The organism is Moraxella oculi (assembly GCF_023336735.1).
Taxonomy (GTDB): domain Bacteria; phylum Pseudomonadota; class Gammaproteobacteria; order Pseudomonadales; family Moraxellaceae; genus Moraxella; species Moraxella oculi.
This window is the reverse complement of sequence record NZ_JAMBAQ010000005.1, coordinates 57,672-113,811: the sequence shown is the minus strand read 5'-3', so window position 1 is coordinate 113,811 and position 56,140 is coordinate 57,672. Positions and strand designations below refer to the sequence as shown.

Annotated in this window: 45 protein-coding genes, 2 tRNA genes and 2 pseudogenes (1 of these 49 running past the window's edge); 34 read left to right on the top strand and 15 right to left on the bottom strand. The window is 43.1% G+C overall.

The window, feature by feature from the left end; genetic code table 11:
* The 13 genes and pseudogenes from M2R47_RS04045 to M2R47_RS03985 all read left to right on the top strand — a co-directional run.
* Positions 1-82, top strand: a pseudogene (locus M2R47_RS04045) (RNA-guided endonuclease TnpB family protein); the annotation flags it as partial.
* A gap of 120 nt (positions 83-202) precedes the next feature.
* Complete coding sequence (locus M2R47_RS04040; RefSeq protein WP_249099321.1) at positions 203-550, top strand: hypothetical protein; 348 nt, start codon at positions 203-205, stop codon at positions 548-550.
* Positions 547-1,074, top strand: coding sequence for a hypothetical protein (locus M2R47_RS04035; protein WP_173944233.1), 528 nt, complete (start codon positions 547-549; stop codon positions 1,072-1,074). Before M2R47_RS04040 ends, M2R47_RS04035 begins: the two co-directional genes overlap by 4 nt.
* Positions 1,075-1,321: 247 nt before the next feature.
* A complete protein-coding gene (locus tag M2R47_RS04030; protein WP_249099319.1) occupies positions 1,322-2,008 on the top strand; it encodes a VENN motif pre-toxin domain-containing protein in 687 nt (228 codons plus the stop codon).
* A 2-nt stretch (positions 2,009-2,010) separates the two neighbouring features.
* On the top strand, positions 2,011-2,568 hold the full coding sequence (locus tag M2R47_RS04025) for a hypothetical protein (RefSeq protein ID WP_036366543.1): 558 nt from the start codon (positions 2,011-2,013) through the stop codon (positions 2,566-2,568).
* A gap of 179 nt (positions 2,569-2,747) precedes the next feature.
* On the top strand, positions 2,748-3,470 hold the full coding sequence (locus M2R47_RS04020; protein ID WP_249099316.1) for a VENN motif pre-toxin domain-containing protein: 723 nt from the start codon (positions 2,748-2,750) through the stop codon (positions 3,468-3,470).
* A 2-nt stretch (positions 3,471-3,472) separates the two neighbouring features.
* The gene (locus tag M2R47_RS04015) at positions 3,473-3,877 is read left to right on the top strand and encodes a hypothetical protein (protein WP_046700391.1); all 405 of its coding nucleotides are present in this window, start codon (positions 3,473-3,475) and stop codon (positions 3,875-3,877) included.
* A 133-nt stretch (positions 3,878-4,010) separates the two neighbouring features.
* Positions 4,011-4,712: a hypothetical protein gene (locus M2R47_RS04010; protein ID WP_249099313.1), complete on the top strand. Its 702-nt coding sequence runs from the start codon at positions 4,011-4,013 to the stop codon at positions 4,710-4,712.
* A 16-nt stretch (positions 4,713-4,728) separates the two neighbouring features.
* On the top strand, positions 4,729-5,085 hold the full coding sequence (locus tag M2R47_RS04005) for a ribonuclease domain-containing protein (RefSeq protein WP_249099310.1): 357 nt from the start codon (positions 4,729-4,731) through the stop codon (positions 5,083-5,085).
* Positions 5,082-5,375 (top strand): barstar family protein, encoded by a 294-nt coding sequence (locus M2R47_RS04000; protein WP_249099308.1) that lies wholly within the window; start codon positions 5,082-5,084, stop codon positions 5,373-5,375. The genes M2R47_RS04005 and M2R47_RS04000 overlap by 4 nt, the downstream gene beginning before the upstream one ends.
* 300 nt (positions 5,376-5,675) lie before the next feature.
* Positions 5,676-5,867 (top strand): annotated as a pseudogene (locus M2R47_RS09575) (VENN motif pre-toxin domain-containing protein); the annotation flags it as partial.
* A gap of 455 nt (positions 5,868-6,322) precedes the next feature.
* A complete protein-coding gene (gene imm40 / locus M2R47_RS03990; RefSeq protein ID WP_249099301.1) occupies positions 6,323-6,631 on the top strand; it encodes an Imm40 family immunity protein in 309 nt (102 codons plus the stop codon).
* A gap of 129 nt (positions 6,632-6,760) precedes the next feature.
* On the top strand, positions 6,761-8,281 hold the full coding sequence (locus M2R47_RS03985) for a polymorphic toxin-type HINT domain-containing protein (protein WP_249099298.1): 1,521 nt from the start codon (positions 6,761-6,763) through the stop codon (positions 8,279-8,281).
* Positions 8,282-8,420: 139 nt separating this feature from the next.
* Here M2R47_RS03985 and pdxA read toward each other — a convergent pair whose 3' ends face one another.
* A complete protein-coding gene (gene pdxA / locus M2R47_RS03980; protein WP_249099295.1) occupies positions 8,421-9,473 on the bottom strand; it encodes a 4-hydroxythreonine-4-phosphate dehydrogenase PdxA in 1,053 nt (350 codons plus the stop codon).
* Between the two features lie 130 nt (positions 9,474-9,603).
* Between pdxA and dnaB the strand changes: the two genes are divergently transcribed.
* From dnaB to M2R47_RS03935, 9 genes are all read left to right on the top strand, one after another.
* A complete protein-coding gene (gene dnaB, locus M2R47_RS03975; RefSeq protein ID WP_249099292.1) occupies positions 9,604-11,019 on the top strand; it encodes a replicative DNA helicase in 1,416 nt (471 codons plus the stop codon).
* Positions 11,020-11,130: 111 nt separating this feature from the next.
* Positions 11,131-12,261: an alanine racemase gene (gene alr / locus M2R47_RS03970; protein ID WP_249099291.1), complete on the top strand. Its 1,131-nt coding sequence runs from the start codon at positions 11,131-11,133 to the stop codon at positions 12,259-12,261.
* Between the two features lie 212 nt (positions 12,262-12,473).
* A complete protein-coding gene (locus M2R47_RS03965) occupies positions 12,474-13,163 on the top strand; it encodes an SIMPL domain-containing protein (RefSeq protein WP_249099288.1) in 690 nt (229 codons plus the stop codon).
* A gap of 146 nt (positions 13,164-13,309) precedes the next feature.
* Positions 13,310-14,407, top strand: coding sequence for a L,D-transpeptidase family protein (locus M2R47_RS03960; RefSeq protein WP_407068922.1), 1,098 nt, complete (start codon positions 13,310-13,312; stop codon positions 14,405-14,407).
* Positions 14,408-14,643: 236 nt separating this feature from the next.
* Positions 14,644-18,225: a bifunctional proline dehydrogenase/L-glutamate gamma-semialdehyde dehydrogenase PutA gene (gene putA, locus M2R47_RS03955; RefSeq protein WP_249099285.1), complete on the top strand. Its 3,582-nt coding sequence runs from the start codon at positions 14,644-14,646 to the stop codon at positions 18,223-18,225.
* A gap of 381 nt (positions 18,226-18,606) precedes the next feature.
* Positions 18,607-20,883: a class 1a ribonucleoside-diphosphate reductase subunit alpha gene (nrdA, locus tag M2R47_RS03950; RefSeq protein ID WP_249099282.1), complete on the top strand. Its 2,277-nt coding sequence runs from the start codon at positions 18,607-18,609 to the stop codon at positions 20,881-20,883.
* A 97-nt stretch (positions 20,884-20,980) separates the two neighbouring features.
* Positions 20,981-21,313, top strand: coding sequence for a YbaB/EbfC family nucleoid-associated protein (locus tag M2R47_RS03945; protein ID WP_249099278.1), 333 nt, complete (start codon positions 20,981-20,983; stop codon positions 21,311-21,313).
* A gap of 10 nt (positions 21,314-21,323) precedes the next feature.
* Positions 21,324-21,917, top strand: a complete 594-nt coding sequence (gene recR / locus M2R47_RS03940) for a recombination mediator RecR (protein ID WP_249099275.1) — start codon at positions 21,324-21,326, stop codon at positions 21,915-21,917.
* Position 21,918: 1 nt separating this feature from the next.
* Entirely contained in the window at positions 21,919-23,148 is a 1,230-nt protein-coding gene (locus M2R47_RS03935) for a ribonuclease D (RefSeq protein ID WP_249099272.1), read from the top strand.
* A gap of 83 nt (positions 23,149-23,231) precedes the next feature.
* Here M2R47_RS03935 and M2R47_RS03930 read toward each other — a convergent pair whose 3' ends face one another.
* Positions 23,232-27,569, bottom strand: a complete 4,338-nt coding sequence (locus M2R47_RS03930; protein ID WP_249099269.1) for an NAD-glutamate dehydrogenase — start codon at positions 27,567-27,569, stop codon at positions 23,232-23,234.
* On the opposite strand from M2R47_RS03930, the gene M2R47_RS09480 reads away from it, so the two are divergent.
* Entirely contained in the window at positions 27,555-27,677 is a 123-nt protein-coding gene (locus M2R47_RS09480) for a hypothetical protein (RefSeq protein WP_283162904.1), read from the top strand. The two genes, M2R47_RS03930 and M2R47_RS09480, sit on opposite strands and share 15 nt — an antisense overlap.
* Before the next feature lie 293 nt (positions 27,678-27,970).
* Positions 27,971-29,434: an exodeoxyribonuclease VII large subunit gene (gene xseA / locus M2R47_RS03925; RefSeq protein ID WP_249099266.1), complete on the top strand. Its 1,464-nt coding sequence runs from the start codon at positions 27,971-27,973 to the stop codon at positions 29,432-29,434.
* A gap of 31 nt (positions 29,435-29,465) precedes the next feature.
* On the opposite strand, the gene M2R47_RS03920 is transcribed toward xseA, so the two are convergent.
* From M2R47_RS03920 to uvrB, 4 genes are all read right to left on the bottom strand, one after another.
* The gene (locus M2R47_RS03920; protein ID WP_249099263.1) at positions 29,466-30,845 is read right to left on the bottom strand and encodes a S41 family peptidase; all 1,380 of its coding nucleotides are present in this window, start codon (positions 30,843-30,845) and stop codon (positions 29,466-29,468) included.
* A gap of 2 nt (positions 30,846-30,847) precedes the next feature.
* Positions 30,848-32,419: a 2,3-bisphosphoglycerate-independent phosphoglycerate mutase gene (gene gpmI / locus M2R47_RS03915; RefSeq protein WP_249099260.1), complete on the bottom strand. Its 1,572-nt coding sequence runs from the start codon at positions 32,417-32,419 to the stop codon at positions 30,848-30,850.
* 191 nt (positions 32,420-32,610) lie between these two features.
* Complete coding sequence (locus M2R47_RS03910; RefSeq protein ID WP_249099258.1) at positions 32,611-33,651, bottom strand: hypothetical protein; 1,041 nt, start codon at positions 33,649-33,651, stop codon at positions 32,611-32,613.
* 15 nt (positions 33,652-33,666) lie between these two features.
* Positions 33,667-35,796 carry an excinuclease ABC subunit UvrB gene (gene uvrB / locus M2R47_RS03905; RefSeq protein WP_249099255.1) on the bottom strand — a complete coding sequence of 710 codons (2,130 nt, stop codon included), beginning with the start codon at positions 35,794-35,796 and terminating at the stop codon, positions 33,667-33,669.
* Between the two features lie 275 nt (positions 35,797-36,071).
* On the opposite strand from uvrB, the gene M2R47_RS03900 reads away from it, so the two are divergent.
* From M2R47_RS03900 to ppk2, 6 genes are all read left to right on the top strand, one after another.
* Positions 36,072-36,236: a rubredoxin gene (locus M2R47_RS03900; protein WP_249099252.1), complete on the top strand. Its 165-nt coding sequence runs from the start codon at positions 36,072-36,074 to the stop codon at positions 36,234-36,236.
* Positions 36,236-37,240: an alpha/beta fold hydrolase gene (locus M2R47_RS03895; RefSeq protein ID WP_249099249.1), complete on the top strand. Its 1,005-nt coding sequence runs from the start codon at positions 36,236-36,238 to the stop codon at positions 37,238-37,240. Before M2R47_RS03900 ends, M2R47_RS03895 begins: the two co-directional genes overlap by 1 nt.
* Before the next feature lie 152 nt (positions 37,241-37,392).
* Complete coding sequence (locus tag M2R47_RS03890) at positions 37,393-37,995, top strand: fumarylacetoacetate hydrolase family protein (RefSeq protein WP_249099245.1); 603 nt, start codon at positions 37,393-37,395, stop codon at positions 37,993-37,995.
* 193 nt (positions 37,996-38,188) lie between these two features.
* Positions 38,189-39,460 (top strand): phosphoribosylamine--glycine ligase, encoded by a 1,272-nt coding sequence (gene purD, locus M2R47_RS03885; RefSeq protein ID WP_249099243.1) that lies wholly within the window; start codon positions 38,189-38,191, stop codon positions 39,458-39,460.
* A 128-nt stretch (positions 39,461-39,588) separates the two neighbouring features.
* A complete protein-coding gene (locus tag M2R47_RS03880; protein WP_249099240.1) occupies positions 39,589-40,944 on the top strand; it encodes an ABC1 kinase family protein in 1,356 nt (451 codons plus the stop codon).
* Positions 40,945-41,034: 90 nt separating this feature from the next.
* Positions 41,035-42,135, top strand: a complete 1,101-nt coding sequence (gene ppk2, locus M2R47_RS03875; protein WP_418001182.1) for a polyphosphate kinase 2 — start codon at positions 41,035-41,037, stop codon at positions 42,133-42,135.
* An 82-nt stretch (positions 42,136-42,217) separates the two neighbouring features.
* On the opposite strand, the gene M2R47_RS03870 is transcribed toward ppk2, so the two are convergent.
* The 5 genes from M2R47_RS03870 to M2R47_RS03850 form a co-directional block, all read right to left on the bottom strand.
* The gene (locus M2R47_RS03870; RefSeq protein WP_249099237.1) at positions 42,218-42,553 is read right to left on the bottom strand and encodes a 2Fe-2S iron-sulfur cluster-binding protein; all 336 of its coding nucleotides are present in this window, start codon (positions 42,551-42,553) and stop codon (positions 42,218-42,220) included.
* A 69-nt stretch (positions 42,554-42,622) separates the two neighbouring features.
* Positions 42,623-43,720: a class Ia ribonucleoside-diphosphate reductase subunit beta gene (nrdB, locus tag M2R47_RS03865; protein WP_249099233.1), complete on the bottom strand. Its 1,098-nt coding sequence runs from the start codon at positions 43,718-43,720 to the stop codon at positions 42,623-42,625.
* A 226-nt stretch (positions 43,721-43,946) separates the two neighbouring features.
* Positions 43,947-44,846 carry an SEL1-like repeat protein gene (locus M2R47_RS03860; protein WP_249099231.1) on the bottom strand — a complete coding sequence of 300 codons (900 nt, stop codon included), beginning with the start codon at positions 44,844-44,846 and terminating at the stop codon, positions 43,947-43,949.
* Between the two features lie 119 nt (positions 44,847-44,965).
* Entirely contained in the window at positions 44,966-46,228 is a 1,263-nt protein-coding gene (locus M2R47_RS03855; protein WP_249099228.1) for an O-succinylhomoserine sulfhydrylase, read from the bottom strand.
* A gap of 153 nt (positions 46,229-46,381) precedes the next feature.
* Positions 46,382-47,314, bottom strand: a complete 933-nt coding sequence (locus tag M2R47_RS03850) for a branched-chain amino acid transaminase (RefSeq protein WP_249099222.1) — start codon at positions 47,312-47,314, stop codon at positions 46,382-46,384.
* Between the two features lie 166 nt (positions 47,315-47,480).
* Between M2R47_RS03850 and M2R47_RS03845 the strand changes: the two genes are divergently transcribed.
* Together M2R47_RS03845 and M2R47_RS03840 are read left to right on the top strand one after the other, a co-directional pair.
* Positions 47,481-48,308, top strand: coding sequence for a threonine/serine exporter family protein (locus tag M2R47_RS03845; RefSeq protein ID WP_249099221.1), 828 nt, complete (start codon positions 47,481-47,483; stop codon positions 48,306-48,308).
* Complete coding sequence (locus M2R47_RS03840; protein WP_249099218.1) at positions 48,308-48,760, top strand: threonine/serine exporter family protein; 453 nt, start codon at positions 48,308-48,310, stop codon at positions 48,758-48,760. Before M2R47_RS03845 ends, M2R47_RS03840 begins: the two co-directional genes overlap by 1 nt.
* A gap of 41 nt (positions 48,761-48,801) precedes the next feature.
* On the opposite strand, the gene M2R47_RS03835 is transcribed toward M2R47_RS03840, so the two are convergent.
* From M2R47_RS03835 to M2R47_RS03825, 3 genes are read right to left on the bottom strand one after another with little or no spacing between them, the layout of a single operon-like run.
* Positions 48,802-50,400 (bottom strand): efflux transporter outer membrane subunit, encoded by a 1,599-nt coding sequence (locus M2R47_RS03835; protein ID WP_249099214.1) that lies wholly within the window; start codon positions 50,398-50,400, stop codon positions 48,802-48,804.
* Between the two features lie 16 nt (positions 50,401-50,416).
* Entirely contained in the window at positions 50,417-53,551 is a 3,135-nt protein-coding gene (locus M2R47_RS03830) for an efflux RND transporter permease subunit (protein WP_249099210.1), read from the bottom strand.
* A 2-nt stretch (positions 53,552-53,553) separates the two neighbouring features.
* Positions 53,554-54,981, bottom strand: a complete 1,428-nt coding sequence (locus tag M2R47_RS03825) for an efflux RND transporter periplasmic adaptor subunit (protein ID WP_249099208.1) — start codon at positions 54,979-54,981, stop codon at positions 53,554-53,556.
* 424 nt (positions 54,982-55,405) lie between these two features.
* Here M2R47_RS03825 and M2R47_RS03820 point away from each other — a divergent pair.
* Positions 55,406-55,479 (top strand) — tRNA-Cys (locus tag M2R47_RS03820).
* 23 nt (positions 55,480-55,502) lie between these two features.
* A tRNA-Leu gene (locus tag M2R47_RS03815) sits at positions 55,503-55,589 on the top strand.
* 239 nt (positions 55,590-55,828) lie between these two features.
* On the opposite strand, the gene M2R47_RS03810 is transcribed toward M2R47_RS03815, so the two are convergent.
* On the bottom strand, positions 55,829-56,140 hold the 3' portion of the coding sequence (locus tag M2R47_RS03810; RefSeq protein ID WP_249099206.1) for a hypothetical protein. 90 nt of this gene lie beyond the right edge of the window; the window shows 312 of its 402 coding nt (coding positions 91-402); the start codon falls outside the window, past its right edge; its stop codon occupies positions 55,829-55,831.

Sequence of the window (56,140 nt, the reverse complement as noted above, 5' to 3'; positions counted from 1 at the left end):
GCATGATAGAGATATCAATGCTAGTAAGAACATTCTTGCGGTCGGGCTTGACCGTCTAGCAGTAGGAATCCCCTCGGTTTAGCGAGGGGAGGAAGTCAACAAAAATAAAAAATTACTATTTTGATGGGCTATAACCCCAACTCGTTGGTATGAGGCAAAATCTGGAAATTATTAGAAGATGATAATGTCCGATTCTTAAAAAATGAGTTGTTTTAAGTCCAGCTCGGTAGGTTGGGTTAAAGATAAAATAAATGACATCATTTATTTTGGTAAGGACACATCAAGCGGCAAAAGTCTTACCAATATTGATTTGCCGTCAGGCAGAGATCTTGTCGCTGATTTTAAGAAAATTTCGAAGAATTTGCAAGTTGCATCCCGAACAGCAAAAGATGGCTCCGAAATTCAAACTGTTATTTTGCCAGACGGTTCAAAGGTACAACTTCGCACTGTATCCAAAAGCAATCCGGAAGGAACAACGATTGATTTTACCCCGCCTGGCAAAAAATCACCCGCATTAAAATTCGCTATCCAACAAGGTAAATTATCATGACAAACCAAGAAATCCACCTGCCATTTTTTGATCTAAATTTGAATGAAATCAAGCCGCTGTTTAATCCAACAGAACAATCAGTCAAGCTGCTGTATGATTTTTTAAAAACTTATAATCGAGATAGTCGTGATGAATTATTTGTTAGGGCTGGTTATAGCAAGCTAGAATTTCCTTATGCTGTTGATTTTACCGATGATGATTTGGAGTTTGAAACCAATTATTGTGAAGTGGTAATTCCAATGTTGCTACAAAGCTATTGTGCAATAGACGATACGCTTATCTTCTTTTCCGATTCTGAAAAAAAAGGCACAGCCATCATTGAAACACTTGAATGGTACACTCCACCGATGATTGCCGAAACTCCTTGTAATGCTGAATATTATTACATGTTGCTTGGTGATTTTATGGGTGCTCTTGCTACTGATAATCATACCGAGTTTTGCGTGATGACGAGTTCACAAAACTTATTTTTATTCGCTGCTAATCCAGAGTATATCGTTGCTTATGTAAGGCGGTCTTTGTAGGTTTTTAAGCATAGCCCGCATAGACCGGGTTGAGGTAGTCATGTAGGGTGGGCTTAGTCCACCTACGCTACCTACCGCAGGAGCGTTTATACACATGGTGTCAAACCCCTAGATAGATATCGCTACCACCAGCAAGCTTATCAGCAATCTCTCTTACAAACTTGCCGCAGGTCTGACTGGCTGCCTCTCTGCCAAAGCCTCTGGTCATGCTTGCGATGCAGGGGTGATTGGTGCTACTATAGGGGAGATGTGGGGAGATTGGATTACTGATGATCCCAATGAACTCACACAAGCACAAAAAGACAAACTCATCAGCCAAGCCAAACTGATTGCAGGCATCACTGCCGCTTATGCTGGAGAAGATGTCAATGTGGCTGCTAGTGTGGCAGCGGAGGCGGTGGAGAATAATAGCTTAAAAGCTGTTGTTCAGACTGTCAAAATAGCAGGAAAGCTCGTCAAAGTTGCTGTAAAGAATGGCAAGGTCACAATTAAAGACTTTAAAGATGTGTTAAGAAAAGAAGGTTTTGATATTGTTGATGATTTAATTACTTTAGCAGATGGTCAATTAACATTTGATGATGCTAAGGCGGTTATTGATTTAGTTATTGGCACGAATTTAAACAATCGTCAAGAAAAAATTGATATGATTGTTAAAAAAAGAGGTTTAAATACAAATCCTTACTCGTTTAGTGATTTGGAAAAAATTGCTTCTAAATTTGGATATGAAAGTAAAACAATTGGTGGAGTTAAGTTATTTTATAACAAAAAAGGAAACCCTAAATACCTTATACGTTCAAATACAAGCCATAGTGGGGATGTTTTTAAGGGAGTAAACGATGAAAGATCAGCAATAAATATAGCATCTAGAGGCAGTAGTAAGACTGGTGAAAGATTGGGTAGTTATAATATCCATTTAGAAAGAGTAGGAGATTAGCAGTGTTTAATTTTTATAACATATCTAGATTTAAACCTGATTATAACTTCTCAGGCAAGGTTTGGAATGACATTTCTGATGTTATAAAATGCAAAAATGACGATATACTAAGTCACTATTTGTGGTTAGAAAAGCAACATGTAAAATTTATTAATATGTTTATAAATTATTTCTCAGTAGATAGATTAGGATATGCAATATTTCTTGAAGACTTGAAAAAAATCTCTAGTGACTATTTTTTCGATATGGAAGAACCTATAGAAAGAATCAATAATTTAAGTCGTTATAATTTAAAAATATTAAATACAAATGATTTGAATTTTTTATTAAAGTCTTGGGTTCGTGGTTTGTGTTATTTGCATTTTTTTGATACCTTGACAGGTAGTTTTATAAGGAAGACGGATGATTTTAATTTTCTATTAATGTTACATAAAAATTATAATATTGACGAGATTTTTAAACCTACAAAAGGAGTATTTGTTTCCGTTGATATGGATGTAATTAGTTATGACGCTGTTTTAATGCCAAAAAATTATGGTGAATTTTTGTTAAAAATTTAATGTTAAAACCCTTAGTCTAAGCTAATAGCAACACAATTCAGAATTTATTTATGAAAAAATGTTTTGAAATTTTTGGTTTTTGTAAGAATAGCTCGACCTAAAGCCCAACAAGCTGTCTATCTGCCAAAGCGGCAGGAAATCGTTGTGAAGCAGGCAGCATCGGTGCTGTCGTTGGTGAGATGTGGGGTGATTATCAAGTAGATGACCCAAACACCCTAACCCAAGCACAAAAAGACAAACTCATCAATCAAGCCAAACTGATTGCAGGCATCACCGCTGCTTATGCTGGAGAAGATGTCAATGTGGCTGCTGGTGTGGCAGCGGAGGCGGTGGAGAATAATGCTATCCATAAAATTAATGAAAAAGGGCATTGGATAGTTTGTTATGAAGTATTTGGGTTGACTTGCGAATTAAGAGATGGGGAGCGTTATGCTACAGATAAAGAAATTGCAGAGCATGCGTTGAATTTTGTGAATAATTTAACGCCAGCTGGTCGAAAGTCTGGCAAAATTCAATCCACTTCTAGTTCAAGCTCTACATCAAAGCCTGCCAATACTGCAACAAGTGAAAATATTGTTAGAATATCCAATATTCCAGATTTTAAATTTGAAAACAAACAACTTGGAAAAAAACTTGGTAAACATGTCAGTGATTTTGGTGGAGATCCATCAAAATCTGAAGATAGAGCTATGGTTGTTCGGATAATTAATGATATAGCTCTAAAACCAGAGATGGTTGTCTTGGGTGATTTTGCAGGTCAGGGCTCTAATGGGTCGAGGGGCAATGTTCATTTTAGAATCAAGGGCAATGATGTTGTAGTTACAAAAACAGATGGTACTTTTGTTACTATTTTAAAAAATGGCATCAATAATACATCCGTAAAAAAAGCTTTGGGTAAGTAATTATGGTAGATGTGAAACAAATTATTGGAAAAACATTGAAAAATGTAATGGCAAGTATTTACTTTGTGGATAGTTATCAACAAGAAATTTTTATGGAGGACATTGTGGATATTTGCCTCATAATTGATGATGCTGCCATAACAGTGTCCTGCAATGAAGATGGCGAGTCTTTGGATATAACAGCAGGCAATTGTTTGCAGAAAGTTGATATGGGTGATTACGGTGTGATAAAAATAAAAGATATGTTTGATTTTTTAAACTTAAAAGACTCAACATGTATTTATGACGCACGCATGATTATTGATGAAAATCTTATCAAGATAGGACTTGAGTTAAGCCTTGATACATGTAAAATAATCATTAAAAATGAAGGAGATCAGATGGTCATACGCAAGTATGATGTATGATAGTTCGTAGGCTTAGGTTAGCGATAGCATAACCTAGAATTATGTCATAACTCATTGATTTTGTTATATTTTGTGTCTCAACACAACCTACGGCTTCATCGCAAGCTCTATTGTCCTACTCTATGACTTTGATGTGGATACCGCAGCGAATGAAGCTGGGGTGGCGGTGGAGAATAATGCTTTAACCCAACAAGACTTCAACAAACTTTACAATCTCTACGAAAAAATTCAGGGACGAGGCAAAAATATTCTCGGACAATATAAAATGACTTTGGCTGAGGCTGAAGAATTAACCAATTTAGTTATTTTAGACCAAGTTGGAAATCAGTTAATAGATAAATACAGGCAAAATCCATCATCACTCAGCCATAGTGAACTGATGGCACTAGGAGACATACTAAACTACTATTATGCTGGTGGCAGTAGTTTATCACATATTCAGTCCATGCTAACAAATTATCCTAGGGCAACTCTCAAACCAAATGATTATTTGTTTAATAAGGGTACAGGCGGCGAATATGAGAAAATGTTTTGGGATGCTGCAACACAGCGCAATATAAACAAGCAGGTTAGTGATGTCGCATCTTTAGGTGGCGATGCTGTATTTGCAGCTCCTGGAAAGGTAATGAATGTTGTCCGTATCGCCACAGGTAGCACTATGATAGCAAGCGGCATTCAGAGTGTTAAACAAGGAAAAACAGGACAAGGCTCTTTTCAGGTTGTGGCTGAAACTTTAATGTTTGTGCCTATTGTTAAAAAAGCAATCCCCACCAATCAACTAAGTTTATCTGGCACTATTAGCCATGTAAAATGGGTATGCTACCAGCTCTTATAGTGGCATGAGGCTAAATTTGGATCTTAGAACTACTGAAGCAGCAAACTCTCTTATTGAGAGTTTGCGTTCAAATGGAAGGTTGCCTAGTCATTACATCACAAAAATTGAGGCGGGGAAAAATGGATGGCAAGCAGGAAAGGCTTTAAATAGCACAAACCCAGGTAAGCAAATTGGAGGAGATGTTTTTTGGAATACTCCCAGTGTTGTACCTAATGCACCTAGGAGAATCTGGTATGAGGCGGATGTTGGTCTTAAAAATACCATATCCAGATCAAAACAACCAGGTACAAGACTCTTGTATTCAAACGATGGTTTATTATATATTACAACAGACCATTATCAATCTGTAACTTTTATAGGGAGATGGAAATGAATCAAATTATGATTGATGGTAATATTGTTGAAACTGAAAAAGATTTTCATAGAACCTTAGCAATTCAGTGTGATGTAACAGAGTTTTATGGGCATAATCTTAATGCTCTTTGGGATTTGCTTTCCTGTGGGGTGGAAAGACCAGTTTGTATTATTTGGAATAATTCTGAAAATTCAAAAAAATTCATGGGCGCGTCAGTATTCTACCAAATCATTAATGTCTTACAAAGAGTTAAGGAGCAAGATGAGAATTTTGGCTGGGCAGATCGTTTTGATTATATAATAAAATAGACTTCAGGCTAATTATAGCTCATAAGACAAACGGCGATAGTGTAACTTAGCATTATGATGTAAATCATTGAATTTGTTGGGTTTCGCACCTCAACCCAACCTACCGATCTGACCAATCAACTGGTTGATACCGCAGCAGCTGGTATTTATACTCATGGTGTCAAATCACTAGACATCAATGATACAGAGCTTATCAGTAATGTCGCTCATAAACTTGCCGCTGGCATGACAGGCTGTCTATCTGCCAAAGCGGCAGGAAATCGTTGTGAAGCAGGCAGCATCGGTGCTGTCGTTGGTGAGATGTGGGGTGATTATCAAGTAGATGACCCAAACACCCTAACCCAAGCACAAAAAGACAAACTCATCAATCAAGCCAAACTGATTGCAGGCATCACCGCTGCTTATGCTGGAGAAGATGTCAATGTGGCTGCTGGTGTGGCAGCGGAGGCGGTGAGGTGGAATGCCTTGGAAACAGCTTGGGATGTGGCTAATGTTGGTATAGGAGCTGCGTCCTTGGGATATAATCTCAAAGAAGGTAATTATGGTGCGGCTTTTATAGATGGGGTGGGTCTTGTTTATGATGGTTTGGCAACTGCAGTACCAATTTTACCAGCTGGTGCTTCTACTGCAATTAAGGTAGGCAGGGGAGCTGATACCGCAAAAGATGTTGTTACTGCGAGCAACTTTTTTGATGGTGCCAGCTATACTGCCAAAGTTAAACAACAAGCTGCATCTGGTGATTACCATGCATTCCCACAATCTGTGGATGGTTTTGCACAACACGGCACGGTTACACGAATTGTGGGTGGGGATGGCATCACTAGATATAAATTAGAAATAAAAGGCAGTTATAGAGGAAAGGCAGGAGTTTTTGAGTATATTAAAAATCCTGATGGCTCTATTAACCATAGACTATTTGTACCCAAAAATTAAGAGAGGTGCTTGTTATGACTAATATAGATGAGATATTAAAGTTTTATTCCTTGTATGGTTGCAGTTTGGATGAAATGGGAATATGTGAAACTGCAATTCCCGTAGCTCTAGCTGATAAGTTTCTGATGATATGTGAACAAAATCAGATTTTAATTTTAGGAGGGGATATTTATATAAAAGCTGATAAAAAATTTGAATTATTTTATGCCAACTGGTCTTATGAAGGAATAATAGTATCGCAAGGCATTAATACGGCTAGATCATATCTAGCACAACTTCCACAAAGCAATCTATATGTTTCTTTTGTGTTAAACATAGGTTAGCACGGTAGGTTGGGTTGAGCTTGCGAAAACCTAACAAATGTTTTAAAAGTGGTGGCTGATTTTATTTCCACAACTGGATATTTTTATCTCGAGAATGAGGAAGATCTCATACAGATATATGGACAGCTAATGAGTGGTGTAGTTGCATCATATGCTGGCTATGATGTAAATGTTGCTACGCAATCAGCCAAATTAGCTATTGAAAATAAAGATACCAACTGGATATTACATAAAATCGCCCATGCCGCTACTGGCTGTGCTGCCGGTGCATTGCAAAAACAATGTGAGGCTGGAGCAATCGGTGCTGCTGTTGGTGAAGTGGTGGCTGAACTCATGCCAACATCAGATCCTAATTTACCCACCTTGGAATTTCAGCACATACAAAATAAAAATAGGGAATTGGCTAAACTGATGACAGGGGTGATTGCAGCCTATACAGGATATGATGTCGAGACTGCTGTTAAAACAGCAGATACAGCTATTGCAAATAATAGACAACTACACGCCCAAGAAATAGAAATTTTAAAACAAGAAGCCAAATTGTTTGCACGAAGTAGAGGCATTTCCTCTAATGAAGCTGAAATAGTGCTTTATAGTTGGGTTTATGCCCAACTTGATACAAAAGCCAATAATAAGCTTAACGCATACTTAACTGAATTGGCCAGTTACATTAGCGGTATTGATTATTACCCAAACTTCAACCCAAAGTCTGATTATGCAAATCTAATAAAACACTTTGAAGCCGCCGATGTCGTATACAAAAAACTGGTTGAAAAGCATGGTGCAAAGCCTCTGAAAGATGCCGCCAACCATGTTATAAAGATGAATAATAATCCAGTTTTGATGTTTAAATCAACCAATCGTCAGCTGGACAATTCTGGTGCTTTTGGTGCTCGATTAGGTAATGATAATCTGGGCATATCAGAAGCTCTAAATGGCAATTCTGGAAGGGCAAATCAACTCATTCAAAGTAATGCCAACAATTACTTTGAATCCAAACTGCAATCTTATCAGGCACACCACCTACATACATCAGGTCAGGTAAATCCTGTGTATCCTGAAGATATTTTTGGTGCTGTAAAAGCTATCAGATATATTGGCAGGCTGGCACTCACCACATTAAGACAAAAAGGTGTTTCTGCAGCTGGTCGCAATGCAAATGTAGCCAAAGCAACCTGCACCACTGGCACCTATTGCTTTACCGCAGGTACACTCATTGAAACATCAGAGGGCTTAAAAGCCATTGAGACCTTCACAGGTGGTGAACTGATTTGGACACGAAATGACATTACCCTAGAATATGGCTATCGCCCTGTTGTTGCCACCAAAGCCACACCCAACCAGCCCATTTTCCAAGTCACAGTCAAAAACCATCAAGGCGATATAGAAACCCTACAAACCACAGCAGAACACCCCTTTTGGATCAAAGACACAGGCTGGCTAAAAGCCTCCTTGCTAGAACAAGGGATAATACTGCTTGATAGAAACAATCAAGAAGTAGAAGTCCTAAGCCAATACCTACTACCCAACCACACCGATACCGTCTATAATATCGAAGTTGATGACTTCCACACCTATCATGTGGGTAGATTGGGTGTATGGGTGCATAATGCGGGAAAACCGTATTCATTCCATTGTGAAACAAGATGAGCTTTTACTTAGAGAGGCAAGAAAATTGTCTCAGCAAGAGAGTTAAGGTATCAATTAAATGATGGAACTTAAGAAAGGCAATGAAAATACAGCAACTTAACTTTTAAGATACATACTTTAAACGGATTAAGCAATCTCATCACTCCACCATCTCACACGCCACTTTTATCGCCTGTCTTAGACTACTACTATTTGCCCTTCCCGACCCTGCCAAATCAAGTGCCGTACCATGATCCACCGAAGTGCGTACATAGGGCAAGCCAAGCGTGATGTTCACCGTATCACCAAAGCCATGAGATTTGAGCGGTGCCAGCCCTTGATCGTGATACATGGCAATGATGACATCCGCCTGCGTCAGATACTTATCCGTAAACAGCGTGTCGGCTGGCATGGCAAGGCTGATATCCATGCCCTCATCAATGAATGTTTGTAATGCTGGATTGATGACATTCACTTCCTCATCGCCCAAATGGCCATTCTCGCCTGCATGCGGATTTAATCCGCACACTAAAATTTTTGGGTGATTCACCCCAAACTGCTTGACCATGGCATCATGCGTGATTCGCACCGTGTCGCAAACTTCTTGATGAGTGATCGCATCAGCAACCATGCTTAAAGGAATGTGCGTAGTAACAAGTGCCACGCGCATTTTTGTATTGGCAAGCATCATCACCACTTTATCACAATTCGCCTTTTGCATGAAATATTCGGTATGACCACTAAACAAAGCACCATCATCAAGGCAAACCTCACCATCAATCATCACCGACTTTTGAATGGGTGCGGTAACAATCGCACCCACCAAACCATGACTTGCTAATGTGTGTGCCAAACTCAACTGCCTTTCCACCATGGTGGCATGATTGATGTTAAGCTGCCCTGCTTTTACTTTGCCATCACAAGGCGTATTGATGACACACACATTATTGGGCAACTTGGCATTTTGTGTCATGCTCATCGCCTGACTTTCATTGATGATGGTCAGCTGTGGCTTTTGACAAATCGCCCCAACGGCATGCAACTCATCAACACGCTCAAAAAACGCTTGGGCATCTGCGGTAATCAATAGCGGTTTTGGCAATGTGCCATCTTGATGGCAAAGCACATCAATGATGATGTCCATGCCAATACCAGCAGGCTCGCCTGTGGTGATGAGTAGCGGTTTTTTTGGGGAAAAATGAGTGGCGGGCATGATGATTTTTCCTTGATGGTTTTGGCGGTTTGATGGATAAATTTTACCATTTATTTGGTGCATTTTGTGCTAAAATTCACCTCCATCATGGTAGAACATGTAACAACATTTGCCCAATGACAGATGCGATATGAATACAGTTACTCAAAACAATACCTCAACCCCAAAAGTTGATGATTTATTAAGCTTACAACCACCGCACAGCATTGATATCGAACAAGCATTGCTTGCTTCTTTGATGAGTATTGATGAGTCGTTTGAGAGCATTGATAACATCATCAAAGAGGATGACTTCTATGGAGAAAGGCACAAACACATCTTTCGTGCCATCGCCCATTTATCCAAAGTCAATCAACCTTACGACAGCTTAATGGTGTACGATCACCTCAACACCCAAAATCTGCTCAATGCCGCAGGGGGTGAAGAGTATCTGATGCAAATCAACCAAAGCCCAGCCACAATGTTCAATCTTGTGCCGTATGCTGAGCGTGTGCGTGAGCTTTCAGTGTATCGACAACTGATCAAGTCTGCCAATAACATGCTTAATTTGGCCTACCACCCAAAAAAGCAAACCGTCAGCGACATATTAGATACCGTGGAAGCTGACATTTTTCGCATCAATGAAAATTACAGCAGCGGCACAGGCAAGCAAGGAGTACAAAATATTACTGATATTTTAACTAATGTTACCAATCAACTTGCCGAACTCAAAGCACGAGACGGCTCAATGATTGGGCTTAGCACCCCATTTGAAGAACTGAACAACAAAACCCAAGGTCTGCAAAAAGGCGATATGATTGTCGTGGCGGCAAGACCATCAATGGGTAAGACCACCTTTGCGATGAATCTGGCAGAGTCTGTACTCATGCAAGGGCTGCCCGTGGTGGTATTTTCCATGGAAATGCCCGCCGAATCCATCGTTACTCGCATGCTGTCATCATTGGGACAGATCAATCAAACCAACTTGCGTTCAGGTAACATGAGCGAACAAGAATGGGCTCAGCTTTCTACCGCCATCACCATGCTACAAGACACGCATTTGTATGTTGATGCTCGCAACAACCTACCACCAAACGAACTTCGCTCCACCTGTCGCCGTATCGCAAAAAATCATGATGGCGGTCTAGGCATGATCATCATAGACTATCTACAGCTGATGAAAGTTCCAGGCATGGAGAATAATCGTGTTGGTGAAATCGGTGAAATCAGTCGCAGCATCAAGGCATTGGCTCGTGAAATGAATTGCCCTGTCGTAGCATTATCACAACTCAACCGAAGCCTTGAACAGCGACCAAACAAACGCCCAGTCATGTCAGACTTGCGTGAATCTGGAGCGATTGAGCAAGATGCCGATCTCATCATGTTCATCTATCGTGATGAAGTGTACAACAAAGACAAGGCGGATAATAAAGGCTTTGCTGAGATCATCATTGGCAAGCAGCGTAATGGCCCGATTGGCACAGTACCGCTAAAATTTGAAGGGCAGTTCACACGATTTAGTAATTTCATTGCAGGTCATGGCGTCCCAGATGATTATGAAGAGTAATCTGACATCCACCTCTTTATCAGCCTAGGAATTTTTTCACCTTCATCAATATAAACCTTGTGGCATGTTGATGAATAACACACACCCCTACCAACATCAGTGATACAAACCATGCGAAACACCAGCATCATCATCAATCACGCCGCTTTGGCACATAATTTAAATGCCATCAAAAACACCCTAAACCCTCATCACCCTGCTAAGGTGTTGGCGATGGTTAAGGCCGATGCCTATGGGCATGGCATCGCACATACCCTATTGGGACTACAAGATGCCGATGCTTTTGGGGTGGCATGCATGAGTGAGGCGTTAGCCGTTCAAAGCACTTGTAACGCCCTAGGCATGAAAAAGCCCATCATACTCATTGAAGGGGTTTTTAGTGAAGCTGAATGGCTCATTGCTTTAGAACATGGCTTTGGTTGCGTGATTCATGGCAAAGAACAGCTTGAATTCGCCATCAAACACCCTGCCAGCCAAGGCAGCTTAACTAATACCATTTGGCTAAAATACAACACTGGCATGAACCGCTTAGGGTTTGATAAACAAGGTGCAATAGATGCAGCCAAAGCACTGCACAAAAATGGTTATCAACTGATTTTAACCAGCCATTTCGCCTGTGCTGATGAACCAAACAGCCTCATCACCGACAAACAAATCACGCTGTTTAAAGAATTGCTTGACACGCTTTGCAATACCGTTGATGATAAAATCCAAGCATCATTATGCAATTCTGCGGGGATTATCAGTCAGCCAAATTGCCATTATGACTGGGTGCGCACAGGCATCATGCTTTATGGATCCAGCCCTTTTGCTCACATCACTGCCGATGAGCTTGGATTGAAGCCAGCCATGACATTGACCACCAGCGTCATGGCAATACAAAGACTAAATAAAGGAGACACGGTCAGCTATGGGGCACTTTGGACAGCCAAGCGATCTAGTCGCATCGGCATCATCAGCTGTGGCTATGGGGATGGTTACCCCAGGGTGGTAGCGGGGGCTTGGGTAGGCGTGGTGGTCGATGGACAAGTCATTCGCACGCCCATCGTTGGGCGTGTGGCAATGGATATCATGATGATTGACTTGACCGACATTGCCACTGCCGATATAGGCACAAGCATTGTTTTATGGGGCATGAAAGACGCACCAAGCATTGATGAGATTGCCGCATGTGCAGGCACGATTGGCTATGAGGTGATGTGTCGCACCACCACACGACCCCATCGTGTTGTTACATTTTAATGCGATACCTACCGATTATTGTATGAACAGATCACTCCACCATGACCCATGACATGGTCGAACACAGCATCTGTTTGTTCATGGTTACAAATATATACAGCAACGCAGGATTGATTTGATTAAAATGGTTTTCATTGATGATTAAGATGCTAAGAACGCATCAGAACGCACAAACCATCATATTTCAATTCGTTAACCACCAAGGAGTATTCATGCGTTTGGTTCAATTGACACCCATTTTAGCCGCTCTTACCTTAACGGTCGCACATGCCGAACAAAGTAGCTATAATCACATCAGTTTTGGCGTAAGTGCCAAGCAAGAAGTCGCCAATGACGAAATGCGTGCCAGTCTTAGCAAGACCGCCCAAGCAAAAACCGCCAAAGAAGTTGCCAACACACTCAACCGAAGCATCAATGACGCACTCATCATCGCCAAAAAGTACCCATCGGTTACCGTCAAAACCTCGCATCACAGCACCTATCCTAGATACAACCATAATGACATCATCACAGGTTTCACAGGGTCGGCATCTCTTGATATCAAAAGCCAAGATTTTGAGCAAGCCAGTCAGCTGATTGCTGATTTACAGGCAAAAATGACGCTTGATGACTTGTCATTTCATGTGTCGTCCAAGACAAGCGATGACATCAAAAAACAACTGACCTTAGATGCAGTCAAACGCTTTCAAGAAGAAGCTTTGACGATCAGTCAAGCTTTTGGTGCTAACGATTATAAAATCGTCTCTGTACAGCTTGGTCAAGACAACACCTTGCACGCCAGACCTTTGACCATGATGTCAATGACAAGGCAAGCTCGTGCAGACTTAGAATCACCCAATTTTGAAAGTGGCAAAAGCACCATCATCTACGATGCCAGCGGTACCATTGAACTCATTAAATGATGAACACATTCATCATTTAATGAGTTCAATCTTAATGCTTAATTTGAGCAATGAATACGACAGTTTATGCTTTTAAGGCATATCGAATTATGGTATGATGACCAGCTTTTACCAGCTTAATCAAACTTAATCAAATCGGCAATTTTATGGCACATCACAAAAAAATCATCAGCACAACATTACTATGGCTGTCTTTATGTTTTAGCAGCATGGCCTTGGCAAATGAACCGCACAATGACGCACAAAGCGATGGCGATATCATTGATGGCGAAGTGGTTCAAGATGGCAATGCGATTGATACCACCTCCATTCAAAGCATCGAACAAGGTGGTAAACGCACCACCACCGTCAATCTGTCTGATTACGCCAGAAAAGTCAATACCGCCACTTGGTCGCCAGACATGAAAGTCAATACCGCCATGACGGTAAAAATGCAGGTATTGCTTGATTGGAATCATGCCAGCCCAGGTCCAATTGATGGCGGATGGGGCATGAATAGCAAAAAAGCGTTGATTAATTTTCAAACAATGCACAACCTTGAAGCCACAGGCAAGATGAATGAGGCAACATGGCTTGCACTGACTCAAAACATTGATGCCGATCAGCCAGTCTTAGTGTCTTATACCATCACCAAAGACGATGTCAAAGGTCCTTATAAAACATTGCCCAGCGATGCAGAATCTCGTTCAAAACTAAAAGCATTAAGTTATGAGAACATCCAAGAGATGCTTGGCGAACGCTTTCACATGGATGTCAAATATCTCAAAAAACTTAATGCCAACAAACGCTTTATTGAAGGAGAGACCATCACTGTCATCAATACTGGCAAGCCAGCATCCAAGCGTGTTACTCGTGTGATTGCTGATCGCAGCACCAACATACTGTATGCTTATGATGGCAATCAACTGGTCGCTACTTATCCAATCACTGTCGGCAGTTCAGCAACCTCTACGCCTGGCGGCACATTTAAGATCATCAATAAAGTTAAAATGCCGCATTATAAGGCCACTGTCAATCGAGACAGCCCAACCAATAAAAAGCATTTCATCTTACCTCCAGGTCCTAACAGCCCTGTCGGTGTTGTTTGGATGGGTCTGAATAAGCCCAGCTACGGCATTCATGGCTCGCCAATTCCAGAGGGCATCAGTCGCCAGTCTTCGCTTGGCTGCATTCGCTTGACCAACTGGGATGTCTTGGAACTTTATGCCAACATTCAAAATGGTGCTTCGGTTGAGATTCGTTAACCTTAATAACCAACCCATTCAAATGCGACCAAGGCTTAATGTCGGTCGCATTTTTTTATGCCCATCGATTGACACCATGATCAAAGCTTGGTTAATCACCAAAAAAAATTATGATGATGAAAAATCGGCTTGATATTTTTGATTGGGAATTTTTTTAAAGATGATGATATAATATCTCTTTAAAATAAACAAAATCACCACAAAAAAGATTCTTCATCTTTCTTAAAGGACGCATCATGTTTCACTTTACGCATTCCCAAAGCACGCTTCGTGACGCCATCACTTCAGCCTATCGCCTAGATGAACCCACCGCAGTAAAAACCCTTGTTAGCACCCTCGATTTTGATGCCACACAAAAGCAAGAGATTCGCACGCTTTCCCACCAACTCATCACTCAAGTACGCACCAACCGCAGCAAGTCGTCAGGCGTGGACGCACTCATGCAGGAGTTTTCTTTATCAAGTGAAGAAGGCGTGGCACTCATGTGTCTGGCTGAGTCATTATTACGCATTCCAGACATTGCCACACGCGATCAACTCATTCAAGACAAGCTGTCTGATGGCGACTGGAAAAGTCATGTCGGCAATAGCCCATCAATGTTTGTCAATGCTGCCGCTTGGGGCTTGGTATTAACTGGCAAACTCACCCAACCGACCTCAGATGGTTTAGGCTCTGCACTGACTCGCATCATTCAAAAAGGTGGTGCACCTTTCATTCGTGCTGGTGTTAATCATGCCATGAAAATCTTAGGTCAGCAGTTTGTTACAGGTCAGACCATCAAAGAAGCATTGGCTAACGGCAAAGAGCGTGAAAAGCTTGGCTATCGATTCAGCTTCGACATGCTTGGCGAGGCAGCGATGACCGAGGCGGATGCTGACCGTTATTATAATGACTATGTCACTGCCATTCACGCCATCGGCAAAGATGCACAAGGTCGTGGTGTGTACGATGGCAATGGGATTTCTGTCAAATTATCCGCCATTCATCCACGCTATGCACGAGCCCAGCACAAGCGAGTGATGACTGAGCTATTGCCACGCCTAAAAGCCTTGTTTGTACTTGCCAAAGAGTATGACATTGGTTTAAATATCGATGCCGAAGAAGCCAACCGTTTAGAGCTTTCATTGGATTTGATGGAAAAGCTGGTGTCCGACCCTGACTTGGCAGGCTTTAACGGCATTGGTTTTGTGGTGCAAGCCTACCAAAAACGCTGCCCTTATGTCATCGATTACTTAATTGACTTAGCTCGCCGCCATCATCAAAAATTGATGATTCGCTTGGTGAAAGGAGCCTATTGGGACAGTGAAATCAAATGGGCTCAAGTTGATGGCATGAATGATTACCCTGTCTATACAAGAAAGGTTCATACCGATGTGTCTTATTTGGCGTGTGCCAAAAAGCTACTTGCCGCCCAAGATGCCATTTTTCCACAGTTTGCCACCCATAACGCCCAAAGTCTTGCCACCATCTACCAGATGGGCAAGGGCAAAGACTTTGAATTTCAGTGTTTGCATGGCATGGGTGAGACCCTATATGACCAAGTGGTTGGCGAAAAAAACCTAGATCGTCGTGTGCGTATCTACGCACCTGTTGGAACGCACAAAACACTGCTTGCTTACTTGGTTCGCCGCTTGCTAGAAAACGGTGCCAATTCATCATTCGTCAATCGAATCGTTGATGAAAAAGTCAGCATTGATGAGCTGACCACATCGCCACTAGATGAAATAGATATTCATCACATCACCACCAATCCACTCACACCAAAGCCACGCCACATCTATGGCGAACGCAAAAATTCCTATGGCATGGACCTATCAAACGAGCATGTATTGACCACTCTTGAAGCCAATATGAACGCCGCCACTCAAATTGATTTTAACATCAAATCCCTAACCAGCATCAGTGTTCAGCATCAAGCCCCCCATGTTATTAACAATCCTGCCAATCACAATGACATCGTCGGTCAAGTATCATTCATCAATCTCAACAGCATCCATGAGGTCATCACTGCCGCAATCAATGCACAAAGTGGCTGGCAGGCGACCCCACCAGCTCAAAGAGCTACCATACTACGCCATTTTGCTGATTTGATGGAAAACCCAACTCGCATGGCATTACTGATGATGATCGCTGTACGAGAGGCTGGCAAAACTCTGCCAAACGCCATTGCTGAAGTCAGGGAGGCGGTGGATTTTTGTCGTTACTATGCAGATGAAATCGAACGACTGAATCTTAATAGCCCCATTGGTACAATGGTGGCCATCAGTCCTTGGAATTTTCCATTGGCGATTTTTGTCGGTGAGGTGGTGTCAGCCTTGGCGGCAGGTAATACAGTTGTTGCCAAGCCTGCCGAACAAACATCTCTGATTGCCCATCTGGCAGTCAGCTGGCTTCATGAAGCTGGCGTGCCACAAGACGCTTTACAACTGGTGCTGGGTTCAGGCGATGTTGGTGCTGCTTTGACCAATGATGATCGTATCGGTGGCGTAATTTTTACAGGATCAACCGATGTCGCCAAACGCATCAATGGCATTTTGGCAAAGCGTACAGACAACCCTGTACTTATCGCTGAAACTGGCGGTATGAATGCGATGATTGTCGATTCTACCGCCCTACCAGAACAGGTGTGTGCTGATGTGTTGGCATCTGCGTTTGATTCGGCAGGTCAGCGTTGCTCAGCATTGCGTATTTTATGCGTCCAAGAAGACATTGCAGATCATATGATTGAGATGATTAAAGGTGCCATGGATGAATTGGTGGTGGATAACCCTACTTGTCTTTCTACCGATGTCGGTCCTGTCATTGATGCTGAAGCGCAAGACAATCTGCTTCATCACATCAACACCCTAAAACAAACCTCACCTTTTCATGAAGTGAAAATTCGCTCAAAAGATCAGGGAACTTTTGTCGCACCCATCATGTTCGAACTACAAAACTTAGCACAACTTAAAAAAGAAGTGTTCGGTCCTGTATTACATGTCGTGCGTTTTGCAAAACATGAACTGCATGATTTGATTGACAGCATCAATAAAAAAGGTTTCGCCTTAACGCATGGCATTCACAGTCGAATCGATGCTGCGATTGATGACATCAGCAGCCGCATTGAAGCAGGCAATATCTATATCAATCGCAATATCGTCGGTGCGGTCGTGGGGGTGCAGCCGTTTGGTGGTCATGGCATGAGTGGCACAGGCCCCAAGGCTGGCGGTCCATTTTATTTACAGCGATTAAGCCGCTTGGATTCTTGGCACATTCCCACAGTTGACCAGCTTGGACATGCCGACGACACTCTATTAGACCAAGTCATCATGGCCATCAGACAAATCGGCATCACAGACAATCAAAGCCAGCAGTTAAACCACATCGCCAATCAGTCTAAGACAAATTGCCTAAACGGTGCATCCCTCACGCTGCCAGGCCCTACTGGCGAACGCAACACTCTATCATGGCAATCCCCTGATGCAGTTGCCATTTATGGAGGCAATCTCATCAACTCGCTCAACGCCTTGGTGGCACTATCTGCCAATGGCATTCGCATGGTCATCACACCAACCCATGTGCTGGCGGAGCATAGCGAGCGTTTTGGCGATGCCCTCATCGTCATGGAACAAACAGGAGTTGACAACTGCCACACCGTCATCTGCCTTGAGCCAATGCCGACAGATGAACAAGTGCGTTTGGCAGGTTTAGACGGGCCAATTCGCCGTGTGATTGATGCGACACACACCTTAGACATCGCTCGCTTATATCATGAAATCAGTCAAAGCCACAATACCACCGCTGCAGGTGGTAATGCCAGCTTGATGGCAAGCGTCTGATGATTTCACCTTGCCAAAGTACGCACTTAACTGAGTGCGTACTTTTTTATACCAAAAAATCACAGACCATTCAGTCAAAAAAAAATTAAAAAAAGGTATTGACAACCCCACCCCCCTTATCTGTCATAGCCTCCATAAATTACCAAAAACTCATTCATAAAATCACCAAAAAAACAAGCTAGTTTTTTCAAAATTTTTAGGATATATTGTGCTGTCTTTGGAGAATTCGTCTAGATATGGTAATAAAAACCATCAAGTTAAATTCTCCCATATTGGTGCTTTTGACCATTCAAAAAACATGATTTTTACCCATATTGGCACACATTCATCAAAAAGTGGCATCATTCTTTTAATTGATTCATCATACGGAAAACTGCGTTCATGGTACACATCGACAAAATCCAAGTGACAAAACGAAATGGCAAATCGGAACCGATTGATCTAGAAAAAATCCACAAGGTGATTAATTGGGCAGCTGAAGGCTTGACCAATGTCTCCGTATCCCAAGTAGAACTCAAATCACACATTCAATTTTACGATGGAATTGCCACCTGCGACATCCATGAAACCATCATCAAAGCAGCAGCCGATCTCATTTCTACTGATACGCCTGATTATCAATATCTGGCAGCACGATTGGCAATTTTTCATTTGCGTAAAATCGCCTATGGCACTTTTGAACCGCCCCATCTGTACGATCATGTCGTCAAGCTCACCGCACAAGGCAAGTATGACAAACACATTTTGGAGGATTATTCCAAAGAAGAATTTGAAGTGCTTAACAACCACATAGATCACCATCGAGACATGAACCTGGCGTACGCCGCCGTTGAGCAAATGATGGGTAAATATCTTGTGCAAGACCGTGTGACTAAGCAAGTCTATGAAAGCCCACAGTTTTTGTATGTTCTTGTTGGCATGTGTCTGTTTGCAGGCTATGACCGATCCGAAAGACTGGATTATGTGAAGCGTTTTTATGATGCCACTTCTAATTTCTACATTTCACTACCAACCCCCATCATGGCAGGCGTACGCACACCCACTCGCCAATTCAGCTCATGCGTACTGATAGAGTGTGATGATAATTTAGACAGCATCAACGCCACCACTTCTGCCATCGTTCGCTATGTATCACAGCGTGCAGGTATCGGCATCAATGCAGGGGCAATCCGTGCGTTAGGCTCACCAATTCGTGGTGGTGAAGCTCAACACACAGGTTGCATTCCATTTTTTAAGATGTTTCAAGCGGCGGTCAAATCCTGCTCTCAAGGTGGTGTGCGTGGTGGTGCAGCAACCTTGTTTTATCCAATGTGGCATTTAGAAATCGAAAATCTTCTGGTGTTAAAAAATAATCGTGGCGTCGAAGATAATCGTGTTCGACACATGGATTATGGGGTTCAAATTAATAAAACCCTATATACCCGCCTGATCCAAAACAAAGAAATCACGCTATTTTCACCATCAGATGTTCCTGGATTGTATGAGGCATTTTTTGCTGACCAAGCCGAGTTTGAACGCCTATACAGTCAGTATGAAGCTGATAAAACCATCAGAAAACATCGCATCTCTGCCAGAGAGTTGTTTAGCATCATGCTCCAAGAGCGTGCCAGCACAGGTCGTATTTACATACAAAATGTTGATCACTGCAACACACACAGTCCGTTTGATCCAAGCGTTGCACCAATTCGCCAGTCGAATTTGTGCATGGAAATCGCCTTACCAACCAAACCACTTAACAACATTAACGATGAAAACGGTGAAATTGCACTTTGCACCCTATCAGCCATTAATTTAGGCAAAATCAACAACTTAACCGATATTGAAGAGCCTGCTGAACTCATCGTACGCGCTTTAGATGCCCTGCTTGATTATCAAGACTATCCAGTCGCTGCTGCCAAAAAAGGCAGTTTGAATCGCCGTACTTTGGGCGTAGGCGTGATTAACTTTGCTTATTATTTGGCAAAAAATGGTACTCGCTATTCAGACAATGCCGCATTGGGCTTGACACACCGAACTTTTGAGGCATTACAATATTATTTATTAAAAGCATCGAATAAGCTTGCCAAAGAACAGGGGGCCTGCCCTTGGTTTGACCAAACCACTTATAGCCAAGGCATCTTACCGATCGACACTTACAAATCAGACTTAGATACGATTTGTCAGGAGCCTTTGCATTACGACTGGGAAGTGTTGCGTAACGAAATTAAAACACACGGGCTTAGAAATTCAACACTGACCGCACTCATGCCATCAGAAACCAGCTCACAAATCGCCAATGCCACCAATGGCATTGAACCGCCCCGAGGTTTGGTGTCCATCAAGCAATCCAAAGACGGCATTTTAAAACAGGTCGTCCCTGAAATCGAACGCCTGGCTTATCATTATGAGTTACTGTGGCAAATCCCAAATAACGAAGGATATCTCAGACTGGTCGGCATCATGCAAAAATTCATTGACCAAAGCATTTCTGCCAATACCAACTATGACCCTGCTAAATTTGACGGCGGAAAGGTGCCGATGAAAGTTCTGATCCAAGACCTACTCACCGCCTATAAGTTTGGTGTTAAGACCTTGTATTATCACAATACTCGTGATGGTGCAGATGACAGTCAAAGCGACATGGATGATGGCTGTGCTGGTGGTGCGTGTAAGCTATGATATGAAGCTGATTGGCAAGTTCGCCACTTAGATTTTTTTAGCCAATAAATATGTGTTATAATATTTTCATCATTCATTAAATACTTAGGAACATCTCATGAATATTCAAGCACTCATGCAGCAAGCCCAAGCGATGCAACAGCAAGTCGAAAAGAATGTTGAAGCTGCCAAAGCAAGCCTTGCCAAGAAAGAAGTGCATGGCGAGGCGGGGAATGGATTGGTTAAAGTAACCATGACAGGTCGCCATGTCATCAAGCGTTTAAGCATTGATCCAAGCTTGATGGATGATGAACCTGATATGATTGAAGACTTGGTGGCTGCTGCTGTCAATGATGCGGTGCGTCAAGCTGACGAACTGCACGAAGAGGTTATGGCTGGTGCCACCACAGGCATGGGTCTGCCAAAAAGCATGCAAGGTCTGTTTGGCTAAGCGATCTGCCGTGCTAACCCCCAATTTTGAACATTTGGTCAAAGAGTTGCAACATTTGCCTGGCGTTGGACAAAAAACCGCCCAACGCATGGCGTTGCAATTACTTGCTAAAAAACGCCCACAAGGAATCAGTCTTGCCCAAGCACTTGATACCGCCATGCGCGATATCATTGAATGCCGATATTGCCATTCATTCAGTGATGATGATGTCTGCCCTATCTGTACTGATTCTCGTCGTGATGAAAGCATATTGTGCGTGGTTGAAAGTGCGTCTGATGTGATGGCTATTGAACAAAGTGGTGCTTACCGTGGCAGATATTTTGTTTTAGGGGGGCACTTATCTCCCATTGATGGCATCGGTGCAGACGATTTGAATATTGATGAATTGATTTTCCGACTAAAAAACGAACCAATTCAAGAACTGATTTTGGCCACAGGGGCTACCATTGAAGGACAGACGACCGCTTTTTTTATCAATGATGTCGCCAGACCTCATGTCAAGAAGATTACCAGACTGGCTCAAGGCATTCCCATTGGTGGTGAGCTTGAATATGTTGACAGTCTGACTCTACACCAAGCTTTACAAAACCGCGCTTTTATTTGATATGACTGATTTGACCGCCAGCAACGAACAATTTGGTTTTTTTCGTGCCCATGATATCGATTGTCTCACCTTAGATGATTTGCCCACCTTATGGGTACATACCGAAGATGAGCTGTACGCACTCATTGATGAGATCGATTCTATTGATATTGTTGCACTAGACACCGAATTCATCAGACGCTCCACCTATCATCCCATCTTAGCACTTTTGCAAATCAATACTGGACAGGCCATTTATTTGGTCGATGCTCCCACATTGGATCTGACCGATTTATGGCAGGCACTCATTGAGGTGCCGATGATGGTTTGGTATGCGTGCGGTGAGGATTTGGGTATTTTTTATTCGCTTGCCAAAAATACCCCCTTGACCAATGTTTTTGATGTGCAAATTGGCGTGGCATACTTGACTGGCAGAACACAGATGGGATACAGCCAAGCGGTGAGCGAAATCTTAGGTGTTAAGCTCGACAAAGGTGAAAGCAAATCCGACTGGTTAAACAGACCACTAAGCCCAGAACAAGAAATCTACGCCGCCAATGATGTGCGTTACTTACTCACTCTTTACAAAGCGGTCAAAAGCAAGCTGGAAGAAAAAAACACACTTCATCATGCTCATGAAGACAGCAATATCTATGCTAAAGAGCTGCATGACATTACCAACATCAGCGATGACGCTTTATATTTGGAGTTTTATACTCCTGAGTACAACAGACTACAAATAGGCGTATTAAAAGAGCTGGTCATGTGGCGAGAAGTATTAGCACGAGCAATCAATGAACCCAGAACTTTCATCATTAACAAGCAAGCGATGCGTGAAATCATCGAAATACTGCCTGACAGCATCAAACTCTTAGCAAGAACCACCATCAATCGTGGCTCATTGCGTAAGTATGGTGATGAAATCATACGCATCATTCGCATGGTCAAATCCCAACCACAGGAAAAACTACCACCCTTGCCACCACCAATCTACCGAAGCAAGGAAAAGCCCTTTAAAAATGCATTAGATCAAGCCATCAGTGCTTATGGTCAATCAACCAACATTCCAGAGAATCTGCTGTTAAAAGGTCGATGGATTAATGACTTGCTGATCATGGTCGCTCAGGACATACCTGATGATGAGTTGCCATTTGGACTGCAAGGCTACCGTAAAGCTTGGGTGATAGATACTCTATTACCTATTCTAAGACAATACAAACCACAAATCCTAGCTGGATTAAACTTAGAATAAAATGAGACAATAGACATTCTACAAAACACACTCAATAAAAACACCCCAAATTCTCATATTGGGGTGTTTTTTATTGTGGTAAATCAACCAGCAAAGTTTAAGACTTGTATGGGCAGCTGAGCGAACATTTCTGCAGATGCAGTTGGCACACCTCGACTTTCAAGCATCTTGGCATAATCAGCATCAAAAGAAGTAGGCTGAATTGGCTGAGCGGTTAACTGTGCCACATCAATGACTTGATGCTTGGTAAGCAGCGATGTGATGGCCTGATGAATGGCTAGGCGAATATCAAGCTCAATATCCAGCTGGATTTCCGCACCAACTTTATTATCCAGCGATTCCAATTCTTGCCACAATCGTTGCACTCCAACAGCATCACGCACCACTGCATAAGCTCGTGCAATATCCTCAATGCTACGCTTTGTGGATTGATGAATGTCAAATACTGTCTCAATACCCAAGCGGTTTACCAGACCATTTGCCAGATAGGTACTGATGATCTCACGATGCAAGCGGTGCTTAATCATTTCATCAAAATACGGCACATCGAGTGCTTTTGGGAAATATTTTTTCAGTTCGTTTAAGAAATAAACATCATCTGTCAGCGTGCTTGTGAGTAATTCATCATACACCCACATTTTGCCATAGGCCAATAAAGTAGCCAACTCTGGGTTGGTCAATCCCATTTTTAATGCTTGGCGTTCTTTGAGTTGCTCATCACTTGGCAAATATTCAATCACTCTGTCCAGACGCTCTGCATTTTCCAAAAATCGCATGAAACTTTGATGTTCAGGCAGTTTTTGTACCGCTTGGCGTGCCGAAAGTTCGATGGCTTGTGGTTGTAGGTAGTTTTGGCGTAACACCAACTGTGCCACCTCGTCGGTCATGCTTTCAAGCAACACATTGCGTTGCTTGATTGTCATTTCATCTTGCTCAACCACCGCTCCGAGTAAAATTTTAATATTTACCTCATGGTCAGAGCAGTTCACGCCTGCCGAATTGTCAATGGCATCAGTATAGATACGCCCGCCATGCTTAGCATATTCAATACGACCCTGTTGGGTACAGCCTAAATTACCGCCTTCACCAACGACCTTGGCACGCACTTGCTTTGCATTGACACGAATGGCGTCATTAGCACGATCGCCAACATCCGCATGCTCTTCGTCAGAGGATTTAATATAAGTACCAATACCACCATTCCAAATAAGATCAACAGGTGATTGCAACAGTCGATGCAGCAGCTCATTAGGTGTTAATACATCTTCTTGAATGTCAAATGCCTCTTTCATCTGTGGTGTGATGTGAATGGATTTATCAGTACGATTAAAAACGCCACCGCCCTCGCTAATGAGTGATGCGTCATAATCAGTCCACATAGAACGAGGCAAATGGAATAAACGCTTACGCTCAGCAAAAGAAATTTTCGCATCTGGATTTGGGTCGATAAAAATGTGCAGATGGTTAAAGGCAGCCTGCAAACGGATATTCTTGGACAATAGCATGCCATTACCAAAAACATCACCAGACATATCACCAATACCAATGACGGTGATTTCATCACGCTGCTGTATGTCTTTATTCATCAAGCGAAAATGACGCTTAACACTCTCCCATGCACCACGAGCAGTGATGCCCATGCCTTTATGATCATACCCTGCCGAACCTCCAGAAGCAAACGCATCTTGTAACCAAAAGCCGTATTCAATTGACAGCTGGTTAGCGATATCTGAAAAAGTTGCCGTACCTTTATCGGCTGCCACCACCAAATAAGGGTCATCTTCATCATGGCGTACGGTGTTGGTGGGTGGCACAACCTCACCATTAACTAGATTGTCTGTCAAATCAAGCAAGCCACGAATGAAGGTTTTGTAGCAGGCCACGCCTTCAGCCTGCCAGCTTTCACGACTTGTTGCCTTGGTGCGATCTTTACATACAAAGCCACCTTTTGAACCAACAGGGACAATGATGGCATTTTTAACCATCTGTGCCTTAACAAGCCCCAACACCTCTGTGCGGTAATCTTCCATGCGATCAGACCATCTTAGTCCACCACGAGCCACTTTACCGCCACGCAAATGCACACCCTCCATTCTTGGTGAGTACACATAAATTTCAAACATTGGCTTAGGTTTCATCAAATGCGGAATTTGACTGGCAGCAAATTTGAAAGACACTCTGTCTTTACGACAACCCTGTTCATCAACTTGATAAAAATTGGTACGCAACATTGCTTCTATCAAGTCTAATAGCCAGCGGATGATCCGATCTTCATCCAGACTTTGTACATGAGCAAGCGTCTCATTGATGGCATTTTTAGCAGTCTCAATGGCAAAATCGCGTTCAATGACACTAGGCGACATCTTAGCGTGAAACAATGCCACCAGTTGTTCACTAAGTACTGGATTTTTAACAAGCGTGGCATGAATATAATCATTGGAAAATGGTGCACAAGCTTGTACCATATAGCGTGATAACGCACGCAAAATCAATACATCATAAGCACCCAATCGCGTCGTCAAAATCAATTCATTAAGCTTGTCCGACTCAATATGACCCAGCCAAATCTCACGCAAGCTATCCTCAAATTGGCGACGCACCGCATCAAGATCAACACTGATACCATCACGCAATTTTAGCTTGTATTCTTGTATCCATGCGTGTTGAGCATTATCAAACTTGAAAGTCTGGGCATTTAACACCAGCACCCCAAAATTCTCTAGTATTGGCAACACATGCGATAAGATTGATGGTTCACCCTGCCCATAGAGTTTTAGGGTTAATCTGTCGCTGCCCTCACCCACAGGCTGATACAGTCGCCATGCCATTGGGCTATCGTCATTAACACCAAGCAGTCGCTTGGTATCTGCAACTGCCGTATTGGCGTCATAACGCTCTTTATAAGCGGTAGGAATGTGGTCGCCATAATCACGCATGATGCGATTAGCCTCCCCATCACCCAAATCCTCACTCAATGCTTTGGCGTAGTGATCTGACCAGTCTTGCATGAGTGAAGCAAGTTTATTTTCTAGGGCAGTGGTGTCCACCACATTGATCTTGCCTGGAGTGGTACGCACATGAATATGCACGCGTGCATGATGCAACTCATTAAATTCTGTCGTGAAGTTTGACGATTCACCACCATAGCTTTCAGTAAGGATTTTTTGGATCTTCATGCGTAGCTGAGTATCAAATTTATGGCGTGGAATGTACACCAAACACGACACAAAACGCTGGTAGTGATCGATGCGTGTGAACAGACGCAGACGGTTTTTGTCTTGTAATTGGCTGATGGCACTGACCATTGGGTACAGTTCATCAATACTGGCTTGAAACAGATCATCACGAGGCAGTGTATTGATGATGTGTGCCATCTTCAGATAACTGTGCCCATTTTTTGGCAGACCTGACATATCAAGGATTTCGTCCGATTTTTGACGCAATAGCGGAATGTCATTCACTCTTGTTTGATACGCTTGGGAGGTCAATAATCCTACAAAACGATACTCGCCCACCAACTGACCAGCATCATCATACTTATGAATGCCTAAAAAGTCCATGTATACAGGGCGGTGTACTGGAGATTCATGGCGAGATTTTGATAATAAAATCACACGCGGTAAGCTAAGCAGATGCTTTAACTGGCTAGGCAATCGATGAAAACTCTGCGACAAGGTATCCGTTGACGCCCCACGCAACACCCCAAGTCCACTACCACCCACCGAATAAAGCTCAGCTTCATCACCCAGCTTGTCAAAGCGATATTCACGAAATCCCATAAAGATGAAATGATCGCTACCAATCCAATCCAAAAATTCTAACACTTCTTGCTTAGAACTTGGTTCTGTCGGTATTGGCATGTTCACCATCTCATCACGAATGGCAGCCAGTTTGTTACGCATGAGTGTCCAATCAGAGACAATGATGTCAAGCGTCTGTATTTTCATGAGCAGTGCATCATGAATATTACTAAGCATCTTGTCGCTTTGACGAGTGATTTCACAATGCAACAAGGAGTATTGCTGTGCAATGTCATGACCACTTTCATCTGTCGCTGCAATATCAATGATGTTACCCTGCTCATCACGAGCCACTTTAACAATCACATTATGAATACGCTTGACTGACACACCCTGCTTTTCAAGACTCATCATGACTGTGTCGGTCAAGAATGGGCGGTCCAACACCGTCATCTGAACCACACTGCCCCTGCTAGAAAAGTAATGTTCATCACTGACAGGATTGATGACCGAAAGTCTGGGTGCTTGCCCATCATGATTTTTTAGTTGACTAAAATGATGCAATGCCATACCCGCCAACTCAACATCGCTAAGCTGATCTGCGATGCTATGGTGTAAGCAGTGGTAGTAACTGTGAATGAATTTCTTTAAAATCGTGGCATCTTCATGGCTTTTTTCCATGGCAATGCCGATGATGCTGGCAAGCGTTCGCCATCAATCGTCAAATGGGTCATATTTTTTCCTTATATTGGTTTTGTTTGCTTGATGGTTGGTGCTGTGGCGATCTAAGATGATTGAGAGACAACCATGCACCAATTAACGCATAAATTAACCGAACATGGAGGCAATTACAAATGGGAAATTTTTGTTGAATTATTATTAAAATTTATAAATACCATTTTTTTATATCAGTTTTATGATAAATAACCAATTTTCATCACAAATACCAGTGATGACACGCCAGCAAATCTCCAAAAAACCCATCCAAACTCAGATCATTTTAGGTTTTAGCACCAAGCCATCTATAATAAATATGCCAGCTATGGTATAGTAGCAATCATCACACATACCAAACATTATCCATGAATTTAAAAACCGAAACAATCATCACAATGCTTGAAAATCTACCAACATTTGGCGAGGATACCGAGCGACTACATGCCCAAATCCTAGCAGAGATGGATCAAAAAAATGATGAAAGTGAGTATGATGAATGGCAAGGTACACAACTTGCTTTAAGCGATTATCTGACAGCAGTCAAAATGGTCATTAATGATGCTTTTAATCATGAAGTTTGGGTGCGTGCCGAAGTGCGTGCCATGTCATCTAAAGGAGGGCATTATTATTTTGAGCTGGCAGAAAAAGATGATGGCGATCAAATCATTGCCAGCTGTCGTGGTACATTATGGCGACACAGAGCAAGCACTGTCTTATCAAAATTTCACAACACCACAGGTCAAGCATTACAAGCTGGTATCAGCATTCTGATTAAGGCATCAGCGAATTTTCACCCCCAATACGGATTTAGCATTAACATCAATGACATTGACCCTAATTACACCATCGGTCAGCTGGCCATCGCCTACCAAGCGATGCTGACACGCCTTTATGATGAAGGTTTGATACAGCTGAATAAATCCTTGCCAGCACCTTTTGACATTCGTCATGTGATTGTCATCTCTCCTGAGGGTGCTGCAGGATTGGGAGATTTTCGTCGTGAAGCGGACAGATTGGAATGGGCGGGAGCATGCCAATTTCATTACCATCATGCAACCTTTCAGGGCAATCATGCAGCCAATGAAATCAGAATCGCTTTAGTTCAAAGCATGGAACAATTTCATGCACGGTTTGGTCATTTGCCAGACTTAATGGTCATCATTCGTGGCGGTGGTTCGGCGGGAGATTTGGCATATCTTAACGATTTTGAATTGGCGGCACTCATCGCTGAACAAAACATTCCTGTTTGGGTAGGTATCGGGCATGAGCGTGATAAAGTACTGATTGATGAGGTGGCACACACACGCTTTGACACACCATCAAAAGTCATTGCAGCCATTGAACGGCAGCTGATTAACATCACTCAAGATGCCAAGCTCGCCATGCAACGCATTCACACATCAACATCTAGGCTGATTGAGCTTGCCAAAAAAGACACCCAAAGCCAAATGACCACCCTAAAAATCTTAGCCAATCATCAACTTGGTCATCAAAAAGATCTTACCAAACATTTGATGAATCAAAATAAAACACAGGCAATTGCCAAAGTGTCTCACGCTAAAATACATACAAAACAATTACTAAATAATCATAAAGTAATTACGGCAAGACTGGAACTGCTGCGTGAGCATTGTCAGCATTTACAATACCTCATCTTCATTCAGCACCCTGCCAAAACACTGGCTAAGGGCTATGCCCTCATTCATCAACATGGCAAGGTCATCTCCAAAAAATCACAGCTTGATGCTAATCAAGACATTCATATTGAGTTTTGTGATGGCACATTACCTGCCATTCCACGCCAAACCGACCATGCTGACGAACCATAAATTCACCACGCACAAAGCAACTACCACTGCGTCAAAAACCACCCACTGGCGAAAACTCAATGCCCTCGGTAAGCTTGTCTTTATCCATTAGCAATAAGGCTTGTTCCAGCCACCCATCAATCGGTGCTGTCTCATCTTGGGAAGAGTCTTTGGGGGTGATGAGTAAGACATCAGGCTTGACACCAACCTGATCAATCTCTTTGTTTTTTGCCGTCAGATAATAAGCAGTGGTCAGCTTGACTGCTTGATCATTACCAATTGGTATCACAGATTGAACAGAGCCTTTGCCATAGCTCGTCTCACCTACGATGACCGCCCTTTTTTGAGCTTGCAAGCTACTTGTCAGCACTTCCGCTGCCGACGCAGAATAACGATTTTGGATAATGATGAGTGGGATTTCATTGAGTAATGGCGACCCTGTGGTACGCATGACTCGCTTAACGCCCTCTTTGTCCTTGACTTGTGTTACTGTCTGATTACGCATGAATAAAGACGCCACATCAACCGCCGACTCCAACACACCTCCAGGATTATTGCGAACATCAATGATCATGCCTTTTATTGGTACGCCAGCACTGGCCACACCATTTAAAATCTGCTCACGAGTATTCGTCTGAAAAACTGGCAGTTTTATGATGATGATACCACCTTTGACCATCGCCTCGATGCTTGACTGCGTCTGATGCGTGCGTTCAAGTGTTTTGGTTTTTTTAGAACGACCCATTTTAGAAAAAGTAACATCAACTTTCGTTCCCAAAATACCGTTGAGCAGTTGAGCCACATCATTAGCACTTTGCTCAGTGGACAGACGCACATCACCGATTTGATGCAAATAATCCCCTACTGCTATGCCAGATTTTTGTGCAGGCGAGTCAGCAATTACTTGGCTAACCACCCAATGCCCAACTTTATCTTGCCAAACAGCACTCATGCCAACATCCGCCACTTTACCCACGGTGAATGATTGCAAATTGGCAAAATCCTTAGCATCTAAAAATTCAGCATGACCATCAAGCTTATGAAGCATGCCATTGATGGCGTCATAAAACAGCTCATCATCTGTCGTCTGTTCAGGATATTCTCGCCGAATCAAATCAATGACCGACACGAAAGTTTTTAGGGTGTTTGGAGAGATGGCATTAAGAGGCACTTTTCCTTGATGCAACCCATCTATGCCATACAGTTTATTAGGCTGAGTATCTAGCACATCAAGCGTTATGCCATGGTTGGATCGCAATTCATTTTTTACAGGCTTAACCAAGATTGTCTCATCACCCTCAAAAGATTTCACCGCTCTAACATCAGGATTCTGCGTGCCTGCCTGTGCTGAAAATGGGCTTAGCATCATCAGCAAAATCAAGGGCAAACTCATTGTCTTCATCATCACACCATCACTGTCATTACTTGCCAAACTTAGCACTCAATGAGCAGACTTTCACCCGTCATCTCACTTGGCTTTTCCATACCCATCAAATGCAATATGGTCGGTGCAACATCACACAGCCTGCCATGATGACGCACACGAACCGACCTATCGCCCACATAGATGAAAGGCACAAGCTCAGTTGTATGCTGAGTATGAACCTGACCACTTTGATAATCCTGCATTTGCTCACAGTTACCATGATCAGCGGTGATGAGCAAATGACCACCCATCTGACGCACACCATCAACGATGATACCAATGCACTCATCAACAGCTTCCACGGCTTTCACTGCCGCATCGAATACACCCGTATGACCCACCATATCGCCGTTAGCATAATTGATGATCAGTACATCATATTCACCAGACTCAATGGCCGCTTTTAGCCGATCTGTCACCTCATAAGCACTCATTTGGGGCTGCAAGTCATAAGTTTTCACATTGGGACTATTAACCAAAATACGCTTCTCACCCTCGTACAACTCCTCTCGCCCACCACTAAAAAAGAAAGTAACATGAGCATATTTTTCCGTTTCAGCAATACGCAATTGGGTTTTATGATTGTTTTGCAGATACTCACCCAATGTGTTTGTAAGACTGGTCGGATAATAAGCCACTGTCGTCTTAGCATTATTTTCCAGTTCGTCAGAGTATTTTGTCAGCATGACATAAGCGGATAGTTGTGGTGCAATGCGACGCTCAAAACCATCAAAGTCAGCATCTACAAACGCCGCAGAAATCTCTCTAGCGCGATCGGCACGAAAATTCATAAAAATGACTGCATCATTATCACAAATGACACCTTCGTCATCAATGATGGTCGCTTGAATGAATTCATCAGTTTCGCCTGCCTCATAGGCCAACTTCACCGCCTGAATCGCCGAACCAGCCTCACGCACCGCCTTAGCTTGAGTCATCAATTCATAAGCAGATTGTACACGCTCCCAGCGTTTATCCCTATCCATCGCAAAAAATCGCCCAATCATGCTGGCAATCAAAGCCTTGCCTTCAAACTCCTGATTCACTTTTTCTAAAAATTGTTCAAGGTCAGCCACATAGCTTTCTGCAGATTTTGGTGGCGTATCTCGCCCATCCATGAAAGCATGCACAAACACCTGTAAAGCACCCTGTTGCAATGCCAGACGCACACCTGCCTTGATGTGCTCAATATGTGCATGAACACCACCATCGGACAACAGACCTAAAATGTGCATCGCACCTTCTGCATCATTGGCAGCTTTGACGGCATCTATCAGCGTCTGATTATCAAAAAAATCACCCGTATTGATGTCGTTCATGATGCGAGTAGAGTCTTGAAATAAAATACGCCCCGCTCCCAAATTCATATGCCCAACTTCCGAATTGCCAAACTGACCATCAGGCAAGCCCACATCCATGCCAGAGCCTGAAATCAAACCATTAGGACAACTGGCCATCAAAGCATCCAGATTTGGGGTATTTGCTGCCAATACCGCATTATCTCTTGGGTCAGTACGATGCCCAACTCCATCTAAAATCATCAGCACATGTGGAATTTTTTTTGTTTCTGTCGCTGTCATTATGGCCTCCAAGATTTTACCATCAGGTTTAAAAAAGTCATCATATCATTGTAGCATATTTTATGGCAATCGATTGTATCCTCACGAACTTTAAATTTTTTTACATTCTATCGCAGCATCCTTTATTATAAAAAATAGTAATCATTCAGACAATATAATGACAAGATTTTAAAATCAGATTGCCAGTAGCATCAGAGATTAATCTGCGCCAATATTTCTTTTTTAGGCTTGACAGAACCTACCATGACCAGGCCTTTTAAATCCCCAATTTTTAAATTAATGGTTTTTTTATTATGATAACCTACTTGCAAATCAGCGATATTTAAATACAGGAACAACTTTTCGTACTCATCTAAGTAATCAATAACATCTAATAGTAAATTTTTATTTTTATATCGCTCAATCTCATCTTTACTCACATACATGCTAATCTTAAAATTAGTGTATTGATCGCCATTTCTTTTTGAAAGCCAAAAAAGCAAAGAAAAACCCTTGCCATATCTTTTTATATCCCCGCCTTTAATCTTAGAAAACATGATGTGCTTATTTTTGTTTAAAATTGGCATAGAAGCATCGTTCAAAACAAAACAAAAATCCACTGGGGTAAAATAATCATAATAACTTTTCACATTTGACAGCGAAGTTACTCTTAATGGAACAAATCTCAACTCTTTTTTATTGGGAATTTTTGGGTTGTTATAAATTTGATAATGATGGTAACACAATTGAATAAAAGACGAAGATTTCCTACCAACATCATAAACCGAACTTGGTCTTATCTTGACATCATTGACCTTACCTTGCTGGTTGTGCTTATTTTGTGAAAATCCATCACCGCAAAGCATGTCCACATCATCACCCCCTTCAACTCTTGGGGCATATCTTGTTATCCAATCGTCTAAATCACAATGGCATTTTTGCCTAAGAAGATACTCTTCTTCGCTTTCATCAGCATACCTATCTTTTGCCGCCACATTTTTTGAAAATATTTTCCATGGGCAGCTGTTTGAATGTGAGAAACGCTCATTCTCCCTAAAATGCATGGCATTTCTCTGCTCACTTTTAGGTCTATGATAGTTCACGCCAATAATTTCAACTCCATTCCTCAGGCACTCATCATAAGAACAATACAAAGAAAATCTTTTTCCGTTTTGTTGGATGGATGCTGCATATAGTTCATAGATATCAACCATTTCACCCAACTCTTGACAATACGCTTTTAATATCTTCATCACCATCTCCCAATATCACCCCATCAGCAACTCTTTTAAAGCCAATACCGTATCACGAACTCGAGCCGCCTCTTCAAATTTCAGCTCACCAGATAATGCACGCATCTGCTTTTCTAGACGAGCAATCTCTTTGGTCATCAGTTCAGGTCGGCGTAAAATTTCTTCGTCCACGCCAGCGATCGCTGCTTGATGAATCGCCACACTGCCCATTGTTTGTATCGCTTCTTCCTCACCTGTATCAATCTTATCAGTAATGGCACGACTGGCGGATTTTGGGGTGATGCCATGTTTGGTGTTATAATCAATCTGCTTGGCACGACGGCGTTCAGTTTCATCAATCGCTTTTTGCATGCTTGGCGTGATGGCGTCTGCATACAAAATCGCCTTACCATTCACATGACGAGCCGCCCTACCGATCGTTTGAATGAGTGAACGCTCCGAGCGTAAAAACCCTTCTTTATCAGCATCAAAAATGGCCACCAAACTCACTTCTGGCATGTCAAGCCCCTCACGAAGCAAGTTGATTCCCACTAACACATCATAGACGCCCGTTCGCAACTCATGAATGATTTTCATACGCTCAACGGTGTCAATGTCCGAATGCAAATATGCCACTTTAATGCCATATTCCTTAAGATAACTGGTCAAGTCTTCCGCCATGCGTTTGGTGAGTGTGGTGATCAGCACACGCTCATTTAAGGGCTTACGGATGTTTATCTCACCCAGCACATCATCTACTTGAGTAAGTACAGGGCGAATTTCTAAAATCGGATCAATCAGTCCTGTTGGTCGCACCACCTGCTCCACCACTTGCTGGCTACGCTCCAATTCATAGGCAGCAGGTGTTGCTGACACATAGATGGTGTTTGGCTTGATCCGCTCCCACTCCTCAAATTTCATGGGGCGATTGTCCATTGCTGATGGCAAACGAAAGCCATAGCTGACTAAGGTTTCTTTACGGCTTTTATCCCCTTTATACATCGCACCTATCTGCGGCACGGTTACATGACTTTCATCAATAAATAGCAACGCATCATCAGGCACATAGTCAAATAAAGTCGGCGGTGCCACACCAGCAGGTCGTCCTGACAGATGACGAGAATAGTTCTCAATGCCATTGCAATAGCCAAGCTGCTGAATCATCTCCAAATCATAAGTGGTACGCTCTTTGATACGCTGAGCCTCAATAAGCTTGTCATGAGTACGGAAATATTCAAGCCTTTGAGCAAGTTCCTCCTTGATTGATTCGCTGGCAGTCATCAGCTTGTCTTTTGGGGTTACATAGTGGGATTTTGGATAAATGGTGATGCGTGGTGCCGTGCGGATATTTTTTCCTGTCAAAGGATCAAACCAAACAATTTTTTCCACCTCATCATCAAACATTTCCACACGCACCGCCAAGCTTTCGCTCTCAGCAGGATAAATGTCCAAAGTCTCTCCACGAATGCGATAAGTACCTCGTCCAAATTCCAGCTCATTACGATCGTACTGCATCTCCACCAAACGCTTAATGAGTGCGGTGCGATCAACCTTATCTCCTACGACGATATGAAGCAACATTTTAAGATAGCTTTCAGGATCGCCAAGACCGTAAATGGCAGACACAGAAGCAATGATGATGGCATCCCGCCTCTCTAGTAGGGCACGAGTAGCAGACAATCGCATCTGATCAATATGATCATTGATGGCGGAGTCTTTTTCAATGAAAGTATCAGAGGCTGGCACATAAGCTTCTGGCTGATAATAATCATAATAACTGACAAAATACTCTACCGCATTGTGTGGAAAAAATGAGCGAAATTCACCATACAGCTGAGCAGCCAGCGTTTTATTATGCGCCATGATGATTGCTGGACGCCCCAGCCTGGCAATCACCTGTGCCATGGTATAAGTTTTGCCAGAGCCTGTCACACCCAAAAGCAATTGCTCACCCATGCCTTGATTAACCCCCTCAACCAATGAAGCGATGGCCGTCGGTTGATCTCCTGATGGCTCAAAGTCAGTTACCATGTCAAAAGCCTGGCTAGAAATCTGAGTGCCTGACACATTGACGCCAGTCAGTTCTGCTTTTTCTTGGATTTGTTTGGCAAGCTGGTTGAGTTGTCGCTCTTGTCTGCTGGTGCTTTTAATGTCTGGTATTCTCATGATGTTAATCCGATGTGATGTTCATTGATAAAGACAAACCGCAACATTTCATGATGGGGGCAACACAGCCTTTTACAAGAAATTTTTATTGCTGGCATAGTGCCACCCTCTTACACTTCATCGTTTGCCTTGATCATAAAACGACCATCAACCACTCACCCCAAAACTCAATCACATATTTTTACAAATTTTACTTGCAAAAAATAGATACATATGTAAACTAACACCCAAACTTGATCAAATCAAGCGATCAACAATCGCTTAAAAAGGTGTCTATGAAAAAATATCAATGCATCGTCTGTGGCTGGATTTATGATGAAGCCTTGGGTTGTCCTGAAGAGGGTCTTGCACCAGGTACTCGTTGGGAGGACATTCCAGACGACTGGAGTTGCCCTGAGTGTGGCGTTACCAAAGATGATTTTGAAATGGTAGAAATTTGATGAATGCCTCATCTCATAAAGCATTACCCAACACACCGCCAGACTGGCATCAATTTGGTCATATTGATTGGCAAAAATCAGACCTATCGCCATATTTATACCAAGCCATGATTGATGTCGGCGACGGCATTCAGCTGTGTGTTGAAGCAGGTGGCAACCCCAATCATCCACCGATGATTTTCATCACAGGACTGGGTTCTCAGATGTTTTTTTGGTCGGATACTCTACTCAAACGCTTCATGGATATGGGGTTTTTTGTCATTCGTTTTGACAATCGTGATACAGGATTATCCAGTAAAATTCGCATTGAAGGACTACCCAGACTAAACACGCTTAAAATGATGCTAAAAGTCCAAACTGGCTTATCCAATCGTTCAGAGCCAGTCGCCTATACCTTGACTGACATGGCAGAAGATGTGGCACGCTTGATTAAAACAATGAATCTAAATAAGGTGAATTTGGTTGGGGCTTCCATGGGAGGCATGATTGCTCAAATTCTCGCCGCACGCTACCCAAACTACATCAATCGTCTTGTCCTACTTTTTACCAGCAGCAATCGGCCATTTTTAAGACCGCCCAACCCCAAGCAATTCATGACTTTTTTGCGTCGCCCTGAAAGCCATTCTGAACGCGATATGGTACGCCATAGCGTATGGTTCATGACTGCAGTTGGTAGCCCTGGTCATCTTGACATCAAAGGCACACGAGAGATTGCCAAGAAACGCTATCAGCGCAACTTTCACCCCTTAGGCGTGGCACAACAACTCAATGCCATCTTAGCCTCTGGATCAATTCTAAGGTTCAGCAAGCAAATCCGTGCCAACACCCTCATTCTACATGGCAGTAAAGATGGACTACTCACCCCAAGCCATGGCAGATTTTTGGCAAAAGTCATTCCAAACGCCACTTTTAAAATGATTGACGGCATGGGTCATGACCTACCACCTTATTATCACCCTTATTTGGTGAGTGTGATCAGTCAATTTTGTCATGATTCACCATGACATTTTAATATGACATGAAATGAAACTTAGCATTGTTAATGATCTGCATGCCAGTATGACAGAATAACCCACTCATCAATCGCCATTGTCTTAAATGGTGATATTTGCTATAATCAGCAAGCCTGTCGCCAATCTTATTTTTGGACAAACCCATGCCCACCGTTAATTTTAATGATGCACCCCATCCTGTCAATACCATTTATTGCATTGGTCGTAGCTATACAGAGCACATACATGAGCTTGGCAATGAAGCACCCACAGAACCCTTGGTGTTTTTAAAGCCTAATAGCAGCATCGTTACGGGCAATACCATCATATTGCCAGATTTTTCTGACGACATACATCACGAAATTGAGTTGGCGTTACTCATCGGTAATAGTCAGTCCATCATTGGTGTGGCAGCTGGGCTGGATTTGACCGCACGAGACATACAAAACACCTGTAAACAAAAGGGCTTGCCATGGCTTAAAGCCAAAGGTTTTAAGCATTCTTGCTGGCTTGGTAATTTTAAGCCATTCGTTGATCAAGCTTATCGTCTGACACTCACTGTCAATGGCGATGTCCGCCAAGACGACAGCACAGATAAAATGAGGTATGATGTCTCTTATTTGGTCAAGCATTTAGATGAGTTGTATGGTTTGACAGCAGGCGACATCATCATGACAGGCACCCCAAAAGGCGTAGGCAGACTAACAAAAGGTGATGAACTGATCGTCAGCTTTGATGATGAAACGCATCACCTGTTGATTGCTTAATCACTCATCAAGGATTGTTGAATTGTAGTCAAACTTTTTGCCATCAGATGCGTGCGTTTGCGTGATATTGTATGGGTTGGCTCATGTCTTTGACCGGAACGCTCTTTGATGGGCGTCATTTTCATTCATCAATAACCATTGTTTCATGAATCACTGTTACAGTGGTGATTTTGGCTTTTTATTAGGAATTTTTATGAACATTCTTGTACTAGGCACAGGTGGTCGTGAACACGCATTGGCGTGGGCATGTGCCAAAGATGACCAAGTTAACACCGTATTCGTTGCTAAGGGCAATGCCGGTACTGCTCAAGAGTCGAAACTCCAAAACATTGATTTGGACATAACCAATCATCAAAAGGTGATTGAGTTTTGCCAAAACAATGCCGTTGCTTTTGTGCTGGTCGGCCCTGAAGCACCATTAGTAGCAGGCATCGTTGATGACTTACGCCATGCCAATATCCAAGTATGGGGGCCGACACAATATTGTGCCCAATTAGAAGGATCAAAATCTTTTGCAAAATCTTTTATGAAGCAGCATGGCATACCCACCGCATTTTATGAAGTATTTGGCGATGCCAAAAAGGCCAAAGATTATGTCAAAGAACAAGGCACACCCATTGTCATCAAGGCAGATGGCTTAGCAGCAGGTAAAGGCGTGGTTGTCGCCATGACTCAATCAGACGCTTTTGCTGCGATTGATGACATGCTAAGCGACAATAAGTTTGGGGACGCAGGCAGTCGTGTGGTGATTGAGCAGTTTTTGATTGGCGAAGAAGCCTCGTTCATTTGCATGATTGATGGCGATAACATCTTACCAATGGCAACCAGCCAAGACCATAAACGCATTTTTGAAGGCGATACAGGGGCTAATACTGGTGGCATGGGTGCGTATAGCCCAGCCCCCGTGGTTACCCAAGCAGTGCATGACAAAGTTGTCAGTCGTGTGATTCGCCCTGTGGTTGACGCCATGAAAGCGAACGGCACACCTTATACGGGATTTTTATATGCAGGATTGATGATTGATGACAATGGCGACCCCCAAGTCATTGAATTTAATTGTCGTTTTGGAGATCCAGAGACACAGCCCATCATGATGCGTTTAAAAAGCTCGCTGGTTGAGCTGATTCAAGCAGGTCTGGCAGGCAATCTACCAAGTGAAGCCAAATGGTCTGATCAAGTCGCTTTGGGCATCGTACTTGCCAGTCGTGGCTATCCAGAGTCTAGCAGTAAAGGTGATGTCATTACAGGCAGTGGCACCACCGATTCTAACATCAAAGTCTTTCATGCAGGCACTAAGCAAGTAGGCGATGATGTCGTAACAGACGGTGGTCGTGTGCTGTGCATTACAGCATTAGCAGATGACATCGCCCAAGCCCAAGCCACCGCTTTAAATACAATCAAAGGCATCAGCTTTGACGGCATGCAATATCGCCGTGACATTGGCTGGCGAGCAATTACTCGCTAAGACCACTTAACGCCCCAACATTCAGCTGGGGCGTTTTTATTAAATTTTTACCGCATGGTGTTTTTGATGATTGATTTTTTTGTTATAATGCCCCATTAATATAAAAATTGACACAAATCAGCAACACCATGACCAAGCCACTCAATCAACTCAAAACCTCTGCATTGCAACGCCGCCTTTCAATCGCCAAAACCTCCTTGAACATAGGTGCACACTGGGCAAAAAGCGGTGTTTCTGGATTATTTTTAAGCAAAGAAGAAAAACAGACGCAAAAGCAGATTTTACTACAAGAACAGGCCGACTACTTGGTGCGTGAATTGGGAAAGTTAAAAGGCTCAGTGGTAAAAATTGGACAGATGCTTGCGTTGTATGGCGAGAATTTTTTACCAAAAGAGGTCATTAATGCTCTGCACACCTTAGATGACAACACAGCTCCGCTGTCATGGCATCTCATCTATGAGGCCTTAAAGCATGAGCTTGGCGAACGCGTGCATGATTTTGACATCGAACGCACGCCGATTGGTACTGCAAGCTTGGCTCAAGTACATAAAGCGGTGCATAAGTTTTCAGGTCGTACAGTTGTCTTTAAAGTGCAATATCCCAGTGTTGCTGATGCGATTGATTCCGACCTTGCAATTTTTAAACAATTACTTAAAATCACCAATGCTGTGCCGCAGACCAAAGCGTTAGATGACTGGTTTTTAGAAATCCAAAACTTGCTCCACACCGAAGTGGATTATCGCACCGAAGCCAATACTACCAAGAGATTTGCTCAGTATTTGGCGAATGACGATCGCTATATTGTACCAACCATTTTTGATAATTACAGTACCGACCGTCTAATTTGCATGAGCTTTGAGACAGGCATATCCTTAAATGACCCACGCCTAAGACAACTCCCTCAAGACAGACGCAACGCACTTGGTCAAGCAGCGATTGAAATTGTCATTCGAGAGTTGTTTGAATGGGGTGAAATGCAAACCGATCCGAACTTTGGTAACTATTTGGTAAGAATTGATGACGATGGTAAAGATCAGTTAGTTTTGCTGGATTTTGGGGCGATCAGACGCTTTGATGACCAATTACTGACCATTGCAAAAAACCTCATGGCCGCAGGATACCACCAAGACAAACAGCAGATGAAAGCTGCCATGACAGGTTATGAATTTTTTGACAAACTCAATGGAAAGCCCAAGGATGACATGGCAGAATTATTTTTATTAGCATGCCAACCTTTTGCCAACCCTGCCTTAATTGAGCAGCAATTCATTGATGAAAATGGATTGTACCGCTGGGCGGATAGTCGTCTTTATCATCGTGTCATGGCAAGCGCCAAAAATGGCATGGCGTCATTTGAGTTTAGTCTACCCCCAAAAGAAATGATGTTCATCAGTCGTAAGTTCATTGGTGCTCATACCTTGCTCGTTGCCCTCGATTCACGCACAAACAGCGACGCACTTATCAAGCCCCATATACAACCATGATGATATTGCATCAAATCGTTGCCACAACAGATAGAAAATGGTAATATAAAACAGTAGTAATAGTTTTTTATTTTTTGTTAGGAGTGTGTTATGTCAACTGACGATAAAACCATCGCCAAAACCCCAAGAACTCGTCGCAACATCAAATCCACACCCAAAGCCGAAAACAAATCCATGCTAAGCACCGCCAGTCAGCTTGAGGATTTGTTGATGCATGCCACACCTGATGACTTGGCAGAAGCAGAACAACTGCTGGCTCACTATCTACCATCTACCACCACACGCCAAGTAACCAATCAAATTCGTGGAGATAAATCTAAGGACACGCAATTATCCGACAACTGGCGTGAAGGTGGCTATCCATATAAGTATCGATTAAGTCGTAAAAATTACGAAGCACAAAAATACAAACTACAAATTGAACTCTTAAAACTACAACATCATATCAAAGCCACAGGTCAAAAGCTCGTCATCATTTTTGAAGGTCGTGATGCCGCTGGCAAGGGTGGTACCATCAAACGCTTCATGGAGCATTTAAATCCTCGTGGTGCCAGAGTTGTCGCCTTAGAAAAACCCACTGAACAAGAAAAAGGTCAATGGTACTTTCAGCGTTATGTTCAGCACCTGCCGACAGCTGGTGAAATTGTGCTGTTTGACCGCTCTTGGTATAACCGTGCTGTCGTTGAGCGCGTCATGGGCTTTTGTACTGACGCAGAATACCAAACTTTCATGCACCAAGTGCCTGAATTTGAAAAACATTTGATTGAGTCGGGAATTCAGCTTGTCAAATTTTGGTTTTCGGTATCAAGAGATGAACAAAAAGCGCGTTTTGCCAGTCGAGAAAACGATCCGCTAAAACAGTGGAAATTATCGCCTGTTGATAAGGCCTCTTTGAATAAATGGGATGATTATACCCTATCCAAAGAAGCCATGTTCTTTAACACTGACACAGCAGAATCACCATGGATTGTCATCAAGTCCGACTGCAAAAAGCGTGCTCGCTTAAACGCCATGCGTTATGTGCTTAATAAGCTAAATTACGACAATAAAGATGCCGCTCAAATTGGCAATATTGATCCATTGATTGTCGGTCGTGCAGGTGCTTTATATGAAAAAGATGAACGCACCGATCTTGCAATGACTTCTGCCAGAATCGCCCGAGCGACCAAGTCAAATAAAGACAGTGAGTAACTCTGGTGTAAAAATTTGCACAAAAATAAAATACCGCAAAATGGCGGTATTTTATTTGTCAAATCAAAATGGACAAGGTCGTTTAAGTGTGATTATTTGATGCGTTCATCAGATTAATCCATGATGCCAAGTTGGCATCATCATGCTGATCAGTCGCCTTAGGAACATAAGTAACGCATACCGTACCAACTGGACAACAACAACATGCCAATATCTCATCATCTTCAAGTATGGCAATCGGTGTTCTCACCATATTCACCACCCCTGTCTTGGCAGTTACTCGCATCTTACAACAACCACAATAGCCTTCTTGACATTCAAATCGCACCATCTGATGCTGCGTTCGTCTCATTCCTTGCAAAAGCGTCTCGCCATCATGTAAATAAAAACGCATCTCATCGGTGAATACCCAGCCCATTCCACCCCCATGTTACTCAGGCATCGCAGTCGCCCATATGACACTCACGCCTTTACTAAAAAAGTCATCTCACAGCTCAAAATCATCAAGATCAACATCATCAAGATCGCTATCAATTTGACCCACCAAATAAGTGGTGATTTCAGTCTCTTGCGGAGCGACTTGTACATTATCAGAAGAAAGCCAAGTATTAATCCAAGGGATTGGATTTGCTTTGGTATCAAATATGGGGGGCAGCCCAATGGCAGCCATGCGAGTATTGGTAATAAATTCAATATAATGACACAAGATATCACGATTAAGACCAATCATAGAACCATCTTTAAACAGATAGTCAGCCCAATCTTTTTCTTGCTGAGCAGCACTTTTAAAAATCTCAATCGCCTGCGATTCACATTCTTTCGCAATCTCTACCATATCAGGGTCATCTTTACCATGTCGCATCAGATTAATCATGTGCTGTGTACCATTTAGATGTAATGCTTCATCTCTGGCAATCATCTTGATAATCTTAGCGTTACCCTCCATCAGTTTTCGCTCAGCAAAAGCAAATGAACAGGCAAAAGACACATAAAAGCGAATGGCTTCAAGCACATTGACAACAACTAAGCAAAGATACAGTTTCTTTTTTAAAGCTTTTAAATCGCCTTTGCCTGTGAGTAGGTATTGTTGAGAAGCATGATATAAGTCATCATAATAATGAGCAATGTCTTTAGCACGAGCTAAGATGTGTTCATTATCCATGATGTCATCAAAGATGACAGATGGGTCTGCGACGATATTACGAATGATGTGTGTATAACTTCTACTATGAATGGTTTCAGAGAATGACCATGTCTCAATCCAAGTCTCTAACTCTGGGATAGAAACCAAAGGTAAAAGTACTGCATTAGGGCTTCTGCCTTGAATGCTGTCTAATAGCGTTTGGTATTTGAGATTGGATAGAAAAATATGCTTTTCGTGGGTAGACAGCTTACCAAAATCAATGCGGTCTTTAGAAACATCAATCTCTTCAGGCCTCCAGAAAAATGAAAGCTGTTTTTCTATGAGCTGTTCAAAGATGGGGTGTTTTTGTTGGTCATAGCGAGAAACATTGACAGGTTGCCCAAAGAACATGGGTTCTTTTAAAACATCGTTTTTATTTTGGCAGAAAATTGAATAATACATGAACAGCCCCATTTGACGAACGACATTGATTTTTTGAAAAATTTAATGTCGCACCATTATGTCATACAATCATACTAAAAGGTAAACTGGCGTAATTTTAACACAATTTTTTGGCATTTCGCACACCGATCTCAATCTTTTATCACAACTTTATTTAAAATTTCATTGCCAAGCCTCCAAGGTCATACATGCACCAAAGCCGACCATCAAGCCATATGAAGCATGGTCATGAACTCTCTTTGGATTGTCGCTCATTCAACAGATGGCAGGCAGGCTCATAATCTTGACTGGCAGACTGATGAAGCCAAGCAATCGCCGCATTCTCATCTTTATCAACACCCAAACCTTCCAGATGACAAATTGCCAATTGATGCATTGCAGGTGCAAAGTTCAGCCTGGCTGCCTGTTCAAAATAATCATAAGCTTTGGTCAAGTCCTGCACCACCCCCTCACCACGCTGATGATGCACAGCCAAATTGTATTTGGCCTCAGCCACATCTTCCGCTGCCGCTTTTTCAAAACATGCCACTGCTTTTACATGATCTTGTGGCACACCACGACCAGCACAGTATAAATTACCCAGATTCAAATAAGACATGACAAATCCCAGCTCGCCTGCACGCTCATGCCATGTCGCTGCTTGCTCATCATCTGGCTGCACGCCTACGCCATATTCATACATTAAGGCAATGTTATGGCAGGATGATGGATGATTGTGGTCAGCGGCCTTTTTATACCATTCAAACGCTGTTTGGTGGTTTTGATCAATGCCAAAACCGTGATAATACATCACCCCCAGATTATGACAGGCCTTGATGTCATGCTGTTGGGCAGCCTTCATCAAAAGTTCATACCCTTTTTGATGATCCTGCCTCACACCCAATCCCTCACAGTGCATCACGCCAAGACTACGCTGAGCATCTGCCAATCCATATGATGCAGCCTCAAATAACAGCTTGGCTGCCGTTTCATATTCGCCATCATGATGCAAGGCTGTCGCCTGCTCATATAATGCCATTGCCTGATCAAGCTCAGATTCTAATTTTTGCTCTGCCAGTCGCTTTTTTTTAATGGCTATGATGGAATCATTATGGTTGGATTTGAATAATTTATCTAAAAGACTCATGTTGCCACTTCCATCTAATATTAAAATATTAACAAGTCTGATATTAATGCTAAAACCGTGTTAAATCCGAAAATTTAAAAAACAATCAAAACAACACAACCTTATTAAAAATTTAATGCCTACAACGCATCCAAGCCCCTTGCCAAATCAGCGATGATGTCATCAACCTCTTCAAGGCCCACAGACAGGCGAATCAGCCCCTCATTAACACCCGCTTCTGCTCTTTGCTCTGGCGTCATGCGAAAGTGCGTGGTGGTCGCAGGGTGAGTAATGGTGGTTTTGGCATCGCCCAAATTATTGGTAATACTAATCATCTTTGTACTGTCAATGATGTGCCACGCCGATTTTTGGTCGGCAACTTCAAAACCAATAATCGCCCCAAATGCCCCAGTGATCGCCCCACCGCCAACATTGTTTAGGGCGGTATGTTGTTTTTTGGCGATATGGTGGCTATCGTGGGTCGGCAAGCCAGAAAAATGTACTTTTGCAACTTTTGGGTGATTTTGTAAAAATTCGGCAACCTTGTTGGCGTTCTCACAATGGGCTTTCATACGGATTGATAGCGTTTCAAGCCCTTTTAATAGCACCCACGCATTAAAGGGAGATAAGCTAATACCGCCTGTACGAATGACCGTAAACGCTTTTTCCATCAGCTCATTTGAACCAACCAATGCCCCCCCCAATACTCGTCCTTGTCCGTCAATGTATTTAGAAGCTGAATGAATGACAATATCCGCCCCCAAATCCAAGGGTTTTTGAATGGCAGGAGTAGCAAAGCAATTATCCACAATGAGTAACGCGCCATGATCATGGGCAATTTTGGCGATCGCCCCGATGTCAGCAATTTGAGCCAAGGGATTGCTTGGACTTTCTAAATAGCATACCTTGGTGTTTTCTTTAATGGCGTTTTGCCAAGCGTTGGTATCAAAACAGTCCACATAATCCACATCAACGCCAAAAGCTTTAAAATAAGTATCAAACAATGCTACCGATGAACCAAATAATTGCTTGGCACACAACAAATGATCCCCTGCCTTTAAATAAGCCAAGCACATTGTCAAAATCGCCCCCATACCACTGGAAGTCGCCACACAACGATCACCGTTTTCTAGTAAAGCCAGCCGTCTTTCAAGGGCTCGCACGGTGGGATTGGTATGACGACTGTACACATTGCCTTTTTTGTTACCATTAAAATGGTCGGCGGCATCTTTTGCATTTTGATACACATAGCTACTGGTGGTAAAAATCGCTTCACCATGCTCACCTTCATCAGTGCGATGATAGCCACCACGCACCGCCAAAGTCTGTTCAAAAAATCCCAAGGAGGCATCTAGGGCATCTGACTGCCAATTTAGGTCAAGTTTTGGGTCAAACTGTGTCATGATCTGGCACCTTTTAATAAGCAAATTGTATTTTATCTTATCATAACATAATTTTAGCAAGTACGCCTTTTGAAAATGCGGTTAAACATCTTACTCATATAAAAAAAGACGGCATGACCCGTCTTTTTTATGGAATGACAAACACCCGACCCATCATTCATCAACGAAAGATAGCCAGTGCTTGTACTTTTCATTGCGACCTTGGACGACATCAAAGTATAAAGTCTGTAATTGTTCAGTGATTGGGCCACGAGAGCCGTTTCCAATCACACGATCATCATACTCACGGATCGGGGTTACTTCCGCTGCTGTACCTGTCATGAAAATCTCATCAGCAAGATAGAACTCATCACGGGTGATGCGACGCTCAACAACTTTAATACCCAAATCACAAGCAAACTCAATGATGGTGCGACGAGTGATGCCATCTAATGCTCCGCCCGCCAGATCAGGAGTATGCAACTCACCATTTTTTACCAAAAATAGGTTTTCGCCAGAGCCTTGACAAACATAACCCAAAGGATCCATCAAAATCGCTTCATCATAGCCTGCTTTCGTCGCTTCTTGATTGGCAAGAATAGAAACAGGATAATTGGCAGCTGCTTTTGCTTTACACATCGTTACATTTGGGTGGTGATGCGTATAACTTGAGGTTTTGGCACGAATGCCATTTTTGATGCCATCTTCGCCCAAATATGCACCCCAATGCCAAGCGGCAACTGCCGCATGAATGGTATTGTCTTTGGCTGCAATACCCAGCTTTTCAGACCCTACCCAAATCAATGGGCGAATGTAGGCAGCACTCAAACCACTTTCACGCACCACATCTTTTTGGGCTTGTGCCAGCGTGTCATGATCATAAGGCACATTCAACTGAAAAATCTTCGCTGAATTTAATAAGCGTTCGGTATGCTCTTGCAAACGAAAAATTGCCGTACGGCCATCTGGGGTCTGATAAGCACGCACACCCTCAAATACCGCCAAGCCATAATGAAGGCTGTGTGTTAAAACATGAACCTTAGCTTCTGACTGTTCAACAATCGTACCATCTAACCATAGTTTCCCAGGATTGGTTGCCATATTCATAGATATTCCTTAAAACTTATCAATAATTGACAAAAAAACTGCCAAACGATTATAGCCAGCCCAAGCATCTTTTGCAATGCTTTTTCAATATATTCACTATTTTTAATGATTTTTGTTAAATTTACCTTTAAAATATGTCCATCAACCCTTGATCATCTTCATTGCTATGCCCCATATCCACTCCGCTCCATCTCATCTTTCTCATGAACAACAGCAACGCATCACCAGACTGTGCGTGCGTTGTGCTTTATTATTCATGCAATATGGGGGTGAATCTGCCGTGGTGGTTGATTTGACCAAGCGACTTGGCGTATCGCTCGGGGTTGATGGTGTGGAATGTGCCTTATCCTTTAACGCCATCACACTCACCACACTTTATGATGGTCGGTGCATCACAACCGCTAGAAACACCGTGCATCAAGGGATTAATGTGAGTATTCTGGTACAAATCCAACAAATCGTCATGAATGCAGAAAGCAATTTTAAAAACAATGACTTCATCGACCAAGTTGAAAGTCAGTTTGATCACATCAATCGTGCTACCTATTCAAATAACCTGATGGCATTATTTGTGAGTTTGTCTTGTGCCTGCTTTGCGTATCTGAATGGGGGTAATTTTGTCATCTCCCTCATCACGATGGCAGCTGCATTTTGTGCGATGCGAATGCGTCTTTATTTATCCAGTCAACATTTCAACCCGTTCGTCGTGGTCATCATCACCGCCTTTGTAGCAACAATATTGGGTGCATCAGCTTACTTTTTAGATTTGAATGACTGGATATCCCTAGGAGATACCGCAGACATTGCAGTGGCTGCCAGTGTGCTACTACTTGTACCAAGTTTCCCCATCATCAACGCCCTATCTGACATGCTAAAAGGCTATATCAATATGGGCGTGGGTCGATGGATGTTCTCTACCATGCTAACCTTATCGGCATGCGTTGGCATTGTCATTGCCTTAATTTTGCTTCAAATTCCACACTGGGGGCTGTAATGGGGTTATTTTATGAGGTCGTATTAGCCTGCACCATCACGCTTGGCTGGTGCTTAATGTTCACACTACCTAGCAGATACTTGACATATTGCATGGTGATGACAGCATTGGGTTTTGGCACAAAGACACTGATGGTTAATCATGGGGTACATTTGGCAGTGGCGACTTTTTTTGGCTCCATGCTTGCCAGCTTTTTGGGCGTGTGGTTTGCTCAAAGATTCCGCCTCCCTCCAAAAGCACTCATTGTACCAAGCGTGATTTGCCTCATGCCAGGAATCGCCGCTTATAAAGCCATGGTCAGCATGGTACAAATCGGCTATTTTGGCTTTAATATGGAACTTTTTGTCATCATGATGTCGCATTTTTTTGATGCAATTTTTGTGATTTCTGCGTTGGTATTAGGATTATCCATTCCTGGAATTTTGTTTTATCGCCGAAAACCAATTGTTTGATTGATAAAAAAACACCCAATGATCATGGGTGTTTTTTACAATTATTGCATCTTTACACTTTCGCCATCAGGTTTGGCATCCTGAAAATTAGTAGGTACTGAGTCTTCCTCTTTCATGACAGCTCCTGATGATTGATCCATCGTTGGCATTTGCTCACTGGTTACCAAAGCCGCTGTACGCATTGCTTCACGCTGTTTATGAATGTCAGCGATTTGTTCAGCGGTCAATGTGGCACCCCCACCCAATACTTGATACAACTCAATCTGGCTAAGAATTTTTTGTAATTCCAGTTTTAAGATGTTCTGTTGATTGGCAAATAATGAACGCTCCGCATCCAACACACTCAAATAATTATCCAAACCCGAACGGAATCTTGCATGAGCAATCTGATAGGTTTTTTGATAATTTTGTTGGAGTTTGTACTGCGATGCCAACTGATGATCAATGGTAGCTCGAACTGCCAACACATCACCAACCTCTTTAAAGGCATTTTGAATGGCTTTTTCATAAGACACCAACGCACTTTTTTGGGCAATTTGAGCCGCTTCATAATTTGCTCGGCGTGCTCCTGCGTCAAAAATTGGCACATTAATCGCTGGCCCCACCGTCCAACCAAAAGCACTTGACTCTAATAAATGACTCAAACTTGTTGAGCTAAAGCCCAAGCTTCCAGACAGACTGATGGATGGAAAAAATGCCGCTCGTGCCACATTGATATTTGCCCCTGCTGCTTTTAACGCATGCTCTGCTTGCACAATATCAGGACGATAGTACAAAAGCTCGCTTGGCAATCCTGCACTGAACAAAGTCTGCGTGGTGATGTTACCCACTGCCATGTCAGGCATCAGCTCTTCGGGAATTGGCGTGCCAATTAATAACTGCAACGCATTACGCGCCTGCATGATGCCAGTATCTGCTTGATAAATCGCCAGCTTTGCTGCCTCTAATGAAGCTTCAGCCTGCAAGCTTGGTGAACGAGAGTCAATGCCTGCAGCAAATCGCTTGTTGGCAATGTCTAGCGAATGCTCACGCGTCTTGATGGTCTCAATGGCAAGCTGACGCTGTGCCAGTGCATAGCTTAGGTTGACATAACTTTGGGCGATCGCAGAGATGAGTGAGATTTGTACCGTGTCTTTAGCAGCATTCGTCGCCAAGTAGTTGTGCAAAGCAACATCTTTGGCATTGGCAATCTTACCCCACAGATCCAGCTCATAGCCAGGCATGGCAAGTCCGACTTGATAGCTGCCACTTGAGTTGTGATCCCTCTGTGTGGCTAAGCGAGCCGCTCGACTTGACGCACCAATTTTTGGCACATCGTTGGTTGAGGTGATTTGGTATTGTGCACGAGCATTCTGTATGGCCAGCACGGCTTTTTGTAGGTCTTTATTATGATTCAATCCAAGTTCAATCAGTGATTTTAACTTGGCATCTGCATAAAAGTCCTGCCAACGCATCGATGCCACACTTGGTGCTTCCTTGGCACTGATGGTGCTGCCATCAAATACCTGATATGCCTGATCAATGGCCAAGTTTGGTTCAGCGATTGCTGTGGTAGATGACTTTGGAATGGTATGACATGCCAAAACTGCCAGCGTCAGTGCTGAAAGCGGAATCAGACGAATGATGTTCATTGTTTTCATAAAATCTCCTTATGCGCTATTGCACATCGTGCTTAGCAACTTTAATCGGAAAAAGTGAACGCACCCAAATGTAGAACATTGGAATGAAAAACACCCCCAAAAATGTCGCTGCAATCACTCCGCCCAACACACTGGTACCAACAGCATTTTGGCTACCAGAGCCTGCACCAGTAGCAATGGCAAGTGGAACAACACCAATGCCAAAAGCAAGTGAGGTCATGATGATTGGTCGCAAACGCTGGCGAGATGCTCGCATGACAGCTTGTTTAAGACCAACTCCTGACTCTTGAAGCTCTTTGGCAACCTCCACAATCAAGATGGCATTTTTTGCTGACAATCCAATGACCGTAAGCAAGCCCACTTGCAGATACACATCGTTATCAAAACCACGCAACCATGTAAAGAAAATCGCACCCAACACGCCAAGTGGCACGATGAGCATGACTGAAAATGGAATGGACCAGCTTTCATACAATGCCGCCAAACATAAAAACACCACAAGAATAGAAATGGCGTACAGGATTGGTGCTTGCGACCCTGATTGCTGTTCTTGCAAGGTCATTCCCGTCCACTCAAAGCCGATACCTTCAGGAAGTTGGCTGGCAATCGCTTCCATTGCAGCAACCGCCTCACCGTTGGATTTATTTTGTGCTGGAGCACCTTGGATACCCATGCTTGGCAACCCATTATAGCGGTTGAGGATCTGCGGAGCATAGATCCACTCACTCGTTGAAAAGGCATCAAATCCAATCATATTACCTGCGTCATTACGCACATGCCACTTATCAATGTCTTCAGGCGTGGTGCGTGAGCTTGGCTCACCTTGCATGTATACCGACTTGATGCGACCACGATTGACAAAATCACCAATCTTCGCTGAACCCCATGCGGTTACAATCGTACGATTGATGTCGCCAATATTAAGACCATAAGCAGCTGCTTGGGCGTGATTGATATTAACTTTTAACTGCGGTGAGTCTTCTTGACCGCTTGGACGCACACCCGTCAAAACATCTGGCTGTTGTGATGCCATGCCAAGTACCATATTACGAGCTTCCAACAATGCCGCATGACCCACACCGCCAGCATCTTGTAACTCAAAATCAAAACCACTGGCATTGCCCAAGCCCTGAATGGATGGTGGTGCCAATGTATAGACATTGGCTTTGTTGTATTGAGTCATGAAATACCCATTCGCCCTATCCGCCATGCTGGACACATCTGAATGTGCCGTCGCACGCTGCCCCCAATCTTTTAGGCGAATGAACGCCATGCCAGTGTTTTGACCACTACCCATCAGACTAAACCCAGTAATGGTAAATACAGATTCGATATTGTCCTTTTCTTGTTCATGGAAGTAGGTGCTGACATCATTCAATGTCGCTTGGGTGTCTTTAAGGGTTGTGCCTACGGGTGCTTGTACCACGGTGAGCAATACGCCCTGATCTTCTTGTGGCACGAATGAATTTGGCAGACGCACGAATAACAATCCAAGCGTTACAATGATGAGTGCATAAGCAACCCCAAATAGCCATTTGGCATTGAAAGTCTTTCCAACAAAATGTTCATACTTAACACTGGCTGTATGAAACATACGGTTGAACCAACCAAAAAATCCAGTCTGCTGTGAAATGTCTTTGTGTGGCTGGCGTTTTAAAATCGTAACGCACAATGCAGGAGTAAAAATGAGTGCAACAACCGCAGACAGTGTCATCGCCGTGATTAAAGTTACTGCAAACTGACGATAAATCACCCCTGTCGAACCACCCATAAATGCCATCGGCACAAACACCGCTGATAGTATCAAAGCAATCCCGATCAGCACTTTACTGATTTCATTCATCGACTCAACGGTGGCGTTTTTAACCGAAATATCAGGGTTTTGTTCTAAGATACGCTCAACATTCTCAACAACCACAATCGCATCATCAACAAGCAACCCGATCGCAAGCACTAAGGCAAACATGGTTAAGATATTAATACTAAAACCAGCAGCATACAATACGGCAAATGTCCCCAAGATGACCACAGGAACAGCAAGTGTCGGAATGATGGTAGCACGCCAGTTTTGTAAAAATAAGAACATGACCAAAAAGACCAACACAATCGCCTCAATGAGTGTGTACACCACTTGAGTGATAGACAAACGCACAAATGGCGTCGTGTCATAAGGCACAACGGCAGTCAAACCTTTTGGATAGGTTCGAGCAAGCTGGTTTAGTCGATTCTGCACCGCATCTTGCACTTGTAATGCGTTGGCATTTGACGCCAACATGATGGCGATACCTGCCGCCTCCTTGCCATTGTACAGCGAGTTGAAAGCATAGTTTTCCGAGCCGATTTCTACACGAGCAACATCTTTGAGTCTTACTTGTGCGCCACTAGGATCGGTTTTAATAAGAATGTTGCCAAACTCTTCAGCAGTTTGCAAATAACTTTGTACAGTAACAGTGGCATTGATGACTTGTTGTTGTTCATCAGACGGTGCGGCTGCCAGCTGACCTGCTGACACTTGGGCGTTTTGTGCTGAAACTGCCATCGCAATGTCTGATGGCATGAGTGCATATGTACGCAATTTATGGGGATCTAGCCAAATACGCATGGCGTATTCCGAACCAAAAACATTGACCCCGCCCACGCCATCAATACGACTGATCTGCTCAACAATATTTGAATTTAGATAGTCAGCAATGTCTGTTTTATCCATACTGCCATCTTCGGACATGAAAGCCACCACCATCAAAAAAGATGATGAGGACTTATTGACAGATAATCCTTGTTGTTTGACCACATCTGGCAGTGATGCTACTGCTGCTTGTAGTTTATTTTGCACTTGCACTTGTGCAATATCAGGGTCGGTGCCGCTTTCAAAAGTAAGCTGAACTGAGGCCACGCCCTGCGATGACGAACTTGATGACATGTACATCATACCATCTAGACCAGTCATTTGCTGCTCAATTACCTGCGTAACAGAATTTTCTACTGTCTTAGCATCAGCACCCGGATAAACAGCGTTAATCGTTACAGTCGGTGGCGCAATGTCAGGGTATTGGGATACTGGCAATTTAAAAATTGCAAGCAAACCAACCAGCATGATTAAGATGGAAATGACCCAAGCAAAAATCGGTCGTTCAATAAAATATTTAGACATTCCTACTCCTGCTGTGCATTGGGCATCTGAGTAGCTGGTGATGCCGACTGGTTAGTGTCATTACTCTGATGTGGCGGTGCCATGACAGAATACTGCCCCTGCTGAACGGAATGTGCGTCCATATCTTGCACGCTCGATTGATTGACGCTCTGATCCTCTGGCATGTATGGGCGAGTCTCCACCTGTTGATCAGGTCTGACTTTCATGCCGCCAACCACCACCACAGTCTCACCCTCTTGCAGACCATCTGTGATGACCCACTGACCATTAAAAGTACCAGCTGTCGTTACCGTACGAGCTTCAATGGCTTTTTGAGCATTCACCACATAAACTTGCGTCTCACCTTTTGGGGTGCGTATGATGGCACTTTGCGGCAATAAAGTTGCATCGCCAACCACCGACTGTGCCAATCTGGCATTAACATACATACCTGGAATTAAGATGCCATCTGGATTTGGAAATACGGCACGAATCTTAACAGCTCCAGTCGCTTCATCAACCCTAGCATCAGACAAAATAAGACGACCAATGATGGGATAAGTCTGCCCATCTTCTAAGACTATTTGCACCTCAGAACTGCCCTCAGCTGCTCGACCTTCAGAAAGTTGTTGTCGTAGTCGTAACAATTCAGATGATGACTGACTAATGTCCACATACACATAATCAGTGCGAGTAATGGTCGCCAAAGCATTTGATTGATTGGCAGCAACTAACGCACCATTGGTTACCGCTGATATGCCAATTCTCCCACTGATTGGTGCTTTGACAATGGTGCGGCCATAATCAAGCTCACTGGCACTAAGACTGGCTTTAGCACTCTCAACAGCAGCATCAGCACTGCCAATACCAGCTCTGGCTTGAGCGATGGTCGCTTTTGCTGCCTCAACATTTGCTTCTGCGGTGCGTACCGCCGTTACTGCTTGATCGTAGACCTGCTTGGATATCGCATCCATCTCAACCAGTCCTTGCAATCTAGACAAATCCGCCCGAGCCTGTGCCAAAATCGCTTGTTGAGCCACTAATGCCGCTTGAGCTTGCATGTGAGTAGCACGAGCATTTTGAGCGGCCGCTTCAGCATTCGCAACTGCCGCCCTACCAGCATTGATGGCACTGACATAGTTGTCAGTGTTGATGCGATATAACGGCTGCCCCGCTCGCACAAACCCTCCCTCATTAAACAGCACTTCATCAATAATCCCTGTCACTTGCGGACGCACTTCAGAAGTTTCAACAGCATTCACACGCCCTGAAAATGTTTTTATGATGGGAATCACACCCAAATTAACCGTTTGGACATCAACGACGATTGGTGGCATCTTGTGCTGAGCGGCAGCACTGTCTTTAGCTTTGTCAGATTTACCACAAGCCGTCATCAGTGCCATACCAGCAAACAATATTGCGATAGTCACTGCACGAAAATTTCGTTTCATAAACACCTTTTTTATTCACATTCGATGCGGTTTTTGACCTAAGTCTCCAATGACCACAAGATTGTAATCAAAATCCCAATGCCAAAACCACTCATCTGATTACCAATTGGTATGATTAGCATTGATGAATGTCATGATCACAACCTTGACATCCCCAGCCAATAAAGCGATGAGCAACAAGCCATCTCTCATGACATTTGGCACACATAAAATTTTGCCATTATACTTCAAAACACCCACAAAGTTGAATTTTTATTTTTAATTTAATCACGATATCCATCAGATTTTTGATCATTTCAAACAAATCATGGCAATTTAACGGCGTTTTTTGTTAAAAATCCATCATTTAGAAAAAAAATTGTATTTTTAACAAAAAATCTCTTGCTTTTTTTAAAAAACTCACTATAATAGCGACCTATTAAAAGGCTGGATGGCAGAGTGGTTATGCAGCGGACTGCAACTCCGTGTACGCCGGTTCGATTCCGACTCCAGCCTCCATATATGCTTGTCATTGAGCATTCGCCCGGGTGGTGAAATTGGTAGACACAAGGGATTTAAAATCCCTCGCTAGCAATAGCGTGCCGGTTCGAGTCCGGCCCCGGGCACCATGATTTTAAACCCTTGAATATTCAAGGGTTTTTCATTACTTAAAATAGAATGACGCACTCTATCCAACTGGTTATTTTTTTGATACGAATAGCCATATAGTGAGCAACATAGCCACTTAAGTTCGGTTAGTTTCAATCAGCGTTTCATCAGTGGCTTTGTCGGCGACTGGATTGTTGCTGATCACTCCCTTCTACTCAACCGCTGTTTTATCAGCCTTGACTTAGTCAAAAAAAGTCCATCATGTGGTGCGGTTACCATCTTCATTAGCAGGGTCAACTTTGGGCGTGGGCATAAGTAAGGTTGAGACACCGCCTAATAATAAGCCGACCCCTGCACCGATTAAGGCAGGGTTCATGCCTGTGATGACCCCAGCTCCAATCATCACCACTCCTGCAATCACCTGAATCCAGCCCATAGCTTTTCCTCCTGACCCCATCACCTTAGGGACGATGTGAATGTGATTGGCGGTAGTCGCATCATCAAGTTGGTTTTCGTTGATGTTGGTTTTTTGGTTTTGTTTTTTACCGTTAAAGGCGGCAAACCTAAGCCC

What these genes read in the sequence shown, in the direction of transcription:
- M2R47_RS04020 (WP_249099316.1), top strand. Translation starts at nt 2,748, where the DNA reads ATGTGGGGTGATTATCAAGTAGATGACCCAAACACCCTAACCCAAGCA.
- putA (WP_249099285.1), top strand. Translation starts at nt 14,644, where the DNA reads ATGTTTCACTTTACGCATTCCCAAAGCACGCTTCGTGACGCCATCACT.
- nrdA (WP_249099282.1), top strand. Translation starts at nt 18,607, where the DNA reads ATGGTACACATCGACAAAATCCAAGTGACAAAACGAAATGGCAAATCG.
- M2R47_RS09480 (WP_283162904.1), top strand. Translation starts at nt 27,555, where the DNA reads ATGGCTTTTTTCCATGGCAATGCCGATGATGCTGGCAAGCGTTCGCCA.
- M2R47_RS04040 (WP_249099321.1), top strand. Translation starts at nt 203, where the DNA reads ATGAGTTGTTTTAAGTCCAGCTCGGTAGGTTGGGTTAAAGATAAAATA.
- M2R47_RS03845 (WP_249099221.1), top strand. Translation starts at nt 47,481, where the DNA reads ATGCCCCATATCCACTCCGCTCCATCTCATCTTTCTCATGAACAACAG.
- M2R47_RS03985 (WP_249099298.1), top strand. Translation starts at nt 6,761, where the DNA reads ATGAGTGGTGTAGTTGCATCATATGCTGGCTATGATGTAAATGTTGCT.
- M2R47_RS03900 (WP_249099252.1), top strand. Translation starts at nt 36,072, where the DNA reads ATGAAAAAATATCAATGCATCGTCTGTGGCTGGATTTATGATGAAGCC.
- M2R47_RS03835 (WP_249099214.1), bottom strand. Translation starts at nt 50,400, where the DNA reads ATGAAAACAATGAACATCATTCGTCTGATTCCGCTTTCAGCACTGACG.
- uvrB (WP_249099255.1), bottom strand. Translation starts at nt 35,796, where the DNA reads ATGAGAATACCAGACATTAAAAGCACCAGCAGACAAGAGCGACAACTC.
- M2R47_RS03850 (WP_249099222.1), bottom strand. Translation starts at nt 47,314, where the DNA reads ATGAATATGGCAACCAATCCTGGGAAACTATGGTTAGATGGTACGATT.
- M2R47_RS04015 (WP_046700391.1), top strand. Translation starts at nt 3,473, where the DNA reads ATGGTAGATGTGAAACAAATTATTGGAAAAACATTGAAAAATGTAATG.
- M2R47_RS03840 (WP_249099218.1), top strand. Translation starts at nt 48,308, where the DNA reads ATGGGGTTATTTTATGAGGTCGTATTAGCCTGCACCATCACGCTTGGC.
- M2R47_RS03825 (WP_249099208.1), bottom strand. Translation starts at nt 54,981, where the DNA reads ATGAAACGAAATTTTCGTGCAGTGACTATCGCAATATTGTTTGCTGGT.
- M2R47_RS03870 (WP_249099237.1), bottom strand. Translation starts at nt 42,553, where the DNA reads ATGGGCTGGGTATTCACCGATGAGATGCGTTTTTATTTACATGATGGC.
- M2R47_RS04000 (WP_249099308.1), top strand. Translation starts at nt 5,082, where the DNA reads ATGAATCAAATTATGATTGATGGTAATATTGTTGAAACTGAAAAAGAT.
- M2R47_RS04030 (WP_249099319.1), top strand. Translation starts at nt 1,322, where the DNA reads ATGTGGGGAGATTGGATTACTGATGATCCCAATGAACTCACACAAGCA.
- gpmI (WP_249099260.1), bottom strand. Translation starts at nt 32,419, where the DNA reads ATGACAGCGACAGAAACAAAAAAAATTCCACATGTGCTGATGATTTTA.
- ppk2 (WP_418001182.1), top strand. Translation starts at nt 41,035, where the DNA reads ATGTCAACTGACGATAAAACCATCGCCAAAACCCCAAGAACTCGTCGC.
- M2R47_RS03890 (WP_249099245.1), top strand. Translation starts at nt 37,393, where the DNA reads ATGCCCACCGTTAATTTTAATGATGCACCCCATCCTGTCAATACCATT.
- M2R47_RS03880 (WP_249099240.1), top strand. Translation starts at nt 39,589, where the DNA reads ATGACCAAGCCACTCAATCAACTCAAAACCTCTGCATTGCAACGCCGC.
- M2R47_RS03965 (WP_249099288.1), top strand. Translation starts at nt 12,474, where the DNA reads ATGCGTTTGGTTCAATTGACACCCATTTTAGCCGCTCTTACCTTAACG.
- M2R47_RS03930 (WP_249099269.1), bottom strand. Translation starts at nt 27,569, where the DNA reads ATGGAAAAAAGCCATGAAGATGCCACGATTTTAAAGAAATTCATTCAC.
- nrdB (WP_249099233.1), bottom strand. Translation starts at nt 43,720, where the DNA reads ATGTATTATTCAATTTTCTGCCAAAATAAAAACGATGTTTTAAAAGAA.
- M2R47_RS03960 (WP_407068922.1), top strand. Translation starts at nt 13,310, where the DNA reads ATGGCACATCACAAAAAAATCATCAGCACAACATTACTATGGCTGTCT.
- dnaB (WP_249099292.1), top strand. Translation starts at nt 9,604, where the DNA reads ATGAATACAGTTACTCAAAACAATACCTCAACCCCAAAAGTTGATGAT.
- purD (WP_249099243.1), top strand. Translation starts at nt 38,189, where the DNA reads ATGAACATTCTTGTACTAGGCACAGGTGGTCGTGAACACGCATTGGCG.
- M2R47_RS03855 (WP_249099228.1), bottom strand. Translation starts at nt 46,228, where the DNA reads ATGACACAGTTTGACCCAAAACTTGACCTAAATTGGCAGTCAGATGCC.
- pdxA (WP_249099295.1), bottom strand. Translation starts at nt 9,473, where the DNA reads ATGCCCGCCACTCATTTTTCCCCAAAAAAACCGCTACTCATCACCACA.
- M2R47_RS03895 (WP_249099249.1), top strand. Translation starts at nt 36,236, where the DNA reads ATGAATGCCTCATCTCATAAAGCATTACCCAACACACCGCCAGACTGG.
- M2R47_RS03945 (WP_249099278.1), top strand. Translation starts at nt 20,981, where the DNA reads ATGAATATTCAAGCACTCATGCAGCAAGCCCAAGCGATGCAACAGCAA.
- imm40 (WP_249099301.1), top strand. Translation starts at nt 6,323, where the DNA reads ATGACTAATATAGATGAGATATTAAAGTTTTATTCCTTGTATGGTTGC.
- M2R47_RS03910 (WP_249099258.1), bottom strand. Translation starts at nt 33,651, where the DNA reads ATGAAGATATTAAAAGCGTATTGTCAAGAGTTGGGTGAAATGGTTGAT.
- alr (WP_249099291.1), top strand. Translation starts at nt 11,131, where the DNA reads ATGCGAAACACCAGCATCATCATCAATCACGCCGCTTTGGCACATAAT.
- xseA (WP_249099266.1), top strand. Translation starts at nt 27,971, where the DNA reads ATGAATTTAAAAACCGAAACAATCATCACAATGCTTGAAAATCTACCA.
- M2R47_RS03935 (WP_249099272.1), top strand. Translation starts at nt 21,919, where the DNA reads ATGACTGATTTGACCGCCAGCAACGAACAATTTGGTTTTTTTCGTGCC.
- M2R47_RS04035 (WP_173944233.1), top strand. Translation starts at nt 547, where the DNA reads ATGACAAACCAAGAAATCCACCTGCCATTTTTTGATCTAAATTTGAAT.
- M2R47_RS03860 (WP_249099231.1), bottom strand. Translation starts at nt 44,846, where the DNA reads ATGAGTCTTTTAGATAAATTATTCAAATCCAACCATAATGATTCCATC.
- M2R47_RS03830 (WP_249099210.1), bottom strand. Translation starts at nt 53,551, where the DNA reads ATGTCTAAATATTTTATTGAACGACCGATTTTTGCTTGGGTCATTTCC.